This window comes from Roseateles sp. (genome assembly GCF_049240545.1).
Lineage (GTDB): Bacteria > Pseudomonadota > Gammaproteobacteria > Burkholderiales > Burkholderiaceae_C > Paucibacter_A.
The window spans coordinates 57672-107960 of the sequence record NZ_JBMLSK010000204.1; the positions used below are offsets into that span (position 1 = coordinate 57672).

At 62.8% G+C, this 50289-nt stretch carries 40 protein-coding genes, 1 tRNA gene and 2 pseudogenes (1 of these 43 cut by a window edge); 30 read left to right on the forward strand and 13 right to left on the reverse strand.

What is annotated here, in order from left to right; all coding sequences use genetic code 11:
- The 23 genes and pseudogenes from ACOVRJ_RS12905 to ACOVRJ_RS13015 all read left to right on the forward strand — a co-directional run.
- Positions 1-249, forward strand: partial view of a lectin gene (locus ACOVRJ_RS12905; protein ID WP_422044255.1) — the end only. It extends 588 nt beyond the left edge of the window; 249 of the gene's 837 nt are visible here — the last part of the coding sequence; its start codon lies off the left edge, out of view; it ends in the stop codon at positions 247-249.
- Positions 250-392: 143 nt separating this feature from the next.
- Entirely contained in the window at positions 393-815 is a 423-nt protein-coding gene (locus ACOVRJ_RS12910; protein WP_422044293.1) for a hypothetical protein, read from the forward strand.
- Positions 816-918: 103 nt separating this feature from the next.
- The gene (locus tag ACOVRJ_RS12915; protein WP_422044256.1) at positions 919-1383 is read left to right on the forward strand and encodes a GNAT family N-acetyltransferase; all 465 of its coding nucleotides are present in this window, start codon (positions 919-921) and stop codon (positions 1381-1383) included.
- Positions 1384-1508: 125 nt separating this feature from the next.
- Complete coding sequence (gene gcvPA, locus ACOVRJ_RS12920; RefSeq protein ID WP_422044257.1) at positions 1509-2906, forward strand: aminomethyl-transferring glycine dehydrogenase subunit GcvPA; 1398 nt, start codon at positions 1509-1511, stop codon at positions 2904-2906.
- Between the two features lie 35 nt (positions 2907-2941).
- A complete protein-coding gene (gcvPB, locus tag ACOVRJ_RS12925) occupies positions 2942-4534 on the forward strand; it encodes an aminomethyl-transferring glycine dehydrogenase subunit GcvPB (RefSeq protein WP_422044258.1) in 1593 nt (530 codons plus the stop codon).
- A gap of 1 nt (position 4535) precedes the next feature.
- Positions 4536-5651: an ATP-NAD kinase family protein gene (locus ACOVRJ_RS12930; RefSeq protein WP_422044259.1), complete on the forward strand. Its 1116-nt coding sequence runs from the start codon at positions 4536-4538 to the stop codon at positions 5649-5651.
- Positions 5652-5686: 35 nt separating this feature from the next.
- On the forward strand, positions 5687-6484 hold the full coding sequence (locus tag ACOVRJ_RS12935; protein ID WP_422044260.1) for an SDR family NAD(P)-dependent oxidoreductase: 798 nt from the start codon (positions 5687-5689) through the stop codon (positions 6482-6484).
- A 500-nt stretch (positions 6485-6984) separates the two neighbouring features.
- Positions 6985-9027, forward strand: coding sequence for an aldo/keto reductase (locus tag ACOVRJ_RS12940; protein WP_422044261.1), 2043 nt, complete (start codon positions 6985-6987; stop codon positions 9025-9027).
- Positions 9024-10193, forward strand: a complete 1170-nt coding sequence (locus ACOVRJ_RS12945) for a Gfo/Idh/MocA family protein (RefSeq protein WP_422044262.1) — start codon at positions 9024-9026, stop codon at positions 10191-10193. The genes ACOVRJ_RS12940 and ACOVRJ_RS12945 overlap by 4 nt, the downstream gene beginning before the upstream one ends.
- On the forward strand, positions 10190-10975 hold the full coding sequence (locus ACOVRJ_RS12950) for a sugar phosphate isomerase/epimerase family protein (protein WP_422044263.1): 786 nt from the start codon (positions 10190-10192) through the stop codon (positions 10973-10975). Before ACOVRJ_RS12945 ends, ACOVRJ_RS12950 begins: the two co-directional genes overlap by 4 nt.
- Positions 10976-11004: 29 nt before the next feature.
- Positions 11005-12141 (forward strand): annotated as a pseudogene (locus ACOVRJ_RS12955) (ABC transporter ATP-binding protein).
- Positions 12138-13430: an ABC transporter substrate-binding protein gene (locus ACOVRJ_RS12960; protein ID WP_422044264.1), complete on the forward strand. Its 1293-nt coding sequence runs from the start codon at positions 12138-12140 to the stop codon at positions 13428-13430. Before ACOVRJ_RS12955 ends, ACOVRJ_RS12960 begins: the two are co-directional and overlap by 4 nt.
- A gap of 32 nt (positions 13431-13462) precedes the next feature.
- Positions 13463-14476 (forward strand): carbohydrate ABC transporter permease, encoded by a 1014-nt coding sequence (locus tag ACOVRJ_RS12965; RefSeq protein WP_422044265.1) that lies wholly within the window; start codon positions 13463-13465, stop codon positions 14474-14476.
- Positions 14473-15309, forward strand: a complete 837-nt coding sequence (locus ACOVRJ_RS12970) for a carbohydrate ABC transporter permease (protein WP_422044266.1) — start codon at positions 14473-14475, stop codon at positions 15307-15309. The genes ACOVRJ_RS12965 and ACOVRJ_RS12970 overlap by 4 nt, the downstream gene beginning before the upstream one ends.
- Positions 15310-15314: 5 nt before the next feature.
- Complete coding sequence (locus tag ACOVRJ_RS12975) at positions 15315-17057, forward strand: amylo-alpha-1,6-glucosidase (protein ID WP_422044267.1); 1743 nt, start codon at positions 15315-15317, stop codon at positions 17055-17057.
- The gene (locus ACOVRJ_RS12980; RefSeq protein ID WP_422044268.1) at positions 17047-18114 is read left to right on the forward strand and encodes a LacI family transcriptional regulator; all 1068 of its coding nucleotides are present in this window, start codon (positions 17047-17049) and stop codon (positions 18112-18114) included. The genes ACOVRJ_RS12975 and ACOVRJ_RS12980 overlap by 11 nt, the downstream gene beginning before the upstream one ends.
- An 11-nt stretch (positions 18115-18125) precedes the next feature.
- A complete protein-coding gene (locus ACOVRJ_RS12985; protein ID WP_422044294.1) occupies positions 18126-19217 on the forward strand; it encodes a sugar phosphate isomerase/epimerase family protein in 1092 nt (363 codons plus the stop codon).
- Positions 19214-20377 carry a Gfo/Idh/MocA family protein gene (locus ACOVRJ_RS12990; RefSeq protein WP_422044269.1) on the forward strand — a complete coding sequence of 388 codons (1164 nt, stop codon included), beginning with the start codon at positions 19214-19216 and terminating at the stop codon, positions 20375-20377. Before ACOVRJ_RS12985 ends, ACOVRJ_RS12990 begins: the two co-directional genes overlap by 4 nt.
- Before the next feature lie 12 nt (positions 20378-20389).
- On the forward strand, positions 20390-21406 hold the full coding sequence (glk, locus tag ACOVRJ_RS12995; RefSeq protein WP_422044270.1) for a glucokinase: 1017 nt from the start codon (positions 20390-20392) through the stop codon (positions 21404-21406).
- Between the two features lie 174 nt (positions 21407-21580).
- The gene (locus ACOVRJ_RS13000; RefSeq protein WP_422044271.1) at positions 21581-24235 is read left to right on the forward strand and encodes a TonB-dependent siderophore receptor; all 2655 of its coding nucleotides are present in this window, start codon (positions 21581-21583) and stop codon (positions 24233-24235) included.
- A gap of 15 nt (positions 24236-24250) precedes the next feature.
- Positions 24251-24637 carry a cupin domain-containing protein gene (locus tag ACOVRJ_RS13005; RefSeq protein WP_422044272.1) on the forward strand — a complete coding sequence of 129 codons (387 nt, stop codon included), beginning with the start codon at positions 24251-24253 and terminating at the stop codon, positions 24635-24637.
- Positions 24638-24853: 216 nt separating this feature from the next.
- Entirely contained in the window at positions 24854-27679 is a 2826-nt protein-coding gene (locus ACOVRJ_RS13010; RefSeq protein WP_422044273.1) for a collagenase, read from the forward strand.
- A gap of 89 nt (positions 27680-27768) precedes the next feature.
- Positions 27769-28782 carry a TolB family protein gene (locus ACOVRJ_RS13015; RefSeq protein ID WP_422044274.1) on the forward strand — a complete coding sequence of 338 codons (1014 nt, stop codon included), beginning with the start codon at positions 27769-27771 and terminating at the stop codon, positions 28780-28782.
- On the opposite strand, the gene ACOVRJ_RS13020 is transcribed toward ACOVRJ_RS13015, so the two are convergent.
- Positions 28718-29632 (reverse strand): LysR substrate-binding domain-containing protein, encoded by a 915-nt coding sequence (locus tag ACOVRJ_RS13020; protein ID WP_422044275.1) that lies wholly within the window; start codon positions 29630-29632, stop codon positions 28718-28720. The two genes, ACOVRJ_RS13015 and ACOVRJ_RS13020, sit on opposite strands and share 65 nt — an antisense overlap.
- A gap of 176 nt (positions 29633-29808) precedes the next feature.
- On the opposite strand from ACOVRJ_RS13020, the gene ACOVRJ_RS13025 reads away from it, so the two are divergent.
- A complete protein-coding gene (locus ACOVRJ_RS13025) occupies positions 29809-31125 on the forward strand; it encodes a leucine-rich repeat-containing protein kinase family protein (RefSeq protein WP_422044276.1) in 1317 nt (438 codons plus the stop codon).
- Between the two features lie 25 nt (positions 31126-31150).
- Here ACOVRJ_RS13025 and ACOVRJ_RS13030 read toward each other — a convergent pair whose 3' ends face one another.
- The 9 genes from ACOVRJ_RS13030 to ACOVRJ_RS13070 all read right to left on the reverse strand — a co-directional run bounded on the left by ACOVRJ_RS13030 (position 31151) and on the right by ACOVRJ_RS13070 (position 40604).
- Positions 31151-31792, reverse strand: a complete 642-nt coding sequence (locus ACOVRJ_RS13030) for an MBL fold metallo-hydrolase (RefSeq protein WP_422044277.1) — start codon at positions 31790-31792, stop codon at positions 31151-31153.
- Between the two features lie 382 nt (positions 31793-32174).
- Positions 32175-32519, reverse strand: coding sequence for a hypothetical protein (locus ACOVRJ_RS13035; protein WP_422044278.1), 345 nt, complete (start codon positions 32517-32519; stop codon positions 32175-32177).
- A gap of 166 nt (positions 32520-32685) precedes the next feature.
- Positions 32686-32988: a hypothetical protein gene (locus ACOVRJ_RS13040; protein WP_422044279.1), complete on the reverse strand. Its 303-nt coding sequence runs from the start codon at positions 32986-32988 to the stop codon at positions 32686-32688.
- A gap of 885 nt (positions 32989-33873) precedes the next feature.
- Positions 33874-35517: a PepSY-associated TM helix domain-containing protein gene (locus ACOVRJ_RS13045; protein WP_422044280.1), complete on the reverse strand. Its 1644-nt coding sequence runs from the start codon at positions 35515-35517 to the stop codon at positions 33874-33876.
- A gap of 15 nt (positions 35518-35532) precedes the next feature.
- Complete coding sequence (locus ACOVRJ_RS13050) at positions 35533-35823, reverse strand: hypothetical protein (protein ID WP_422044281.1); 291 nt, start codon at positions 35821-35823, stop codon at positions 35533-35535.
- A gap of 1 nt (position 35824) precedes the next feature.
- The gene (locus ACOVRJ_RS13055; protein ID WP_422044282.1) at positions 35825-36124 is read right to left on the reverse strand and encodes a hypothetical protein; all 300 of its coding nucleotides are present in this window, start codon (positions 36122-36124) and stop codon (positions 35825-35827) included.
- A 17-nt stretch (positions 36125-36141) separates the two neighbouring features.
- Positions 36142-38586 carry a TonB-dependent siderophore receptor gene (locus ACOVRJ_RS13060; RefSeq protein WP_422044283.1) on the reverse strand — a complete coding sequence of 815 codons (2445 nt, stop codon included), beginning with the start codon at positions 38584-38586 and terminating at the stop codon, positions 36142-36144.
- A 146-nt stretch (positions 38587-38732) separates the two neighbouring features.
- On the reverse strand, positions 38733-39959 hold the full coding sequence (locus ACOVRJ_RS13065; protein ID WP_422044284.1) for a FecR family protein: 1227 nt from the start codon (positions 39957-39959) through the stop codon (positions 38733-38735).
- Positions 39960-40064: 105 nt separating this feature from the next.
- Positions 40065-40604, reverse strand: a complete 540-nt coding sequence (locus ACOVRJ_RS13070; protein ID WP_422044285.1) for a sigma-70 family RNA polymerase sigma factor — start codon at positions 40602-40604, stop codon at positions 40065-40067.
- A gap of 242 nt (positions 40605-40846) precedes the next feature.
- On the opposite strand from ACOVRJ_RS13070, the pseudogene ACOVRJ_RS13075 reads away from it, so the two are divergent.
- Positions 40847-42958 (forward strand): annotated as a pseudogene (locus tag ACOVRJ_RS13075) (UvrD-helicase domain-containing protein); the annotation flags it as partial.
- 330 nt (positions 42959-43288) lie between these two features.
- On the opposite strand, the gene ACOVRJ_RS13080 reads toward ACOVRJ_RS13075, so the two are convergent.
- Positions 43289-43378, reverse strand: a tRNA-Ser gene (locus ACOVRJ_RS13080).
- Positions 43379-43575: 197 nt separating this feature from the next.
- Positions 43576-44400, reverse strand: coding sequence for a symmetrical bis(5'-nucleosyl)-tetraphosphatase (locus ACOVRJ_RS13085; RefSeq protein ID WP_422044286.1), 825 nt, complete (start codon positions 44398-44400; stop codon positions 43576-43578).
- A gap of 109 nt (positions 44401-44509) precedes the next feature.
- Here ACOVRJ_RS13085 and ACOVRJ_RS13090 point away from each other — a divergent pair, with 109 nt between their 5' ends.
- From ACOVRJ_RS13090 to ACOVRJ_RS13105, 4 genes are all read left to right on the forward strand, one after another.
- Complete coding sequence (locus ACOVRJ_RS13090) at positions 44510-45811, forward strand: hemolysin family protein (RefSeq protein WP_422044287.1); 1302 nt, start codon at positions 44510-44512, stop codon at positions 45809-45811.
- Positions 45808-46557: a SapC family protein gene (locus ACOVRJ_RS13095; protein ID WP_422044288.1), complete on the forward strand. Its 750-nt coding sequence runs from the start codon at positions 45808-45810 to the stop codon at positions 46555-46557. Before ACOVRJ_RS13090 ends, ACOVRJ_RS13095 begins: the two co-directional genes overlap by 4 nt.
- Positions 46558-46756: 199 nt before the next feature.
- Entirely contained in the window at positions 46757-48130 is a 1374-nt protein-coding gene (locus ACOVRJ_RS13100; protein WP_422044289.1) for a lyase family protein, read from the forward strand.
- Positions 48131-48264: 134 nt separating this feature from the next.
- On the forward strand, positions 48265-48936 hold the full coding sequence (locus ACOVRJ_RS13105; RefSeq protein WP_422044290.1) for an N-acyl amino acid synthase FeeM domain-containing protein: 672 nt from the start codon (positions 48265-48267) through the stop codon (positions 48934-48936).
- 28 nt (positions 48937-48964) lie between these two features.
- On the opposite strand, the gene ACOVRJ_RS13110 is transcribed toward ACOVRJ_RS13105, so the two are convergent.
- On the reverse strand, positions 48965-49765 hold the full coding sequence (locus ACOVRJ_RS13110; protein ID WP_422044291.1) for an IclR family transcriptional regulator: 801 nt from the start codon (positions 49763-49765) through the stop codon (positions 48965-48967).
- 153 nt (positions 49766-49918) lie between these two features.
- Here ACOVRJ_RS13110 and ACOVRJ_RS13115 point away from each other — a divergent pair.
- On the forward strand, positions 49919-50289 hold a 371-nt coding region (locus ACOVRJ_RS13115), incomplete at its 3' end, for an MBL fold metallo-hydrolase (protein WP_422044292.1).

Here is a 50289-nt window from a genome sequence, read left to right on the forward strand (position 1 = left end):
CGCAATGGCGAGGTTCGGGTCGGCAATATGTGCCTGGATGTGGACGGCGGCAGTCAGAACGATGGCGCGCGCGTCTTGGCTTGGCAGTGCAATGGCGGCCAGAATCAACGCTGGATGCGCAGTGGCAACCAGATTCGCAGCCAGATGAATGGCAAGTGCCTGGATATCCGTGACGGCAATGCGCGTCCCGGCCAACAGGTCTTGATGTGGCGATGCAACGGGGGTCAGAACCAACGTTGGTGGTGGTAAGGCGAGGGTACTTAGAAATGAAAACAGCTTTCAAATCGTCCCGCGTCTTGCTCGCTGGGCTTGCTCTCGTAGCGTCTAGTTTTCTTGCGCCTCTGGCTTGGGCTGAAGGTAAAGCCAAGTCTGCGCAAAAAGATGTGGACAAGATGCTGGGCGCTTCATCCCCTAGTGCCGCGCGGCAGTCTTTTGGGGTCGCTGACCGTAACAACGACGGTGTGGTGAGCCTGGATGAGTTCCACAAAGACATCGTCAAGTCATGGCGTGCGCTTGACCTGGATGGCGATGGAGAGATCACTCGCGCCGAGTTGGAGTCCATTCCCGACCGGGGTGCATTGCGCGCCATGCTTCGCTTGCTCCAGCGCAGCGATCTGAACAACGATATGAAGTTGAGTTTCAAAGAGTTGGTCGAAGCGCGCATGGCTTTTTTTGATGAGGCCGATGTTGATCGCGATGACCGGTTGACGCTGGCCGAATCGCTTGAGTTTGAAGCCAAGCAGCGACCAAAAGCCGCCGCGATTGCAGCGGCCAAGGCCGCCAAGGCAGAGCCGGCACCGGCAGCAGGCAAATAGTCTTCGCTGAGCCGAGCGCTTGGTAGGTCTGGATTTGCAAACAGTTGGCGGCGCCCTTACGGCGCCGCTTTGCATTTGTGATGATCTCGAACTCGGAGATTTCATGCCCAAAGCTCTCAAGATTCGTGACGCCGTTGAGGCCGACCTTCCCGGCCTTTTGCATCTGTTCGAGACCAGTGGCTTGGATACGCCGGGCAAAGGGGATATGGACAGCCTTCGCAAGGCTTGGCAGCAACTCAGCCATTGGCCGGGGGCTCGGGTCCGCGTGGCTGAAAGTGGCGGGCGCATCATCGGCACGCTGACCCTCTTCATCCTGCCCATGCTTTCGCATCAGGCCACGCCCTGTGCCGTGGTGGAAAGCGTGGGCGTGGATGCCGCCTTGCAGGGCCAGGGCGCCGGCCGCGCCTTGATGGAAGATGCCATGCGTCTGGCCGCTCAAGCCGGCTGCTACAAGCTGGCGCTGTCGTCCAATCTGCGGCGCAGCGATGCCCATGCCTTTTACCAACACCTGGGCTTTGATCAGCACGGCCTGAGCTTCAAGGTGGCGCTGCCAGAAGCGGCCAGCTAAGTCGGGATATGGATTAGCTCAGCTAATCCATGCGCATCGATTTCTCGTTTGTCAGCCGCGCTCATGCGGCGTGAAATGCAGGCCTTGCCTAGCCCATCACAGACCCCGAGAAACGAAGCGCCGCGATGAAAGCCAAGCCACAGATCGTCTACCCCTACATCCCCAACTCGGTGCCGGCCGTCAAGGCCGCCATGTTGGCCGCTACCGGCGCCGCCTCGGTGGAAGAGTTCTATGCCGATGTGCCGGCCGACTTGCGCCTGGACCGGCCAATGAACTTGCCGGAGCCCATCCTGTCCGAGGCGCGTCTCAAGCGCCATGTGCAAGGCATCCTGGCGCAGAACCAGCATTGCGGCGAGGTGCTGAGCTTTTTGGGTGGTGGTTGCTATCAGCATCATGTGCCTTCCATCTGCGATGAGATCAATGGCCGCAGCGAGTTCCTGACGGCTTATGCCGGCGAGCCTTATGACGACCACGGGCGCTTTCAGGCCTTGTGGGAATACTGCTCGATGATGGGCGAGTTGCTCAATCTGGACGTGGTCAGCGTGCCCACTTATGACGGCATGCAGGCGGCGGCCACCGCCTGCTGCATGGCCGCGCGATACACCGGCCGCCGGCGGGTGCTGTTGGCGGGCAATACCAGTGCCGACAAGCGCTCACACATCCAGACCTATGGCCGCAGCGAGATCGAGTTCGTCGAGGTCGGCTTCGACCCAGTGAGCGGCCTGCTGGACCGCGCCGATCTGCGTGCCAAGTTGAGCGATCAAGTCGCAGCCCTGTATCTGGACGTGCCCAATTACTTCGGCGGCATTGAAGAGGGCGGGGCCATCGCGGCCCTGGTCAAATCGGTGGGCGCAATGTTGGTGGTGGGCGTGGACCCGCTGTCGCTGGGTGTGCTGACCCCGCCGGCCGACTATGGTGCCGACATCGTCTGCGGCGACATCCAGCCCCTGGGCATGCATATGAGCTATGGCGGCGGCCACGGCGGCTTTATTGCCAGCCGCGACGAAGAGGCCTTGGTGCTGCAATACCCCTCGCGCCTGTTTGGTCTGGCGCCCACCTCGGTGCCGGGGCAGTACGGCTTTGGCGATGTGGCCTACCACCGCACCTCTTTTGACAAGCGCGAGCTGGGCAATGAGTTTGTCGGCACGGCGGCCGCGCTGTGGGGCATCACGGCCGGGGTCTTCCTGGCATGCCAAGGGCCACAAGGCATGCAGGAGCTGGGCGAAGGCATCATGAAACGGGTGGCCTATGCGCGCCAGCAGTTGGCTGCTGTGCCGGGCCTGCGCTTGATGCATGCGAAGACGGTGCACTTCAAGGAGTTTGTGCTGGACTTTTCGCCCAGCGGCAAGTCGGTGGCCGAGATCAATGCGGCGCTGCGCGAGCGCGGCATCTTCGGTGGCCATGATTTGTCGGGCGCCTTCCCGGCTTTGGGCCAAGCGGCGCTCTACGCTTTCACCGAAGTGCACGCCCAAACGGACATCGACGCCTTGGTGGCTGCCCTGCGCGAGGTCTTGTCCCAATGAACGCTCACAGCCCTAACTCTTCAGAGCCCCGCACGATGGAAAACATCTCCGCCCACCGCTTCACCGAGGGTCAGCCCAATCTGCGCCGCTACCAGCAGGCGCGCTGGGACGAGCCGGTGATTTTTGAACTCAGCCAGCCCGGCGAGCGTGCCTTGCTGACGCCCGAAGTCGAACCGGCGATTGAGGCTGCCGCCCACGATGTCTTGTTCACCCTGCCGCCTGGCATGCGCCGCGCCAAGCCACCGGCCTTGCCCGAGCTGAGCCAGAACCGCGTGCTGCGCCACTATCTGCGCCTTTCGCAAGAGAACCTGGGCGCTGACTTCAATGTGGATGTGGGGCAAGGCACTTGCACCATGAAGTACAACCCCAAGGTCAATGAGCACCTGGCCCGCGATGCGCGCATGAGCGAGCTGCACCCGCTGCAAGACGAGAGCACGGTGCAAGGCATCTTGCGGGTGATGCACGAGATGGAGGGCGTGCTCAAGGAAGTCTCGGGCATGGATGCGGTGAGCCTGCAGCCGCGCTCGGGCTCGCAGGCGATCTACGCGAATATCGCGATGATCCGCGCCTGGTTTGAGTCGCGCGGCGAGGCCGGTGAGCGCGACGAGATCATCACCACCATCTTCAGCCACCCCTCGGATGCAGCCTGCGCCAAGGTCCTGGGCTACAAGGTCATCACCCTGTATCCCGATGCCCAGGGCTACCCCGACTTGGCGGCGATGAAAGCCGCGGTGGGCCCGCGCACGGCGGCCCTCATCATCACCAACCCGGAAGACACCGGCATCTTCAACGCCAAGATCCGCGAGTTTGTGGCGGCAGCCCATTCGGTGGGCGCCCTGGCCTGCTATGACCAAGCCAATGCCAATGGGCTTCTGGGCATCACTCGGGCGCGTGAGGCGGGTTTTGATTTGTGCCATTTCAATCTGCACAAGACCTTCTCGACCCCGCATGCCTGCGGCGGCCCGGCGGTGGGAGCTTGCGCGGTGACGAAAGATTTGGCGCCGTTCTTGCCTCGCCCGCGCGTGGTCAAGCAGGCCGATGGCCGCTACCGCATCGACCAAGGAGACGTGCAGTCCATTGGCAAGGTGGCGGCCTTTATGGGCACGGCCGGCATCGTGCTGCGCGCCTATGCCTGGGTGATGAATCTGGGCGCGGCGGGCTTGCGCGAAGTGGCGGAAGTTGCGGTGCTCAACAACAACTACATGATGAGCCAGCTCTTGAAAATTCGCGGCCTGTCGGCTCCCTATGCGCCGGGCAAGCGCCGCATCGAGCAGGTGCGCTACAGCTGGGCCGAGCTCTGCGCCGAGACGGGCGTGCATTCCGGTGATATCGGTCTGCGCGCTGCCGACTACGGCGTGCATTACTGGACCAGCCATCACCCTTATGTCGTGCCAGAGCCGGCCACCATCGAGCCGACCGAGTCCTACTCGCGCGCCGATCTGGATGAGTTCGCGCAGATCATGAGCCGGGTGGCCGATGAAGCGCGCAGCGACCCGGAGCTGGTTCGCAGCGCGCCGCATAACTGCCCGACCCGCCGGGTGGACGAGTCGTATTTGGAAGACCCCAAGCGCTGGGCCATCACCTGGCGCGCGTGGCAGCGCAAGTTGGCTGAGCACGGGGCGGACTGAGATGCCAGGGCTGCGCGTCGGCTTGATCATCAACCCCATGGCGGGCGCGGGCGGCGTGCTGGCCCAGCATGGCAGCGATGGCCTGGCCCTGGCCTCCTCTTGGTCGGCCGAGCGAGCCTTGGTGGCGCTTGGCTGCTTGCGGGAGGGCCAGGCGCTGCAATGGGTTTGCGGGCCGGGGGCCATGGGTGAGGAAGTCTTGCGTTCGAAAGGGCTGCAGCCTCAGGTGTTGGGGCTGGCGACTGCAGGCCCCAGCCGGGCTCAAGACACACAAGACTTGGCCGGGCAGATGGCCGCCTTGGGTCTGGATCTGCTGCTTTTTGCCGGCGGCGATGGCACGGCGCGGGATGTGCTGGCGGGTTTGGGTGATTCATCCAGTCTGCCGGTGCTGGGCATTCCGGCCGGGGTGAAGATGCAGTCCGCCTGTTTTGGCGTCAGCCCGGCGGCGGCAGGGCGCTTGGCCGCCTCCTTCTTGGCCTCGGCTGCGCGGCCCTTGGAGCTGCGCGAGGTGATGGATCTGGATGAAGAAGCGTTGCGCGGGGGGGAGGTCTTGCCCCGGCTTTTTGGCTATTTGGCCTCACCGGTGGACCCGCGCTGGCTGCAAGGGCGCAAGACCCGCAGCCAACCCGGTGATGCCCAAGCCGCCGCAGCTTTGGCGCAAAGCCTGCGCTCGGAGCTGGCTTTTGGCGTTCACCTGATCGGGCCGGGTTCAACCACCTGGGCCTTGAAACAGGCGCTGCAGCTGGACGGCAGCCTGATCGGTTTGGATGTGGTGGTGGATGGCCAGCTCTGGTTGCGTGATGCCAGCGAGGCGCAGTTGCTGGAGTTGCTGCAAGCCATGCCGGGGCGGCCTCGCTTGTGGCTGACGGCCATTGGCGGCCAGGGTCATGTGATCGGTCGCGGCAATGCGCCGCTGAGCGCACGTGTCTTGCGGGCCTTGGGGCCGCAGGCCTTGACGGTCTTGATGACGCCCGCCAAGCTGCAAAGCCTGACGGCCAGTTTCGGCGGCATCTTGCGGGTGGACAGCGCTTGTGCCGAGGTGGATGCCTTGTTCAGCGGCCCGGTGCAGGTCTTGACCGGCCCGCGCGACCGGGCGGTGATGCGATTGGTGGCAGAGTAGCCGCTGGCTGCGGCCATGGACAAAAGGAGATGAGGATGACGCAATCGAATGTGAGCAAGCCCGCAGGTGAGTTGCGCGGCAAGGTGGCGCTGATCACCGGCGCGGGTTCGGGCATCGGCCGGGCCACCGCCTTGCTGTTCGCGCAAGAGGGGGCGCAGGTGGTGGTCTGTGATTTGAATGCCGAGAGTGCAGCGGCCACCGTGCGCGAGATCGAGGCCGCCGGCGGCGTGGCTCTGGCGCTGCAAGCCAATGTGGCGGTGGCCGCCGATTGCCAGCGCAGTGTGGCCCAGACCCTGGCCCGCTTTGGTCGCCTGGACGTTCTGTTCAATAACGCCGGTATCACGCGGCGTGCCAATGTGGTGGACACCAGCGAGGCCGACTGGGACGCGGTGATGGCCGTCAACGTCAAGTCGATTTTCCTGATGAGCAAGTACGCCGTGCCGGTGATGGCCGAGCAGGGTGGCGGCAGCATCATCAATTCGGGTTCTGGCTGGGGCCTGGTGGGGGGCAAGGATGCCGTCTCTTACTGCGCTTCCAAGGGGGCGGTGGTGAACATGACGCGCGCCATGGCGGTGGACCATGGGCCGCAGCGCATCCGCGTCAACAGCGTTTGCCCGGGCGATACCGACACCGCCATGCTGCGCAATGAAGCGCATCAACTGGGTTTGGCTGAGTTGGCCTTGGTGGAAGCTGGCAATGCGCGCCCGCTGATGCGTGTGGGGCAGGCGCAAGAGATTGCCCACGTGGTGCTCTTCCTGGCCAGCGATCGCTCGTCTTTTGTCACCGGCTCGGCCTATGTGGTGGACGGTGGTGGGCTGGCGGGGTCGGCATGAGTTCGCTTGCTTCTTCGTGGCGCAAGCGCTCTGCCGCCATGAGGGGCTTGGGTGCTCTGCGCGGCGAAGTAAAGAAGGAGACCGGTGCGCAGCGCCGGTCGGGTGACATGAGCGGCGCAGAGCACCCAAGGCCCTCACGAGCCCGAGTTGCTCTTGGCGATTCCAGTAGTTCGGTCCGCCGGACCCTGGATCACGGGGGCACGGTCTCGCTCCTGCTTGGTCCAGCGGACCAAGCCTTCGCTAGGCTCAAGCCGTCCTCAGGACGCCTTGAGTCCGAGCTCAGTCCACCCGCCCTTCGCTTTGCTCAGGGCTCCTCCTTTACCTCGCTCAGCCGCACCCCCGTGGCCCCGGGCGATTGTTTATTCGCCACGTCTTTGCTGAGGGTGAATTCACCTACCGGCCATGCCTCCAGTCACAGCGGGTTTCTCCCCCTGTTCTGAATTGCATGCCAAAAATATATTTGCCTTGTTCGTAAATCATAACGTTTCAATTTACACATCATGCTCAACTGGGGAATCATCGGCGCCGGGAACATCTCGGGCGCTTTCGCGGCGGGTCTGAAGCAGACCGACAGTGGCGCTTTGGTGGCGGTGGCCAGCCGGGATGCGGCCAAGGCGCAGGCCTTTGCCGAGCAACACGGCACGCCCGCTTGCCCGCCCAAAGCCCATGCCTCCTACCAAGCCTTGCTGGCCGATCCGGCGGTGCAGGCGGTCTATATCGGCCTGCCGCATACCGAGCATCTGCATTGGACGGTGCAAGCCCTGCGTGCCGGCAAGCATGTGCTGTGCGAGAAGCCGCTGGGCCTCAATCATGCCGAAGCCATGATTGCCTATGACGAGGCCGAGCGCGCCGGCCGCGTGCTGATGGAAGCTTTCATGTACCGCTGCCTGCCGCAAACGGCCAAGCTGCTGGAGCTGTTGCGTGCTGGCACCATTGGCGAGGTTCGGCACATCCAGGCGTCCTTTTGCTACAGCTCCACGCCACGGGCCGGCTCGCGCACCTGGGAGGCTTCGCTGGCGGGCGGCGGCATTCTGGATGTGGGTTGCTACCCCGTGTCGATGGCGCGGCTGATCGCTGGTGTGGCGCGGAACTTGCCCTTTGCCGAGCCGACCGAGCTGCAAGCCATGGGTCAGCTGTACCAGAGCGCTAGCGGCCCGGTTGATGAATGGGCGACGGCGACCTTGCGCTTCCCCGGCAATATCGTGGCGCAACTCAGCACCGCCGTGCGCTTCGAGCAAGAAGAGTCGCTGCGCATTGGCGGTAGCAAGGGCGCGCTAGTCGTGCCCAAGCCCTGGTACGGCGCGGGCGCCGAGGCGGGCGAGAGCCGTATCGAGCTTTATGTTGACGAAGCTCTGGCCCAGACCTGGACGATCAGCACTGACCGTGGGCTCTATGCCTATGAAGCCGATGTCTTTGCCCAAACGGTGCAGGCCGGCGCGGTGCCTCACCCTGCGATGAGCCCGGCCGATTCGCTGGGCACGTTGGCGGTGATGGATCGCTGGCGTCAGGCGATTGGTCTGAGCTACCCCAAAGAGGGCGAGGCCGCTATGCAAGGTCGCCTGAGCTTGGCCGGCTTGCCGATTGCGCGCCGCGCCGATGCGCTGATGACGTATGGCCATGTGCCGGACCTGGAGGGCAAGCAGGTGTCGCGTCTGATCATGGGCGTGGACAACCAAGAGACGCTGCCACATGCCGCTGCCTTGTTTGACGACTACATCGAGCGCGGCGGCAACACTTTTGACACCGCCTGGGTCTATGACTTTGAAGGCGGCCACAGCGAGGCCATTCTGGGCCAGTGGTTGAAGGCCCGCGGCATCCGCGACGAAATCGTGCTGATCGCCAAGGGTGCACACACCCCCAACTGCACGCCCGAGGGCATGCGCCGCGAACTGGCCGAGAGCCTGGAGCGCCTGCAAACCGACCATGCCGACCTCTACATCCTGCACCGCGACAACCCGAAGGTGCCGGTGGCCGAGTTTGTCGAGGTGCTGAACGAGCAACGCAGCCTCGGCCGTTTCCAGGCCTTTGGTGGCTCTAACTGGTCGCTTGAGCGGGTGATGGAAGCGAACGCCTACGCGGCTTCCAAGGGCTTGCAAGGCTTCTCCTTGCTGAACAACCAGCTCAGCTTGGCGCGCATGCAAGCGCCCATCTGGCGCGGCTGTGTGTCGGCGGGTGACCCGGCTTCACGCCAGCTGCTGGCTGAGCAGGGTCTGGCTTTGTTTGCCTGGTCTTCGCAAGCGCGCGGCTTCTTCACCGACCGGGCTGGCCCGGATCTGCGCGAGGACGAAGAGCTGGTGCGCTGCTGGTACAGCGCCGCCAACTTTGAGCGCCGCGCACGCGCCCAGAAGCTGGCAGCCGAGAAGGGCGTGCAGGCCATCAATATCGCCTTGGCCTGGGTGCTGGGCCAGCGCTTCCCCGCCTTCAGCCTGATCGGGCCGCGCTCGATTGCCGAAACCGCCAGCTCCATGCGCGGCTTGACGGTGCAATTGACGGCCGAAGAGATGGCCTGGCTGGACCTGTCCGAGCAAGGATCGCCGGCATGAAGATGAACGATCTCCATCTCAAGCCCGAGGGCAAGGCCATGCCGGCAGCAGCAACACCGGTGGCCATCATCGGCGCCGGCGATATCTTCCCAGCCTATGTGGCGGGCCTGGCGCAGTTTGACAATCTGAGACTGGTCTGCGTGGCCGATGCGCGGCCCGAAGCGGCCGCCGCGCAGTCTCAAGCCCTGGCTGTGCCGACCTTCAGTGTGGATGAGTTGTTAGCCGGTGAGGCTCAAATCATCATCAACTTGACGCCACCGCAAGCGCATCGCGCGGTGGGCGAGGCGGTGCTGAAAGCCGGCAAACACCTCTACACCGAGAAGCCGCTGGCCGGCAGCTTTGCCGATGGCGCCGCCTTGATGGAGTTGGCCAACGCGCAAGGCTTGCGCATCGGCTGCGCGCCCGACACTTTTTTGGGCGGCGCCGGCCAGCTGGCGCGCACCCTGGTGGATGGTGGACAGCTCGGCCGCATCGTGGCCGGTCAGGCCACCATGATGGAGCGCGGCCCGGATGACTGGCATCCCAACCCCGCTTTCTTCTACCGTCCCGGCGCCGGCCCTTTGATGGACATGGGCGTGTATTACCTGACCCAGCTGGTGCAGCTGCTGGGCCCCATCACTCGCGTCAATGGCATGGCGCACACCAGCTGGCCGATCCGGCAGATTCCGCGCGGCCCGCGCCAGGGCGAGAGCATCCAGGTGGAGACGCCCACCCATCTGGTGGCCGGCCTGGAGTTTGAGCAGGGCGCCTTCATCACGCTGAGCACCAGCTTTGATGTCTGGAAGCATAAGAGCAGCCATATCGAGTTGTATGGCGAGCGCGGCAGCCTGGTGCTGCCCGATCCCAATCAGTTCGGCGGGGCGCTTGAGAGCTGTGACGCCGATGGCGACTGGCAATCGCAGACGCCGCAAGTCTTCACCGGCCGGCATCGCGGCCTGGGCGTGGCCGATATGGCCGAGGCCTTGCGCAGCGGTCGCCAACACCGCGCCAATGGCGAGATGGCCTTGCATGTTTTGGAGGCCATGGATGCGGTGCTGCGCGCCGCCGAGAAAAAGGCGCCGGTCTCGCTGCGCACCCGTTGCGCAAGACCTGACCCCGTTAACCCCGGCTTTGCTGAAAGCCTGCAGTTCCAGGTCAAGCCTGCGGTCCAGGAGCAAAGCGCATGACGAACCCTATGACTGTGAATGCGCCGCGCATTGCGCTGCAGCTCTACACGGTGCGCAGCGCCGGTGACCTGGCCGCTCGTTTGCAAGTAGCCCGTCAAGCCGGCTTTGCCTGGGTGGAGAGCGAAGCGATGCACGGCCTGAGCGCTGACGCTTTCCTTGCCACGCTGCGCGCCTCCGGCCTGAGCCTGGCTTCCATGCATGTGGAGATGAGCGATCTGGCCGAGCGCATGGATGAGGTGCTGGCCGCTTTGAAGGGCTGCGGCTGCACCCAGCTGGTGATGCCCTGGCTGGACGAACCTGAGCGGCCGACGACCCGCGAGGGCTGGCTGGCGCTGGCGGCGACGCTGCAAAGCCATGCCCTGCGCCTGCAGTCGCAAGGCATCAGCTTGGCTTATCACAACCATGCCTTCGAGTTTGAGCGGCTCCCCGAAGACGGCCGCACGGTGCTTGAAACGGTGTTGGAGGCTGCAACAGCCCTGCGTTGGCAGCCCGATGTGGCCTGGGTGGCGCGTGCTGGCGAGTCGCCGCTGCCTTGGCTGCAACGCTATGCCGAGCGGCTGCAGTCGGTGCATGTGAAAGACCTGGCCAAACCCGGCGCTGAACTGGCTGAGACTGAGCAGGGCTGGGCCACGCTGGGCGAAGGGCGCTTGGATTGGCCGGCCTGGCTGCCCTGGCTGCGCCAGAAGCTCAGCACCTTCATCGTCGAGCATGACCAGCCCAGCCAGCCGGCCCGCACGGCGGCGGCAGGGCAGGCCTATCTGCAAACCTTGTTGTTGAACTGAACCCAGCGAACAGGAGCCCCCACCTCACCATGGCTGATCTATCGCTGCGCGGCTTGCGCAAGAGTTACGGACCGGTCGATGTGCTCAAAGGCATCGATCTGGACATCGCCGACCGGGAGTTTGTCTGCTTTCTCGGCCCCTCGGGCTGCGGCAAGTCCACGCTTTTGCGTTGCATTGCCGGATTGGAAGCGGTGCAGGGGGGTGAGCTCTTGATCGGCGGCGAGCGCATGAACGAAGTGGCCCCGGCCGAGCGCGACCTGGCCATGGTGTTCCAGAACTACGCGCTCTATCCGCATATGACGGTACGCAAGAACCTGTCCTTTGGCCTCTCGCTGCGGCGCTTCTCCAAAGGCTAGATCGAGACCCGCATTGCCGAGGCGGCGCGCATGTTGCAGCTGGAAGCCTTGCTGGAGCGCAAGCCCAAGCAGCTCTCCGGCGGGCAGCGGCAGCGGGTCGCGATTGGCCGCGCCATTGTGCGCAACCCGAGGGTGTTTTTGTTCGACGAGCCGCTCTCGAATCTGGATGCAGCGCTGCGCGAGAACACCCGCGCTGAGCTGGCTCGGCTGCATCAGCAACTGCAGGCCACGATAATCTACGTCACCCACGATCAGGTGGAGGCCATGACCCTGGCCGACAAGGTGGTGGTCTTGAACCAAGGCCGTATCGCGCAGGTGGGCCGGCCGCTCGAGCTCTACCACCGGCCGGCCGATCTGTTTGTGGCCGGCTTCATCGGCACGCCGCGCATGAACTTTCTGGCGGCCGAATCTTCGGGCGTGCAAGACGGCCTGCTGCAACTTCGTTTGCCCGGGGCCATGGCCGCTGCGCTGCTCTCCAGCCTGGCGCTGGCAGAGCTGGTGCCCCAGGGCGCGGCGCTGACGCTGGGCATACGCCCCGAGCACATCCGCCTCTTGGCGCTGGACGATGCAGCGGCTCAGCTCAGCGCCGAGGTGCAGTCGGTAGAGCGACTCGGTGCCCAAAGCATGGTGCATCTGAAGCTGCCTTCGGGCGAAATGCTGACGGTCTGCGTCGACGGATCGCAGCTGGTGCAGCGTGGTGAGCGGCTGGGCCTGAGCCTGGAGCTTGAGCATCTGCATGTGTTCGCGGCCGAGGGCCGCGCCTTGCCACGGCGCTTGAGCGCGGCGGTGGAAAAGGCCTTGGCGCAATGAAGCCCATCCTTGGCTCCCAACGTACAAAGCTGGGCATTCTGGCTGTGCTCAGTCTGCTCTGTGCGGGCGCCTGGTGGGCGAGTGCGGGCGCCAACCCTGAGCAGACCGCGCCGGCGCCACGCGTCTTGCGCTTCGCCACCTGGGACGGCAGCGAAAGCCTCTTGATTCAGCAGCGCATTGCCGCCGCTTTTGAGGCCCGCCATCCGGGCGTCAAAGTGCAGGTGGAGGCCTATGGCGGTGGCTACAACCAAAAGCTCTCGGCCGCTTTTGGCGCGGGCAATCCGCCCGATGTCATGTATATGTGGAACTTCCCGCAGTACCAGCGGGTGCTGGAGCCACTGGACGCTTACCTGGCCCGCGATGCACGCATCGACAAGAACGACTTTGTGCCCGGCTTGTGGCGTTTCTCCACCGTCTGGGATGCTGAGCAAAAGCAGTCGCGCATCTACGGCGTGCCGGCCGGCTTCACCGCCCAGGTCATCTACTACAACAAAGACATGCTGGACCGCGCCGGTCTGGCCTATCCGCAAGAGGGTTGGCGCTGGGAGGATCTGCGTGCGATGGCGCAGCGCCTGCGCAATCCGGCCGCCAAGGCCTACGGCTTTGGTCTGGATGTGAATCCCGACCCCTATGACTTCCAAAGCTATCTCTGGAGCGCCGGCGGCCGCATGCTGGGGGCTGACGGCGTCAGCGTGCAAGGCCATCTGAACAGCCCCGAGAGCAAGGCCATGTTTGCCTATCTGCAGGAGCTTTTGCGCAGCGATACGGTGGCGACGCTGGGCGTCGGCGATGGGCGCAATCAGCGCCAGATGTTTGTCTCCGACAAGGTGGCCATGCTGCTGGACGGCAGCGCCTTCCGCTTGGAGTTGGCGCAAGACCGCAAGCGCTTTGGCGTGGTGGGCCTGCCCAGCTTTCAAGGCCGGCCGGCGCAAAGCGTGCTCAGCGTCTCGGCGCTGGCCATGGCCAAGCGCAGCCAGCAAAAAGACCTGGCCTGGGACTTCATTCAGTTCTTCAGCAGCGCCGAGGCGGTGCGCCTGCGCGGCAATGACCTGCCGGTCTTGCTCAGCGTGGCGGCCGAGCAGGGTTTGGCCCAAGACCCTTTGGTGCGGCCCTTTTACGCCATGGCCGAGAGCATGAAGGAAAGCCCGGCGCACTTGCTGAACCCGCGCTGGATGCGTGCTCAGGATGTCGTTCGCGACGCCATCCAAGAAGTCTTTCTCAGCAAGCAGGGTGACAGCGGGGCCATTCTGGACCGCGCTGCCCTCAAGGCCGAGCGGCGTCTGCGCTGAAGACTGTTGAAGACCGCTGAACACCGCTGACCATGCACAAGTCTCAACATATGGATGCCCAAAGCGAAATGCTGATGCCCATGAACACGGCAAGGCAGCAGGACCCGGCGCGAACCCAGCTGCGGCGCTCGCGCTCTTGGGGCCAGGTCTTGCCTTATCTGTTCATCGCCCCCTGGGTGCTTGGCTTTCTGGCCTTCACCGTCGGGCCGCTGCTGTACTCGCTCCACATCAGCTTCTTTGACTGGCCCTTGATGGGCGGCGAGCGCTTTGTGGGCCTGCAGAACTACCAGCGCATCCTGACGCAGGACGAAGACTTCTGGGAGGCCCTGGGCGTGACCGCGCGTTTCGCGCTGTTCTATGTGCCCACCCATTTGGCCGGCGCTCTGGGCCTGGCCCTGCTGCTGAATCGGCGCTGCCGGGGTGAGGGCTTTTTTCGCACCGTGTTCTATCTTCCCTCCATGCTCTCTGGCGTGGCCTTGGTCAGCATCTGGTCCTGGATCTACAGCCGTGAGTACGGGCTCTTGAACTATCTGCTCTCGCTCATGGGCCTGCCGGCCGTTGACTGGCTGGGCAGCCCTGACTGGGCCATGAGCGCGGTGGTGATCGCCAGTCTGTGGAGTTTGGGCGGCACGATGTTGGTGTTCCTGGCCGGGCTCAAGGGCATTTCGGTGGAGCTGTACGAGGCGGCCGAGATGTGTGGCGTGTCCAAACTGAAGCAGTTCACCCACATCACGCTGCCGCTGCTGTCGCCGGTGCTCTTGTTTAACTTGGTCACCACCTTGATCGCGGCCTTTCAGCAGCTGACCATGGCCTTGCTGCTGACCGGCGGCGGGCCGATGAAGTCCACCTACATGCTGGCCATGTACATCTACGACACCGCCTTCAAGTACTTCGACATGGGCTATGCCTCGGCCATGTCCTGGCTGATGTTTGCACTGATTCTCTTGCTCTCGGCCTCGGTGATGCGATTCTCCAGCCTCTGGGTGTTTTATGAGAACGAAGTGAAAGCTGAAGGCCAGCCCAGCAAGAAGGGAGCGCGTCTATGAACAGCAGCCTGCAAACCCGCAGCCGCCGCTTGGCCTTTTACAGCCTGATGCTGGTGCTGTGCTTTGCCTTTGCCGCGCCGCTGTACTGGACGCTGCTCACCGCGCTGAAGGCCAAGAGCGAGCTCTACGCCTGGCCGCCGGTCTGGTGGCCGGCCGAGCCGCGTTGGAGCAATTTTGTCGAAGCTTGGCAGGCCCAACCTTTCGCGCTGTTCTTGCGCAACTCGGTCTGGGTGGCGCTGCTGTCCACCTTGGGCCAGATCTTTTCCTCCAGCTTGGTGGCTTACGGCTTCGCGCGCTTTGACTTCAAGGGCCGCAATGCGCTCTTCATGGTGGTGCTGGGCTCGATGATGATTCCCTGGGATGTGACCATGATCCCTCTGTACATGGAGTTCAACGCCCTGGGCTGGATCAACACGCTCAAGCCGCTGATCGTGCCCAATTTCTTTGCTGCCCCGTTCTTCATCTTCTTGTTGCGCCAGTTCATCATGAGCATTCCGCGGGAGTTGGACGAGGCCGCCCGCATGGACGGCGCCAACGCCTGGCAGATCTACTGGCGCATCCACTTGCCGCTGATGGCGCCGGCCCTGGTGCTGGTGGGCACCTTCCAGTTCCTGGGCAGCTGGAACGACTACCTGGGCCCGTTGATCTTTTTGAACGACCAAAGCCAGTACACCTTGCCGCTGGGCCTGGCCCAGTTCAAAGGCCTGCATTCGAACAATGTGACCGCGATTGCCGCGATGACGGTGCTTTTGTGCCTGGCGCCGCTGATCCTGTTCTTCTTGGCCCAGCGCCACATCATGGACGGCGCCACCAGCGCCGCCGTCAAAGGTTGATCTGCATGAACGACGAGCTTGAACTGATGGACCCGCAACGCGTGCCTTTCTCGCGGCGCGAGAGCTGGCTGTGCGTGTCTTACTTGGCCGATGAGCAATCCTTCTGGCTGCGCAATCTGCGCGGTGGTGATGAACACACCGATCTGGGCCGTTTGTTCCGCTTGACGCCCATCGACGCTGCCGGTCAGCCACTGCAAGGCGTTTGGCGCCTGAGCCCCGAGGCGCTGAGCTTTCATTGCTCGTCCGGTCAGCTAGCCTTGGCCTTTGCGGATGCCGACACCTTGGCGCTGTCGGCCCAAGGCATCGGTCTTTCTTTGACCCTGCAATCGAAACGTTATGACTACGCACAGCGCCTGCCGGATGCCCTGCACATCAGCTGCGCCAGCCAAGACCTGTCGGTCCGCCTGACGCTGGCCGAAGGCAGCTCGCAGCTGGACGCGCCCTGGCAAGGCCAGCGCGCCGAACGCATCGTTTGCGCCTTGTTGCCCTGCGATCAGGGCCGGCTCAGCGCGGCGCTGCATCTGTACCGCGTTGCCCCACAGCGCCTGGATTGCCCGGTGTTTGAAGAAGCCAAGCAAAGCGCTGCCGCCGATTTCGCGGACTGGCTGCTCAAGTGCCCGCCGGTCTTGCCCGAACTGCAAGCCGCCCGCCGCCTGGCGGCCTACATCACTTGGTCTTGCCTGGTGCCGGCCGAAGGGCAGCTGGCCTACCCCGCCATGTATATGTCCAAGAACTGGATGACGAATATCTGGAGCTGGGACCATTGCTTCAATGCCCTGGCCCTCGGCGCGGCACAGCCTGAGCGGGCTTGGCAGCAGTTGGCTGTGCTGTTTGCGCATCAACATGCCAGCGGCCGCTTGCCCGATTTTGTGAACGACCGCTTTGCCTATTGGCGCTTCACCAAGCCGCCGGTGCATGGCTGGACCGTCGCTCAGCTGCGTCGCATGGCGCCGAGCTTCTGGACGCCCGAGCGCTGCGCCCAGGCCTATGACTGGCTGGCCGCCCAGGTCGAGAGCTGGATGGCCAGCGCGAGTCAGCATGGCTTGCCTGCATACGACCATGGCAATGACGCCGGTTGGGACAACGCCACCAGCTTTTTGCCCGGCACGCCGCTGCAAAGCCCGGACCTCAGCTGCTTCTTGATTCTGCAAATGGAGGAACTGGCAGCTCTGGCCATCTTGCTTCATAAGCCCGAGGCCGCCCAGCAATGGCTGCAGCGCGCCGATGCTTTGTGCGAACGCCTGATGAGCCAGCTCTGGGACGGCGAGCGCTATATCGCGGTGTGTGAAGGTGGCCTGACACCCGAGCCCGGCGCCGACAGCTTGATCGCCTTCCTGCCGCTGATCCTGGGCCGACGCCTGAGTGAGGCGCAGCGCCAAATCTTGCTGCAAGGCTTGGTGGCGCCCGGCCGCTTTTTGAGCCCGCATGGCTTGGCCACCGAATCGCAGCAAAGCCCCTTTTACCGCGCCGATGGTTACTGGCGCGGCCCCATCTGGGCATCGACCATGCTGCTTTTTGCTGATGCGCTGGACCGCTGCGGTCGCGCCGACCTCGGCGACGAGTTGGCGCGCCGCTTCACCGCCATGGCCGCCCGCAGCGGCATGGCCGAGAACTTTGATGCGCAGTCCGGTGCCGGCCTGCGCGACCCCGCATTTACTTGGACCTCCAGCGTCTTTCTTTTGCTGGGGCAGCGTTTGCTCAAACAGCAAGAGATGGCCGCAGCAAAGGAGCTTGCTGATGTCGAATGAACTGGACACCACGGCCAACCCCAACGTCACCCTGAAGACCTTGGTGCGCCACACCGGTCTGTCTCTGGGCACGGTGTCGCGGGCCTTGAAAGATGCGCCCGAGGTCAAGCCGGAGACCCGCGAGCGCGTCAAGCGCGCCGCCGCCGAGCTGGGCTATAGCGTCAACCTCGCCGGGGTGAAGCTGCGTACTGGCAAGACCTACACCTTGTGCATCGTTTTGCCGGTGGAAGACGCGCAGCAAGACTTCAGCGACAGCGGCTATATGGCCCTGGTGTCGGGTCTGTATGCCGCGCTGGCGGGCAGTTATTACAGCCTGGTGGTGCACCCGCAGCTGCCGGGCGAGGACCCGCTGGAGGGCTTGCGTACCCTGGTCGAATCGCGCCGAGTGGACGGTTTGATCCTGACCCAAACCCGGCCGCAGGACGAGCGCATCCAGTACCTGCTGTCGCAAGACTTTCCATTCGTCAGCTATGGCCGCAGCGAGCTGGCGCAAGCCCATCCCAGCTATGACACCGACCATGAGGACATGGCCTATCAGGCGACGCGCCGCCTGATTGAGCGCGGCCACAGCCGCATTGCCATGCTCAACCCCAGCCCCGAGCTGATGTATGCCCAGCACCGCGAGCAAGGCTATCGGCGCGCGCTCGCCGAGTCCGGCCTGGGCTTTGACGCCGCGCTTTTGCGCAGCTCCGGCCTGTCGGCCGGGGACGGGCGGCGCATCGTGCTGGACTTGGCGCAAGGCGCACAGCACCCCACGGCCTTTGTTTGCGCCAATGAATTCACCGCCCTGGGTGCTTTGTCGGCCTTTGCCGAGCTGGGTTGGCAGGCGGGCCGCGAGGCGGTGGTGGTGGCCACCGATGACAGCAATATCAGCGCCTTCTTCGTGCCGCCCATCAGCACCTACTTTGCCTCGCTGCACCGCGCCGGGCGTCAGCTCGGCAGTCTCTTGCTGCGCCGCCTGGACGGCGAAGCGATGGAGCGCTTGCAAGTGCTGGAGCGCGCCGAGTTGATTGAGCGCCAAAGCGACCAAGCCCCTTTGAGGGCCTCCAAACCATGACGACAACCACGATGAAAACCCTGCAAGGCCCCGGCCTCTTTCTGGCCCAGTTTGCCGGCGATAGCGCGGCTTTCAACAGCCTGGACAGCATCGCCCTCTGGGCGGCGGGCTTGGGTTTCAAGGCGCTGCAGATCCCCAGCTGGGATGCGCGTTTGTTTGACTTGGCCTTGGCCGCTAAGAGCCAGAGTTATTGCGACGACCTGCGCGGCCGCTTGGCCGAGCTGGGCTTGCAGATCAGCGAGTTGTCCACTCATTTGCAAGGCCAGTTGCTTGCGGTGCACCCGGCCTATGACCGGCCGTTTGACGGTTTTGCCGCCGCAGCGGTGCGGGGCTCGCCGCAGGCCCGCCAGGCTTGGGCGGCCGAGCAGCTGAAGCTGGCGGCCAAGGCCTCGGCGCGGCTGGGCCTGAAGGCGCATGCCACGTTCTCGGGCGCGCTGGCCTGGCCTTATCTCTACCCCTGGCCGCCACGCCCGGCCGGCTTGGTGGACGAGGCTTTTGCCGAACTGGCGCGGCGCTGGACGCCCATCCTCAATGCCTTCGATGAGGCCGGCGTTGATGTCTGCTACGAGTTGCACCCCGGTGAAGATTTGTTCGACGGGGTGACCTTTGAGCGCTTTTTGGACGCGGTGCAGCAGCATCCGCGCGCCTGCATCCTCTACGACCCCAGCCACTTCCACTTGCAGCAGTTAGACTATCTGGCTTTCATCGATCTCTACCACTCCCGCATTCGGGCCTTCCACGTCAAGGACGCGGAGTTCCGCCCCAATGGCCGGCAAGGCGTGTACGGCGGCTATGCCGACTGGGCCGACCGGGCGGGGCGCTTCCGCTCGCTGGGCGACGGGCAGATCGACTTCGGTGCCATCTTCTCCAAGCTGACCCGCTACGGCTACCCCGGTTGGGCGGTGCTGGAATGGGAGTGCTGCCTGAAGCACCCGGAAGACGGCGCGCGTGAGGGCGCGGCCTTCATCCAGCGCCATTTGATCCGCGTGGCAGACAAGGCCTTTGATGACTTTGCCGGCAACGGCAGCCCTCGCGAAGAGCTGCGTGCCTTGCTGGGCTTGGGCTCTGCGATGGTCGGCGCGGCCGGAGAGGCGCAGCCATGAGTGCCAGCTTTCAGCGCCCCTTGCGTCTGGGCATGGTGGGTGGCGGCCAAGAGGCTTTCATCGGTGCGGTGCACCGCATCGCGGCGCGTTTGGACGGTGAGTTCGAGCTGGTGGCTGGCGCCTTCTCCAGCACGGCCGAGCGCAGCGCAGCCAGCGGTGCCGCTCTGGGGTTGATGAGCGAACGCTGCTACGCCGACTGGCGCGAGATGGCCAGGCGTGAGGCGGACCGGCCCGATGGCATCGAGGCGGTGGCCATCGTCACACCCAACCATTTGCACGCGCCGGTGGCCCAGGCCTTTTTGCAGGCCGGCATCGATGTGATCTGCGACAAGCCGCTGGCCCTCTCGGTGCGCGAGGGGCGCGAGCTGGCCGCCTTGGCCCAGGCGCGCCAACGGCTCTTGGCCGTCACTTACAACTACAGCGCCTATCCGGCGGTGCGCCATGCGCGTGAGTTGGTTCGCGCCGGGGTTCTCGGGGAGTTGCGCCTGGTGCAGGTGGAATATGCGCAAGACTGGTTGGCTGAGCCGCTGGAACAGCAGGGCCAAAAGCAGGCCAGCTGGCGCTGCGACCCGGCCCTGGCCGGGCCGGCCGGAGCGCTCGGCGATATTGGGACACACGCTTATCAGCTGGCCTCATTTGTCAGCGGCTTGCGGGCCGCATCGGTGTGTGCCGAGCTGAGCAGCTTTGTGCCGGGCCGGCGCCTGGACGACAACGCCCAGCTGCTGCTGCGCTTTGCCGGCGGGGCACGCGGTGCGCTCTGGGCCAGCCAGGTGGCCAGCGGCTGCGAGAACGCCTTGCGCCTGCGCCTCTATGGCAGCAAAGGCGGTTTGGAGTTTGACCAAGAACAGCCCAATCAGCTGCGCCTCACCCGCCAGGGCGGCGCCACCGAGATCCTGACGCGCGGCCGGCTGGACAGCGCCGCCGCGCGCGCCGCCACCCGTTTGCCGCCCGGCCATCCGGAAGGCTATCTGGAGGCCTTTGCCCAGCTTTACCGCGAGGCCGCCGAGCACATTCGGGCGCGCCAGCAGGGGCGTGCGCCAGCGGCGGAAAGCTTGGGTCTGCCGCAGGTGGCCGATGGCCTGGAGGGATTGCTCTTGGTGGACGCGGCGCTGCGCAGTCATCGCGCGGGTGGCATCTGGACGCGCGTTGAAACGACTTGAGGAGATCAAGGAATGATTGAGATTGGTTTCAAACCTCAACGCGGGGTGGCGCAGGCCGGACCCAGCTTGCTCGGCGATGTAGGCGGCAGCAATGTGCGTCTGGCCTGGCAGGGCGGGGCAGGGGCGCGCATCGAGCGGGTGCGGGTCATGCCTTGCGCGGAGTTTCCAAGTCTCACCGCTTGCATACAGGATTACCTGAACGGCTTGGAGCGCGACGGTTTGGCGCCACCCAGCCAAGCGGCCTTGGGTGTGGCCACCCCGGTTTTGCAGGACCAGATCTGCCTGACCAATCGCGACTGGAGCTTCTCGGCCAAGGCGCTGCGCAGCGAGCTGGAGCTACAAAGACTGGTGGTGATGAACGACTTTACCGCCTTGGCGCTGGCGATTCCGGCCTTGCCGCAAGCTGACTTCTGGCATTGCGGCGGGCCCACGGCTGAGGCGGCGGTGGCGCAGGCCGGCACCCTGGCCTTGCTAGGCCCAGGCACCGGCCTGGGCGTTTCGGGCCTGGTGTCCACCGGCGACCGGCAATGGACGGCGCTGCAAACCGAGGGCGGCCATGTCAGCCTGGCGGCGCATAGCGAGCGCGAGCACCGACTGGTGCAACAACTGGCGCGGCGCTTTGGCCATGTCTCGGCCGAGCGGGTGTTGTCGGGGCCGGGGCTAGTGCATCTGGCCGAGGCCTTGTGTGAGCTGGATGGCTGCACCTTGCCCCCGGGCACCACGCCCGCTGCGGTGATCGAACAGGCACAAGCGCAAAGCCAGGCGCAGTGTGTCGAGGCCTTGGATCTGTTTGGCGCCTTCTTGGGCGATGTGGCCGGCGACTTGGTGCTGTCTCTCGGCGCGCGTGCCGGGGTCTATATCGGCGGCGGCATCGTGCCGCGACTGGGGCCTGAGTGGATTCGGGCTTCGCGCTTTCGCGAGCGCTTTGAAGGCAAGGGCCGCATGGCGGGCTATCTGGCCGCCGTGCCCAGCTATGTGATTGCCAGCCAGGAGCCGCCGGCCCTGCTGGGTGCGAGTCGAGCGCTATGACGCCGCCACATTAGTTTCGGCGCGCCTGGACGAGGCGCGACCGTTTTTCAGCAAGCAAAACCGCAACGCGCAGCGCATTTCCGGCCGCGTGCTGGGTGGCTTTTTTCGTCCGCTTTTTCTCTCGTTCCTACCTTCCTTCCTAAAAGCAAAACCTCTGGAGACATGGAGATCATGATGAGCAAGACAAGCAAGATCGGGCAGACCTTTTCCTCTAGCCCAGCAGCGCGACTGCCGCGCCGCCTGCAGCCCAGCGCGGTGTGTATGGCTGCGCTGCTGAGCTTGGGCCTGATGCCGGCGCTGGCGCAGCAAACTGCGACGGCAGACAGCAAGGCAGACAGCAAGGCAGACAGCAAGGCCGACAAGAAAGACGAAGCCAGCCAGCTCGACCGGGTGGTCGTGACGGGCAGCACCGGCCTGAACCGCACGCTGCGCGACAGCTCGGTGGCCGTGACCGTGGCGGACCGCGACGAGTTGGACCGCAAGGCCCCGCGCTCCACCGCCGAGGCGATGGAGCTGATCCCCGGCATGTATGTGGAAGCCTCGGGCGGCGAGATGTCGAACAACTACTCGGTGCGCGGCATGTCGGGCGGCAACCAGCGCTGGGTGCAGCTGCAAGAAGACGGCCTGCCGGTGTTTTACTACCCCAGCTGGACGGCCGACGGCCTGGTCAAGCAAGAAATCGGCATTGACCGCCTGGAGGCCGTGCGCGGCGGCACCTCGGCCATCCTGACCACCAATGGCGCGGGCGCCACCATCAACTTCCTCACCTACCGCAACAAGGGTGCGCCAGAAGGCGCCGTCCGCCTAACGACCTCAGACTACGGCACCCGCCGCATTGACCTGCGTTACGCCGGTGGCCTGGGAGACGGGTGGTTTGCCGGGGCCTCGGGCTTCTACCGCCGCGACGACGGCGTCCGCAACCCCGAGTTCACCGCCAACTTCGGCGGCACTTTGCGCGCCCATGTGGGCAAGAAGATCGAGGGCGGGGAGTGGAGCATCAACGCCAAGCTGGTCGATGACCACAACACCTTCTACCTGCCGATCCCCGTGCAGGGCAAAGACAATCCGCGCAGTTTGCCGGGTATCAATGCCAATTACGGCACCATGATCGGATTGGACTCGGGCGTGCAAAACGTGCGTACCTCGCTGTTTCCCGGCAGCTTCAGCCAGCTGAACGATTCCCGCGAGGGCTATCACGTCAAGGCCACGGCCATTGGCTACAGCTTCGAGAAAGCCTTGAGCAAGGAGCTGACGCTGCGCTCCAAAGGCCGCTACACCGACAGCGATGTGACCGCCAGCGTGGTCTTCTCTTCCAGCAATAACAGCTTGCGCCCGGCCGTTAACCGGCTCGACCCGAGCAAGTTCAGCTATGTGCAGGAGATGCTGGACCGCTTTGCGGGCGCCTGCGGCGGCCAGTGCACGCCGGCGATCCGCGTGGTGTCCACCGGTGAGATCTTGTCGACGCCAGCCCAGCTGAATGCGCTGAACGGCAATGGCTTGCTCTCCGACAATGTGCTGCAGGCCGACAAACAAGCGCAGCGCGAGGCGGTGAATGATTTGTCGCTGAGCTGGAACACGCCGAACAACAGCCTGACGGTGGGCCTCTTGGCCTTTGACACCCGCATCGGACCGAACGGCAGCCCGGCCACCGCGCGCTTCGTCACCGATGTGCGCACGCACGCCCGCCGCATGGACATTGTGGCCTTGGACCCCGCTGGCAAGGTGGTCGGCGCCTACACCGAGAACGGCGTGCGTGAGTACTCCACCTGGGGCGACGGTAACTCCACCTTCCACAACAACTCGACGTCCATCTATCTGAACAACGAGTACAAGGTGAACGAGCGCCTGCGTCTGGATGCCGGCTTGCGCATGGAGCATTACAAATACCGCGAGCAGCGCAGCGGCTACAACGAATACACCGCCATCCCCGGCGCCTTCAAGCCCGGTTGCGATGTTGAGACCCTCGGTGACGCCGCCTGCGATGTGGACAACATCATCGCCAACAACCGCTGGGCCTATCCGACCAATGGCCAGACCACCAGCATCCGCAATGACTGGCGTGAGCCGTCTTGGACCGTTGGCGGCAACTACCTGTTGAATGACAAGATGGCCGTCTATGGCCGCTATGCCAAGAGCTACCAGGCCACCGGCGAATTGCCGGTCACCCGCATCCAGTTCGCCGAGGCCGGCCTGCGCTACCAAACGCGGGGCTTCACCGGCACCTTCACCTATTACAAGGCTGACTTCCAAGGCGACCCGAACGGCGCTGAAGTGGGCAATTCTCAGGTGGAAATGCTGCAAGGCGTGAAGTCGAATGGCCTGGAGTTCGAGATGAACTGGCGGCCCTTGAACTGGTTGCAGCTGAACGCGGTGGGCGTGGTGCAGCGCTCGCGCTTCAGCGTCAATGACTTGCGCGTGCTGCGCGGCTCGGGCCAGGAGCTGGAAGACCTGCGCAAAGAAGCCACCAGCTGGAACGGCAACCGCCCGGAGCGTACGCCTGAGCAGAACTACACCATCGCGCCGACGGTCTATTTCAATGACAACAAGGGCGAGCTGACCGTGGGCTACCACTATATGGGCATGCGCTATGCCGATGTGTCCAACTCGGTCAAGCTGCCGGCCTACCAGACCTGGAGCATGAGTCTGCGCTACGAGCTCACGCCCAAGCTCTCGCTGAACGCCAGCGTGCAAAACATCACCAACACCATCGGTCTGACCGAAGGCAACCCGCGCTCCGGCTTTGTGCAAGCGCCGGGCGGCAGTGACTACTACTATGCACGACCGATCTTGGGCCGCAACGCCCAGTTGTCACTGACCATGGCTTTTTGATACGAGGAGACAAGCATGACAACACAGCAACACGAGAGTTCGATCTGGTCCCACCATGTCGAGGCGCCGGGTGCGCCTGCGGGCTTCACCGTGCGCACCTGCGTACCCGCCAATCCCGACGGTGTCGAGGTGATGCTGGAGCGCTGGCAAGCCGGCAGCAGCGAGCCGCCGCACAGCCACCCGGGGAATGACATGACGGTGGTGGTGCAAGGGCAGATGCGCATCCAGTTTTTCACCCGTGATGCGGCCGGCGCCTTGCATGCCGATGGCCCGCCGCAGACCTTGAGCGAAGGGCAGACCGGCTATGTGGCCGCCGGCCGCATCCACGATGCCCAGTACCTGCAAGACTGCAAGCTGGTCTATGTGCATGAGCGGGCCTTTGGCTTCAAGGCAGAGGGCTGAGACGGGGGCAGGGGAGCGGCATTGCCTTAGGACGCCGCTTCCCGGTGCCGGCCCTTGCAACGATTGAAGCCTCTTGGTTGTGGGTCTCCGGGCCATCAAGGATTTACCCTAGTTGGTAAATATATTGATGGCATTTGATTTGGATATTTGAGTTAATGCGGCGGGGCTTTACGGGCTCCGATGCAGGGACTCTTGTTCAATTCTGAGGAGAATTTGATGCACACAGAGCTTCTTCAGCCAAGCCGTTTGCGCCTTGGCGCACGCTTGGCACTTGGGGCGATCGCCCTGGTCGCTACCTCTTGGGGCTGGGCAGGCCCGTCTTCACCGGACTCAGCGGCCGAGGCCTCGCAAAGCCGACCAGTTGGCGGCGCAGCCGATCTGGCGGCCTTGCCGGCGGCCGATACGGCCAGTCGAATGCAGGGCGAGCATGTGGCCAGACAGGGCACGCACCCGAGCCTGCTGCGCGCGAGCCGACCCCGAGACCCGGCCTTGTACCGCTTGCGCATTGGTGAGTTGCCCGACAGCCCGACCCCGCCCAGCAAGGCCAGTCGCTCAACGCTGCAGCCCTCGGCCAATCAGAGTGCCATGGCCGGCAGCACCAACTGCAGCGGCGCCGACTTTGTCGGCCGCTCCGGTACCGCGCTGATCAGCTTCATCGACGCAGCGGCCTTGCGTGGCTGCATGTACAGCCTCTACGCCGGCTCGGTGAGTCAGTACCGCAGCGTCTTCAGCGATGCCAACATCATCACCGTCGCCAATGAGTTGCAACGCCGCGCGGTGAGCTACCCGGGCAATGACAGCACCGGTGTGGGCAATCTGCTGCAGTTTCTGCGCGGCGCCGGCTACTGGTACTTCTTGACGGTCGATGGTGACCCCAGCAACAACATTCCGCCCGGCAGTGCCGCGATGCTGAATGCGGCTCGCAGTGCCTTGTTGCAGTTGGTCGCTTCGCCGCGCTTCTTGGACCCGACCGAGGCCAACACCATCATCGCCACCGAGGTTTACAAGCTGGCACCCTCGGGCTTTTCTGCGGCCTTGGCCCCCAGTGCCAAACAGTGGCTGGATCAGGCGACGGTGGCAACGGCCAATGTGGGTTACTCCACGGCCGACATCATCACGCAAGCGATGAATGTGTTTTTCTACGGCAGCTTCCAAGCCAGTTTCAAGACGGCCGTGGCCAACGATCCGCAGTACGCTCGCGCGCTTGATGCGTTCATGACGCGCAACAGCGCCATGATTGGCACGGCCAATGCCTATCACCTGGAGAACGCCATCGGCGAAATGATTCGCTTTGCCGCGCTGCCGGCGCTGACGATGCAGGTCCGGAATTTGGCCGTCAATCAGCTGCCCAAGTACCCCTACACCAACGACAACACCATCGGGGTCTGGATGCGGGCCGCCACCGTGGTGGACGCGGTGGACAAGGCCAATTGCAATGCCTACGGCACCTGCGATGGCCAAAGCAAGATCGCGCAACAAAAACTGCCGATCAACTTCGCTTGTGGCACGCACTACAAGATTCGCGCACAGGCCATGACCACCCAGCAACTGCAAGACACCTGCACCAGCATCAGCAATCAGACCAGCTACTTCCACACCTTGATGGGCAGCAACCCGGCCAGCCCGGTGGCAAACGACAACAACAGCAGCCTGGAGTTGGTGGTGTTCAACAGTTCCAACGACTACAAGCGCTTCTCGGGCTTTCTGTTCGGCAACAACAGCGACAACGGCGGCATCTACTTGGAGGGCGACCCCGCGCAGCCGGGCAACCAAGCACGCTTTATTGCTTATCGCGCCGAATGGCTCGGGTCGTTTGAGATCTGGAACCTGAATCACGAGTTCACCCATTACCTGGATGGGCGCTTCAATATGGCGGGCAGCTTCGGCAACTACCCCTTGTCTGTCGGCGGCAGCGGCAGCGTGCGCAACTCTGCGGTTTGGTGGATAGAAGGGGTGGCCGAGTATGTGTCTCACTCGTTCCGCCGCGCTTACTACGCCGATGCCACCTCGCGTGCCCAGACCGCGCCCTTGGGTTTGGGTGAGTTGTTCAAGAACACCTACAACAGCGGCCAGACCCGGGTTTACAACTGGGGCTATCTGGCCACGCGCTACATGCTGGAGCGCCAGCCGAGCCAGGTGAACAGCCTGCTGAGCCGGATGCGCAGCGGCGACTATGCCGGCTACAGCCAGCAGATGGACACGCTCGGTAGCAGCCTGGACAGCGGCTTCTCGGCTTGGTTGACCCAATGCGTCAGCGGCGGCGATGTCAGTTCCAGTAATTGCCTGAGCCAAAGAGCCGGGACCTTGCCTTTGTTGACTCCGTCCGTGCTGGGCGTTTGCAATTTCTCAGGCGCAAACACGCTGGGCAATGGCTGCAGCAAGAGCATCAGCGGCAGTGCCAGCCAGTCCTTCTCGTTGAGTGCCAGCACCTGGAGCACGGTCTACTTCCAACTCAGCGGGGTGAACGGCCCGGTCGACATTTACGCCAAAACGACCGGCACCCCGACGGAGACCGACTTCCAGTACAAGGCCTCCAGCACCGGCGGCAAAGATGTCCTGCTGGAAGTACCCACAGGTGGCCAATCTTGGATTTACGTTTTGGTCGTGCCGCGCAGTGGCTTTACATCGGCCACCTTGCGCGGCATGTACAGCAAGCTGCCCTTCGGCAGCGCCGGTGGTGGCGGCAGCGACTGGACCACCGGCCCGGCGTGTAGCTCCAGCAATGCCGCTGAGTTGAACGCCAATGGCTGCGTTCGCTCCGGCCTGGCGGGCAGCAGCGGCTCGGATGGCTGGATGTATGTGTTTGTGCCGGCCGGTAAGACCAGCGTCACCGTGCGCAGCGCCAAAGGCAGCGGCAACGCCGACCTGTATGTGAAGGCCGATGGCTGGCCCAGCACCAGCAGCTATGGTTGCCGCTCCATCAGCGCGGACAACACCGACAGCTGCACCTTGACGGGCTTGGCCGGCAACGCCTGGGTCTATATCAATCGACGCGGCAGCAGCGCCTACAGCGGCTTGTCCATCAGCGCGGTGGTCAACTGAGGCCCGGGTGATCGGGGCGTGTCGACCTCGCCCAACAGGCGCCGCGCGGGCGGCGCCTGTGTAGGGTTGGAGACAGCAAAAAAATGATCATGAAAGCTTGGTTCCAGCCCGCCCGGCGCCAGCCGAGAGGCGGCGTCTTGTCGCGGGGAATTGGGGCTGTCTTGCTGGCGGGCTTGTTGGGCGCGTGTAGCAGCGCGCCGCAAGCACCACCGACGGCTGAGCCCGATGTGGCGATCTTCGTGGCGCGCCTGGACTTGGCCTCGGGCCAGTTGGGCGCACCGCTCAACATCACACCGGGCAAGGGCAGCAACTTCCAACCCGCCTTTCTGCGCGATGGCAGCGGGCTGCTCTACGTCTCGCAACGCAGCGGCACGCCCAATATTTATCGCCATGACTTTGCCAGCGGGCAGACCCGCGCGCTCACGCAAACGACCGAGAGTCTGTATTCCCCGACGCCCTTGGCCGACGGGCGTGGCTTCTCGGCCATACGGGTGCAAAGCCCGGATCCCTTTTATGGGGCCGAATCGAAGGCGCCGCCGGTGTGGCGCTTTGGCTGGGACGGCCAGCCGCTCAAAGCCCTCACGCCGACGCTTCGCGTGGGCTATCACGCTTGGATCAATGCGCAGCAGATGGCGCTCTTCCTGGTGGACGAGCAAGCCGAGCGCAATGCCCATCGGCTGGTGCTGGAAGATCGCTTGAGCGGCCGACAAGTGCTGCTCAGCGAGAAGCCCGGCAGCGGTTTTTCGCGCATGCCGCAGGGCGATCAAGTCAGCTTCATCGACAAGCAAGATCCGCAGCGCTGGGTCTTGATGGCCAGGGGCCTGCAGGACGCACAACCTCAGCCACTGATCGACTTGCCGCTGCCGCCGGCCGGCGAAGGCGAGGCCAGCCGCAGCCACTATTTTGTTTGGCTGCCCGATGGCTCGCTGTTGTTGCCGCAAGGTGGGCGCCTTCTGCGTTGGGATGGCCGGCCCGGCACCGATTTCAAGCCCTTTGCCGACCTGCGCCATTTAGGCGGGGTGATCAAGAACTTGGCGCTCAGCCCGGATGGTGCTCGGCTGGCGTTTTCGCTTCGGCTTGAAGAAAAGCCACCAGCGCCTTGAAGCGAGGTTGCTCGGCCGTGGCCGGCGAGGCGATCAGCCAATACGCGCCATCGGCTTCGATGCTGCATTCAAACGGACGGATCAGACGGCCGCTGCGCAGGTCATCGGCCACCAGAGCCAGACGGCCCAAGGCCACGCCGCGGCCGCTCATGGCGGCCATCAGCAAGGCATTGCTGTCGTCAATGACGGGGCCATGCTGCACCTGCGCGTCGGCCACGCCTGCGGCCAGCATCCAGCGCTGCCAGTCTTCAATACTGTCCTCATGCAGCAAGGGGTAATGGCGCAGGGCGTCTGGTGTGCTCAAGGGCGCATCGGGCCGCGCCAAGCCAGGGGCACACACCGGGCTCAAGGTGGTGCCGAAGAGGCGCTGAGCCCAAAGACGGCCCGGCTTTTCTGGCTTGCTGTTGGTCCAGATGATGGCGGCGTCTGCCGCGCCTCGGGCCAGAGCATCGCCTTGCGCGGTGTGGTGCAGATGCAGCTCGATGTCGGGGTGCGCATCCCAGAACATGGGCAGGCGCGGCATCAGCCAGCGGCTGGAGAAAGAAGGCGTCACCGCCAGCTGCAAACTGCTGCTGCCTTGACGTTTCAGTTCATTGAGCACCGATTCGATCTGATCAAAACTGCTGGACAAGACCGCCAGCAAGCGCGCGCCCGCCGGGCTCAAATTGACTTGCCGAGGACGCCGCTCAAAGAGCTGAAGAGCCAGCGCTTCTTCCAAGGCTCGCACCTGATGGCTGACCGCCGCCTGCGTCACGCATAACTCCTCAGCCGCGCGGGTGAAGGACAAATGCCGGGCGGCCGATTCAAAAAATCGCAGGCCATTGTGATGATGGGCAAGATTGCGGCGCATGGGCGGGCATGCTAATCGATCAACTCGGGTCGAGCTCGCAGCAGCCCGAGTCCGCACCCTTGGCGTCTTGATGACCCCACTGTTTGTCTGCGCCCGCCCTTGAGCGGCGATGCGGCCGAACAATTGGGCGCGACAATCCAACCATCTATTGCTGACGACCTCGATTGACCACTCGCATGCACACCCTTGCCCAATTGCGCGCCGGCGAACTGGCAGGCATTCGCCGCCTGGACTTGAATTGCGCCCTGACCGAACTGCCGTCCGAGGTGTTTGATCTGGCGGACAGCCTGGAGGTGCTGAACCTGTCGGGCAATCGCTTGACCGATCTGCCGGAGGACCTGCCGCGACTGCACAAGCTCAAGGTGCTGTTCTGCTCAGACAACCATTTCAGCCGGGTGCCCGAGGTGGTGGGGACCTGCCCCTCGCTCAGCATGGTGGGCTTCAAGGCGAATCAGCTGACCGAGCTGCCGGCCGCGGCCTTGCCCGCGCAACTGCGCTGGCTGATCTTGACAGGCAACCAGTTGGAGCAGCTGCCCGCCGCCTTGGGCGAGCGGCCGCAGTTGCAAAAGCTGGCCCTGGCCGGCAATCGGCTGAGCAGCTTGCCGGATTCGATGCAGCAGTGCCAGCAGCTGGGCCTGCTGCGCATCTCGGCCAATCGTTTTGAGCGCATGCCGCCTTGGCTGCTGCAGATGCCGCAACTGGCCTGGCTGGCCATGGGCGGCAACCCCTGGGGGGCGGCGCGTGAGTCGGCCGTGCTGGATGTGGCTGATCTGCCCGAGTTTCCTTGGGAGCGGCTCTTGGTGAGCGATGTGTTGGGGCAGGGGGCTTCGGGCGTGATTTATGCGGCCCAAGACCCCAAGGCTGCGCCTGAGTTGCGAGAGCTGGCACTCAAGGTCTTCAAGGGTGAAGTCACCAGCGACGGCTGGCCGCACAGCGAGTGGGCGGCCAGTTTGGCGGCGGGCTTGCATCCGCATCTGATCTCGGCCTGCGGTCGCTTGACGCAGCACCCGATGGGCGCCGAAGGGCTGGTGATGCCGCGCATCGGGCCGGACTTCAGCACCTTGGCGGGCCCGCCCAGCTTGAGCAGCTGCACCCGCGATGTCTATGCGCCCGAGATCCGCTTCACGGCCGAGCAACTGTGGCGCATGGCCCAAGGTGTGGTGGATGCGGCCTGGTATTTGCACGGCCGGGGCATCTCGCACGGCGACCTCTATGCCCACAACCTGATGTGGAATGGCCGTGGCGAAGTCTGGCTGGGTGACTTTGGAGCCGCCACGCTCTTGCCCGAAAACCTGAGTCGCGCCGAGCGCGAGGCGATCGAGCGCCTCGAGATCTTGGCCTTTGGGCATTTGCTGGAAGAGTGGCTGGCTCGTTGCGATGAAACTTCTGCGCAGCCAATGGTGCTGCTGCAGGGCCTGCAGCAAGCCTGTACTCAAGCCGATGTGAGCGCCCGGCCCTTGTTTGCCGATCTGGCGCGGGCTTTGCGCGTTTGAGCCTCAGCCGCCGCGCATCAATCGTTCAAACCTCGCGAACGTAGGGGTTGCTGCGCCGCTCGCGGCCGAAGCTGCTTTCTGGGCCATGGCCGGGGATGAACACGGTGTCATCCCCCATGGGCCAGAGGCGCTGCTGGATCGAGGCGATCAAATCGTCATGGTTGCCGCCCGGAAAGTCGGTGCGGCCGATGCTGCCCGCGAACAGCACATCGCCGACAAAGGCGCGCTGAATACTGGGCGAGTGAAACACCACATGGCCGGGCGTGTGGCCGGGGCAATGGCGCACATTCAGGGTTTCATGGCCGATGCTGACGGTATCGCCATCGGCCAGCCAGCGCGTGGGCGTGAAGGGCAGCGCCGGCGGAAAGCCAAACATCTGGCTTTGCTGAGCCAGGCCATCGATCCAGAACTGGTCGCCCGGATGCGGGCCGATGATGGGCAACTGCAGCTCTTTAGCCAACTGCCCGGTGCCGCCGGCGTGGTCGATATGGGCATGGGTCAGCCAAATCGCTTTCAGCGTGAGCCCCAGGTCTTGCACGACTTGTTTCAAGCGCGGCAGATCGCCGCCCGGGTCAATCACGGCGGCGTCCATCGTGGCATCGCACCAGACGATCGAACAGTTTTGCGCAAAGGCGGTGACGGGAACGGTTTGGTAGCGCAGGGTCATGATGGGCCGTTGCTTGCTGGGCGTGAGGTCAAAAAAAGGTGTGCCGTTATTTATTTTATGTCCATGAAATAAAGCAATTCCTGTCCTCTCCGCGATAAGTGGCGGGGGTTGTCAAAAATGCATTTAAATCAAAATATGGCCTAAAGCAAAAAATAAACAATATCTTGTCAAAGTTAATTTTGCAAAAAAATTCCGTAGCGCCGACATCGCTCGGGTTCCTCCCAAAGTTTCTTGTGGGAAGGATAGGTAGACTTCCTGATGTGATTCAGCTTGCCAGGATGAAAATGCGGAGAAATCCCCTTGGGGGGAGTTCTAAGGTTAAGTGTAAATCAAAGCTCCGCAAAATCTACGGGACTCAGGCTAAGCCAGACATTCGGTATTTTTAGTCAGGCTTGCTTTCCGTTGACGGACTTCGCATCCGCTTGTCGAGCTGAGACATGATCCAGTCAAGCTCTCCGCCGGTCACGTCCCATGCCTTGCCTTCCGCACTTGTACGAACGCGAGCGAGTAGCTCTTCCAGGCGTAGAGCGGGCTGCTCAGCAATTTTCCGGTTGCAGTACCTGATGAGTTGTTCGACCAAGTCGTTGCAGTTGTCGAACCTTTCGATCAATTCCGCATCGGACCAACCCGTGAGGTATTTGCCGTCGACAAGTCTGACGAGCAACTTTGCTTGGTAGCCGCTGACGGAGCCTGCATCTGGGGCGCGGGGGAAGTCGGTCGGAATCATGTGTCTGATATCTTATGAGTTAAGTATCAGTATCTTTACATCGATTACTATTGTTGTCAGCAGTATTTTTTGGCCAATATATGCTTAATTGATCAGCCCATAGATTACTGGAGGCCGTTTGGCTTAAGTGGGTGAGGAAACAGCCCGTTAAAGCTAGTCAAAGTTTTCAGTCAACTCTGCGACCACGAAATGGGCCGAAGTCCTCTGTTCCAGGGACAGCGTTTTCAAGCGTTGCCAACATTTCATCCTTAGACGGGTCGGTCATGCGCTCGAAGTTAGAGGCTGCGCAATCTTTCGTTGCAGCCATTGCAGCACGGTCAAGGTTGAATGCCGAAACTAACGGCGTAGGCGCTAGCATCCGCTCAATCAGCTGCAACTCAATAATGCGCTTTCCGGGATCACTCGACAGCAGGTCGTCCCAAGCGGTGCCCCTGTCGGTGTCAAGGTGGTGTTGGCTTGATGCATTCATTTCTCTGCCCAAGTGAAATTTTGCACAGTCTGCCACTCAGCGCAAGGTCTTGCTTTGCGGTGAGGGCTGCTGCAGATGCCGTATGGCAATCTAAAAATTGGCCAACAATTTCAGCACTCCCTCAGCCGGAAGCTCTTGCGGATGATAGTTTGTAAGCGCTCACTAATCCGTTTTCTACAATTCTCTACAATCGACTACAAAGAGGTCCGATTGGCTCTCAGGCCGCTTCGCTGATTTCCGCGAGCGGTTGCTTGGCCACATGGGCTTCTAAGTGTGATGACCACCTGACTGGTTGTGGCACTGACCTGCACATAGAGATTGAAGCCAACGGGCCTGCGGCAGCTGTGTGCCCAAAGCAGCCATTAGCCCTTGCATCAGAGGGTCAGGTCGAGCACACAAGTCGCCGCATTCAGCCGCGACGAGCCTTCCAGCTCATGGGGCAGGCACAACTTCAGGAAGATGCTTCCTGTGCCACCAACAGGCAGTTAATCCGGGCTTGTCCAACCGGCGGTTCAGATCGCGGCAAGCGCGATCTGACCTTATTCGTTAGGCCGTAGCGCAGACGCCGGCGAATCGTTACAGATTTAGCTCTGTTGGCGCCGAGGCGAAATTGAGTGCCTTTGCGCGTCGGTGCCGACAATCTGGTGGGCCATGCAGATGGATCGAAAACCTGCATGGTTGTGGATGCTTTTGTCGCAATAACTGTCAATTGACGTGGCAAAGCGGCATTGAACTTTTGCGGAATTCAAGCCTGGATTGAATGTCAGTCAGGCAATCTGCGACAGAAGTCGTCCGGCAGCGATGAGCCCAAGCCGTCGTCCCTGGTGTGTGAGTTCATGCGCACCCGCGCTAGCTGGGCAGCTCAGACATAGACCTGTCCTGTCATCAAACCCGGGCGGCACAGACCCTCGGTTTGACCGACCAGATGCTGTCGGACGGGCCGAAATAGATGCGTTGTCGGGTCACAAGGGCCAGCCAGGCGAAGCCCAGACCCCCGACCAAGCCCACGGCATCGACACTCAAGCTCGCCGCACTGCCATGCGCCCAGATGCCCAGCCCAGGAAGCAGGCAAGCGAGCAAGCTGGTGGCCGGAATGGCCAGCGTGAAGGCGGCCGCCAAGCACAGCAAATGCATGGCCGCGCGCGCGGCCCCGCGCCAGAAGGTCCAGCCCAGCGCAGCAAAGAACATGCCGTAATAGACCCACTGATGCGCCGCGCCCATGTTTTGCACCTGACCAGGCAGCCATTTGGCGGCAACGATGCTCAGGGAAAGGCCGCAAACGCAGCCCAGGGATACACCCACACTGGCATTGGCCATGATCTGTACATGGCGTTTCTGCAAGACTGGCGCATCGATGCCCGGTGCGCCACGCACAGGCTTGACGCGGCGCGACTCCAGCCACAGCAGATTGCCGCTGTAGAACAGCCAGGCGCCGGCCAGACCCAGCAGGAAATACATCCACTGCACGGCCACACCGCCGAATGCTCCCATGTGCAGCGCGAACAGGCTGTGAATGATCAAGGCCGGCCCATCCTGCTTGCCCGGCATGCGGTCGCTGCCGGTGATCTTGCCGGTGTAGGGGTCCAGGCTGACAAAGCCGCCCCGAGGTCGCGGCATGATGGCTGCTGCGTCTTTGCCCCAGACCCGGACTTCGGCGCCGGCGTCCACGACCCTTCGGTATTGCAGGAAGCTCGGCTCGAAGGAGGGGGAAAACGCCTTGACCTTGTCCACCAGGGCCTGCGGCGACATCATCTGCGCGGGGTCCCGACTGATCGCGGCGTTGGTCGCCACGCGCTCTCTTGGCCCGTTCGTCGGTTTGGCACCGGCGTGTATGGACCAGTCCTGTATCTTGTAGATCGGGTCGTTGTACGCAAACACGACAGCCGTCACGGCAATGACGATGTGAAACGGCAGACTGACCACACCCACCACGTTGTGCGCGTCGATCAACATTCGCTTCAGGTTTTTGCCAATCCGCAGCGCGAACAGATCTTTAGCCAGCGACGGCAGCAGGATCACCACGCCCGAGATCAAAGCCATGGCGTAAAGCGTGGCGAACACGCCCATGACCCAACGGCTCATATCGTTGTCGAAGGGCAGGCCGACAACCCGGTGCAGGTGGTCGATGAAAGATCCCAGGCGATTGCCCTGGAAGCTCTCCACCTGTGCATTGCCTTGCGGGTCAAGGTCGGTGACGTGAGTGATGGGGGCGGAGGCGTTGTCTTCCCGATCACCGGGGCCACGAACCCGCCAGGCCATCCGCGCCGGGATGTGCTCGGCATCGTCTAGATAGACCACAAATCCTTTTGCGGCCGACGGGTTGCTGGCCAAGGTCTGGGTGATCAGGCCTTGGGTATCGGCAAGAGGGGTGAGATGTCGTGCCTGCGTTGGCGGGGCGGCCCAGCGGTTCAGCGGTTCCTTGAAGATGCTCAAAGCTCCCGCATAAAACGCGATGAACAAGACCATCCCGCTGAAGATGCCAACCCAGGTGTGCACCGACTTGTAGATGCGAACGTACTCGGTTTTCATGCTGGTTTCAAATGATCATGCGCATCGCAGCAGATATGAAGCCGAGGTCAGCAAGACAGCCAAGCCCCCCAGCCAAAGCCAAGCCCTCAGTCCGCTTGAAAAGAAGTAGACCGTGCCCAGCACACCCAGCAGGATCGGCGGCACCATCCAGTTCGCCAGTTGACGGCGCGCACTGAAGGGCAAGTCGTTGCTGAGTTGAGAAAACAGGCTGCTGAAGGCCCAGGCCAGAACGCCACCCAGCAACAGGCCGGCGAGGGTTTTGGACAACCAGTCACGTTGAATGGGCGTGGGCTTGTTTTCGGTCATCTCATGCTTTCTTTTTTAGCAGACCCAGCAGCGCGCCCGTGCAAGGCAGCACCACGAAGCACAGCATTAGCGTCGTGTAAAGCATCAGCGTGGCCGTCAGAGCTTGCCGGCCCTGAGCAAGGCTGAGCCAGGCGATCACGCACAGGGCCAGGCCGCCGGCCCGCGCCGGCAGAGGGGGCACAGGCTCGGCCCGCCACCGCTGGTTGGGCGATGCCAGATAAATGGCCAGGCAAGCACCAAAGGCCAGTGCCAGCCCGATCAAGGTGCTCGTCCATGGCGTGTTGACGGCTGTAGCGCCCATCTTGTTGGCTCTAGGAATCAAAAGTACATGCTGACTGATGCCGAAACCACCCGGCCTTGACCCAGGTTCGCGACCGGTCGGGTATCTCGGAAAGAGCTTGAGTAGTAGTGGCGGTCCAAGGCATTGCTGACGTTCAGCCTGGCAATCAGGTCTTGCCCCGCAATCCGCATGAGGTAACGCGCTCCGAAGTCGAGTACGGTCCCGCCGGGCAAGGTCAGGGTATTGGCGGAGTCCAGGAACTGGCTGCTGGTGGTGTTGACCTGGCCCGTGAGAGTCAGGCCAGGCAGCCACGAGGCATCCCATTCAGCACCGAGATTGGCCTGCCATTGAGGGACACCGACCGCGTCATTGCCGTCATACGCCCCGTCTTTGGTGAGGGTCTGCACGCCCTGGGTGTAGGCAATACCGCCCAGCAGGCGGGTATTGGCGGTCACCAATCCGAAGGCGTTCCATTCCAGGCCGCGCACGCGCTTTTCTCCATTGATCGTGGCGATCAGATTGGGCGCCGTGCCTGCGGAGATCAGCATGGGCTGAGCAATCTGGAACAGGCTAACAGTGTGGGCGAAGCTGCCCAAATTCCACTTGACGCCGAGCTCGTGCTGTTGGGTCTTGTAGGGCGCGAAAGTAAAGTCTTGTGCGTAGCCGGCAATCTTTGTCACCGATTCGCCTTGGCTCAAACCTTTCACATGGTTGGCAAACAGCGACAGGTCATCCCCCCAAGGCTTCACCACCATGCCCACAGACGGCGCCCATGTGCTCTTGTCGTAAGCCGCACTGACGGCACCGGTCGCGCTGAAGTTGGTGGTCTTGATGCGCTGCTGGCGAATTGCCAGCGTCAGCCGCAACTTGTCGTCCCAAGCGTACAGTGTGTCGGCCAGCGTCATGCCCGACCATGTGCTCTCCGCAGTCTTGGGCGCGGATGTAGGAACGGCCGGCATGGCGGCGTAGGCCGGGTTGTAGATGTTCGTGCTGGCAATGGCCTTGGTTGCGGAGGCCGACTTGGTCTCGTTTTGCAGCCCCGACGCTTGCAGCACCACTTCATGCAGCACCGACCCCGTGGCAAAGCGCCCGCGCAGGCCCGCTTCTGCGGTCCGGTTGGTCTGATACCCCAAATTTGCCCCTGTGGTCGTGGTCGTGCTCGTGCCCTTGGCGTTGATGCTGTTCACGATTGAACCACCCGTGAAGCCCGAGTTCTCGGACTTCGAGATGCCGACGGCGGCAAACGCCGAGAGGTTAGGACGGAGCTCGTACTCGACCCTGCCTATCGCGGCCTTGGATTCCAATTCACCGTTGGCGCTTGGAAACTGATTGATGGACGGGTCGGGGGCGGCCGGAATCATCCCCTTGGTCGCGAACCAGAACATCGCGCCCACGCCACCGCTTACCTTTTCCTTGGTGCTGTACGCGTCGAGCGAAGCCTTCAGGGCCCTGCCGCGGTAGTCCAGCGCAACGGACAAGAATTCGCGCCGGTTGTCCTGGCCTTGCAGCGTTGTTTCGCCATCGGCAAATCGGCCGTTGATGCGCAAACCAAGCGCCTTGTCCTCACCGAAACGGCGGCCGATGTCCAGGCTGGTGCCCAACTGACTGGCGCTGCGAGCGTCAACGGTCAGACGGGTGAGCGCTTCGTTGCCAGCACGTTTTGGCACCATATTGATGACGCCGCCGACCGCACCACTGGGGGCCATGCCGGTGAACAGCACGCCGGGGCCTTTCAGCAGTTCCACGCGCTCGAACATTTCGACGGTGCTGTTGCTGTTCCCGCTCACGCCGAACAGGCCATCGATGGCAAAGTCGCCACGGTTGACCGTGAATCCACGGACCCGGAAGTTCTCGTACTGGTGCCCGGCGGTGACCGCGTTGCGCACCGATGGATCACTGGTCAATACATCGGCAACCGTGCGTGCCTGCCGATTTTCCATCAGCTCGGCGGTGTAGCTCGTTATGTTGAAGGGGATGTCCATCACATTCTGGTTGCCCAGCACACCCAGCCGAGCGCCTGCGGCGACCTGGCCGCCGGCAAAGACCGCAGGCAGATCGCCAGGGCGTTCGGCCTTGGCGACCGCGCGCACGATTGGCAAGGCCGTCTCAGCGCTTTCGGCCGTGGGCAGCTCTCTCACGATCACGAAAGCGCCATCCACTGCGCCTGCAAGCCCATTGCCTGCAAGCAGCCGATCCAGTGCCTGGCGCACCGTCAATTGACCCACCACCGCCGGTGCCTGCTTTCCCGCCACTGATACCGCCGGAAAAGTCATCTGCAGGTTGGCCTGACGCGCCAGCTCGTTCAGTGCCGGGCCCAGTGCTTGCGCCGGAATGTTGATGGATATCGGTGCGGCTGCCGCAGTTGCTGCGCTGCTCTGGGCAAGCGCCGGCGGTGCATGGCCGGCGGTTAGCGCAATGGCCACGGCGGTCGCCACGGCCAGGGGAGTTGGGGTGAAGCGCTGGTGCAGCGGCATCGGTCGCATGAGTCGAGAATCCTAGTTCAGTGGGTGAATTGCTGGGCCGGCGCACCATGCGCCAGACCCTCCTACTGATACAGACGCAGCAGCCCTGCGTGATCCTCACGTTGCGAATGAGAATTCTTCAAGAAATTCTTTGCAGTCGACCCGCCTCATTGCGCCACCACTTCCGTGACCTCGCCATGGCGCACCAGACGTACCGGCAGCACCTGAGGCAGGGCTTCGGCAAACCGATGCCACTGTTCAAGGCTGAAGCTGCCGCCCACAGGCAAGGCAGCCAAGGCGGGGTCGCGCAGCATGAGGCCGGTGCGGCCGTAGCGCTCGAACTCGGCAATCGCCTGGGCCAGCGGGACCTGGTCGAAGCTCAACCGCCCCTCACGCCAGGGGGCTATGGCCTTGCCGGCCAGCGTAGTCACCGGGCCGATGCGGCCCTGGGCGTCGGCCACCACGGTCTGGCCGGCGCTCAGTTCCACGGCTTGGTCCGGCGGAGCGTCGATGAAGGCGGCCCGGACTTGTGCGGCAGCGCTGTCTTTGGCGCCAGGCTGCAGCCTGTCCAGGCGCACCCTGCCTTCTTCCACGGCCACCACGGTGTGGCCCGCGTCCAACCCGGTGGCGGTGTGCCTTACCGAGAAGCGGGTCCCGATGACCGTGACGCGCAGTTCACCGACGTAAACGTAGAAGGGACGCAGCGAGTCGCGGTGCACCGCGAACATGGCCTGGCCGCTATGTAGGTGCACCTCCCGCCGGTCTCGGTAGAGTCTCACATGGGTCTGGGTTGCGGTGTCCAGTTGCAGTGTGCTTGCCGGGGCCACAGCATGGATGGCGCTGTCGGGGAGGGTTGCGCTGAGTTGCTGGCCGCGCGCGGTGGCGAAGGCCTGCTCGAACACCGCTTGACTCTGCCAATGGCTCCAGCCCAGCCAAATACAACCCACCAAGGAGAAAGCGAAGGCGGCTGCTGCGGTCTGGGCCGCCAGTGGGCGCAGCAAACTTGGTAAGCCGTGCTGGCCGGACAGGGCGGCGCCCTGGGCTGTGGCGTCTGGCTCTTCAAGCCCGGCGCGGAACTGGGCCGTTTCGTCGTCGGACAGCTGCTGCACCGCGCCAAAGGTGGCGTCCATGGCTTCAAAAGCCTGGGCGTGGCGCGGGTCGGCGTCCAGCCAAGCTTTCAGCTCGGCTTCGCCAGCAGGGCTCAGCTCGCTGCGCTTGCGCGTCACCCAGGTCGCCGCCGCGATATCCAGCGGATCCTGTTCTTGCGCAAAGACCTCGAATTCGCGTTCATCGGCATCTAGCTCAGCCGGCTGGCCCGAATTGGTGCGCGCCGCTTGATCCTGGGCAGTAGTCCGGCCGCATTCAAGGCGCGTATCGTTCGGGATTTGAGGCATGGCGGTGCGGGAAAGGGCTTGCTCTTGTTAATGTTGACGCATGGGTGTGCGCGAAACCTCACCCCCGGTTGGCGCCCATGGGTAGAACGCCGGTGTCGCGTTGGGCTAGCTCGGCTCGGGCCGTTCTTCGGGCCTGCCCGGGGCCAGCCCGCCTTCGCCGCGAAGGCGGCGCTGGCACAGCTTGCAGGCCAGCATGGCGCGCACGATGTGCTTTTCCACCATGCTGACCGAGATACTCATGTGCTGGGCGATGCGGGCGTGGCTGTATTCGTCGAACACATGCAGGACAAAGGCTTCACGACAGCGGGCGGGCAGGGCCTCGATGGTGGCCACGTAGGCGCGGATCACTTGCTGCGAGGCCAGCATCTCTTCGGGTTGCAGTTGCAGTGGTGCGGGCGGGTGCTGGTCTTCGGGCAAGGCAGCCAGGTCCTCGTGGCGGCGCACTTCCTTGCGCCGATGCTGGTCGATGACGAGGTTGCGGGCGATGCGGTAGAGCAGGGCCCGCATGTCCAGCACCGCCAGGCCGCTGGATTGTGCAGCGAGCACGCGCACATAGCTTTCCTGCGCAAGGTCGGCCGCGGTGTCCCGGTCATTGACTTGGCGCGAGAGGAAGTTCAGCAATTCGCGGTGATAGCGCTCCAGCATGTGCAGACCCGGGAGAGAACAAAGAGACGTCAAGGCCGCGCATGGAGACCGGCAGTTGGTCCGTCAGTATGTAGAAATACGAATGCTTCGCATTATCCTCGAAACTCCGCTTACCGCGACAGGCCAATATCGATCCTGTTGCGTGACTGACCTCAATCAGTCGAGCCAGAGCTCGTCGGAATACAAGTAGCCTGGAAGCGAATGCAACCAGAGGGCTGCTGTCAAAACATCGCTAATCGGGTACCTTCACTGACAGCCTCGCCAAGCTCACTGGCGATGAGCAAAAGGCGGCCAAGACCACTGCGTTCGACCTGCAGCTGAATCCGGCTCACCCGAGCATGAGCCTGCACAGGATCGAGCAGTCGAAGGACAAAAACTTCTGGTCCGCCAGGGTAAGCAGCGACATCCGTCTCATCGTGCATAGGACAGCCACCAGCTTCCTGCTCTGCTATGTCGACCATCACGACAAGGCCTACCAATGGGCTAAGCGTCGAAAACTCGAAGTCCACCCCAAGACTGGTGCAGCGCAGTGGGTCGAAATTCGCGAGCGAGTAGAGGAGTACGTCGTTCCGCATGCCGGCCCAGTCGGGGCGGCGTCTGATCCTGCGGAGGCGATGGTTGCTGCTTCAGCATCAGTGCAGCCCCCAAAGCAGAAGCCACTTCTGTTTGCTGGGAAGGCCGATGAGGACTTGCTGAGCTACGGTGTGCCGCCTGAATGGTTGGCTGACGTTCGCTCGGCAGACGAAGATACCTTGCTGGAGCTTGCGGACCACCTTCCGGCTGAGGCTGCGGAGGCGCTGCTCGAACTGGCAATGGGCGGCATACCGAAGCCGGTATTGGCGACTCAGCCCGGTGCCGACCCATTCAGCCACCCGGACGCACAGCGCCGATTCAGGGTGATGAAGGACGTGGACGAGCTGGAACGCGCACTGAACTCGCCCTGGGAGAAATGGACCGTGTTTCTACACCCCGCGCAGCGGCAGTGGGTCGAGCGTGATTACTCAGGTCCAGCCCGTGTTTCAGGTTCTGCTGGAACTGGCAAGACCATTGTTGCTCTGCATCGGGCCGTCTACTTGGCTCGCCAGAACCAGGACAGCCGAGTACTGCTAGCGACATTTTCCGAGACCCTGGCGAGCGCGCTTGGTACCAAGCTGCAGAACCTGATCAGCAATCAGCCCAGGCTTGCCGAGCGTCTTGAGATTCATTCGATGGCGGCCATCGGCAAGCGGCTGTACATGGCTTATTGGGGCAAGCCGAAGCTGGCAACGCAGTCGGAGACCAGCCGGCTTTTGCTCGAAGCAGCGAAACCGGACCCTAGCCTGAAGTTCAGTCCCCGGTTCATGCTGGGCGAATGGAATGATCTCGTCGACGCTTGGCAGCTGAAGACCTGGGATGCATATAGGGACGTCAAGCGGCTTGGGCGCAAGACTAGGCTTTCTGAGGCGCAACGTCTCGCGCTGTGGGCTGTTTTCGACCGCTTGCAAGCTGCTTTGGCGCGCGGCGGTCTGATCACGCACGCTGAGATGTTCACGCGATTGGCTGAAAAGACCGCGACGCTGCGACAACCGGCCTTTGACTTTGTTGTCGTGGATGAAGCCCAGGACGTGAGCGTCGCGCAGCTCAAGTTCCTGGCTGCCATCGGTGCCAGCCAAGGGCAGGTCCGTCCAAACAGTTTGTTCTTTGCCGGAGACTTGGGGCAGCGAATATTCCAGCAGCCTTTCTCGTGGAAGTCGCTTGGCGTTGATATTCGCGGACGGTCTCGGACGCTGCACATCAACTATCGAACCTCCCATCAAATCAGAGCCCAGGCCGATCAACTTTTGGGGCCTGATGTCTCCGATGTTGATGGCAATACCGAAGATCGGCGCGGCACGGTGTCGGTCTTCAATGGCCCGGCGCCAGAAGTTCGATCATTCAAATCCGATGCGGACGAATGTAAGGCCGTCACCGCCTGGCTTCTTGAGCGCGTTAAAGACGGCCTCGCACCCCATGAACTGGGCGTCTTTGTCAGATCCGACGCACAGGTGGCGCGTGCTGTTGCCGCCGTCTCAGCGGCCGGCATCCCGTTCAGCTTGCTCGATGAAAACGTGGATACGGTCAATGGTCAGGCCTGCGTGTGCACGATGCACTTGGCAAAGGGGCTGGAATTTCGAGCCGTTGTGGTGATGGCATGCGATGACGAAGTCATACCCCTGCAGGAGCGCATTGAAGCGGTCACGGATGATGCCGACCTTGAGGACGTCTACAACACGGAGCGGCACCTGCTTTACGTGGCCTGCACGCGAGCCAGGGACCGTCTACTCGTCACCAGTGCCGAGCCCTCGTCAGAGTTTGTTGACGACTTGCGGGGATAAGTACTCTTCGACACGCCCAAATTTCCGGGCATCGACGGCGCTCCTTGCGCACCCTCTTCAGGCGCATGTTGGGAGCCCGTAAGCGGCCTCACTGCGGAGATCAAGCAATGCTGAGTCTGGCTGACGCCAATCCACTCTGACTGAGCGAAGTAGGGTGGTTGCGACCGAAAACGCACACCTTGTGCCATGCACTTCTAATTGCAAATGCCCGTACCACGCTTTGATGAAAAAGCAAAATGTGGCCATTCAGAAAATCAACCATAACGCGGCCAAACGGCCACGTTATGGTTAACGGCACAAAAGGGCTCGCCTGAGCGAGCCCTTTGATTGTGGCGGAAGCTGTGAGATTCGAACTCACGGAGGGGATAAACCCTCGCCGGTTTTCAAGACCGGTGCCTTAAACCGCTCGGCCAAGCTTCCATTAACACTTCATTCACTGTGCCAGCGAAGGATCGCCGGTTTTGCCTGCACTCACATCGCTGCGCGATATGAGTTTCGGCGCAATCGCCGCCGAGGCGTCGATTGAGCAAGACCGGTGCCTTAAACCGCTAGGCCTTGCTTCCAAAAACTTTTTGTGCATTCACGCACGATGCCAGCGCGGCAGCAGGAGCGGGATTCTAACCGGGCTTTTGAGCCTGCTCGCATTTCACCGAAATCAACTCCAGCGCGCGGCCGTTTTCAACCCGGGCAGCGCTGAGTCGGCCACCCCAGACGCAGCCGGTGTCCAGGGCCAGCAAGTCTGGGCGTTGCACCAGGCCCAGGGTGGACCAGTGCCCAAAGGCGATGGGGGTGTCGGCGCTTTGGCGGCCGGCCACTTCGAACCAGGGCATATGGCCGGGGGGGGCGCCGTCGGCGCTGTCCTTGGTCTTCAAGTCCATCTGGCCGCTGGCGTCGACGAAGCGCAAGCGGGTCAGGGCGTTGACGATGCAGCGCAGGCGTGGCAGGCCCCGCAACTCATCCAGCCAGAGCGCCGGTTCATTGCCGTACATCTGCTGCAGGAAATCGCCTAGATCGGGGCCGCGCAACAGGCTTTCGACCTCGGCGGCGAGTTCCAAGGTCTTGGCCCTTGTCCACTGCGGCAAGACCCCCGCATGCACCATCAGCCAACCCTGCTCATAACAAGCCATGCGTTGCTGGCGCAGCCAGTGGAGCAGGGCGCTGCGGTCGGAGGCGTCGAGGATGTCGCTGAGGGTGTCGTTGCGGTGAGCCTTCTTGGCGCCATGGGCCACGGCCAGCAGGTGCAGGTCGTGGTTGCCCAGCAAGCAGGTAGCCGAGCCTTCCAGCGCCATCAGACGCCGCAATGTGGCCAAGGATGTTGGCCCCCGGTTGACCAGGTCGCCGAGCAGATACAGCCGGTCACGCGAGGGTGAGAAATCGATTTTGCTGAGCAAGCGTTCAAACGCGTCGCAGCAGCCTTGCAGGTCACCGATCAGATAGTTCATGCCGGGATTGTGCTGCTTTCATCGTCACGGCCTTCTGCTACTCTTGCGCCTTTCGTCAAACTGCGGCGCAACCCCTGGGGGAAACCCTGGGCTTTGGGATGCGCACCTCATGGATACCGCCTTACTTCTCTTTTTGTTGTTGTTGAACGCCTTCTTCGCCATGTCGGAGATGGCCTTGTCGGCCAGTCGCAAGGCTCGCTTGCAAGTCTTGGTGGAATCCGGTGAGTCGGGGGCGCAAGCCGCCATGGACTTGCATGACAGCCCGACGAAGTTCTTGTCGACGGTTCAGGTCGGCATCACATCGATCGGCCTGCTCAACGGCATCGTTGGCGATGCCGCTTTCTCGGGACCCTTGGCCGAATGGATGGGCCAAGAGTTCGGCTGGGAGGGGCGCTGGGTCAGCATTGCTTCGACAGGCATTGTGGTCATCGTCATCACCATCTTGTCCATCATCTTCGGTGAGTTGGTGCCCAAGCGGATCGGCCAGATCTTCCCCGAGATGGTGGCCCGTCGCGTCGCGCCGGTCATGAACATCTTGTCGGCTGCAACCGGTCCCCTGGTGAAGTTTTTGAGCTTCAGCACCGAAGCCGTCTTGGGTCTGTTCGGCCTGGGTGGACGCCGTGCGCGCGGCGTGACGGAAGAAGAAATTGCCGCCAGCCTGGAAGAAGGCTTGGACGCCGGTGTGATCGAAGAACACGAGCACCAGATGGTGCGCAATGTGTTCCGGCTGGATGAGCGCGAGATCGGCTCGATGATGATCCCGCGCGCCGAGATCGCCTGGTTGGATGTGAACGACAGCGCCGAGCAGGTGCTGGAGGTGGTGAAAGCCCATGGCTACAGCCGCTATCCGGTGTGCCGCGGCAGCTTGGGCGAGGTGATGGGCGTGGTGGCGGCGCAGGCCTTGTTGCAGCGGGCGCTCAGCGGTCAGCCGCTGGCTTTGGCTGAGGACTTGGAGGCCGCGGTGTTTGTGCCCGAGACCCTGTCCGGCATGGAGTTGCTGGAACAGTTCCGGGTGTCTGATGCGCCGTTGGTTTTTGTGGTGGATGAGTACGGCGAGGTGCAGGGAGTGATCTCTGTGCGCGACGTGCTGGAAGCAATCGCGGGCGAGTTCAATGCGCCCGGTGATGGAGATGCCTGGGCGGTGCAACGCGAGGACGGAAGCTGGCTGCTTGACGGCTTGATTCCGGTGCCCGAGCTGAAGGACCGCTTGGAGCTGAAGGAACTGCCCGAAGAGGATCGTGGGCGCTACAACACTCTGGCCGGCATGGTGATGCTGCTGCTGGGGCGCTTGCCGCGCACGTCCGATGTGGTGGAGTGGAATGCTTGGAGATTCGAGGTCGTGGACCTCGATGGCAAGCGTGTGGACAAAGTGCTGGTCAGTCGACTGGCTGTTGACGGAGATAGAGAATGAGTACGACCCCCCCGCTGTATGGCAATCTGGTGCCCTTGGACCGTGAGGCCCACAAGCATCTGCGCCTGAAGACCGAGTTGTCGACGATGGACCGTGTGCAGGGCATGAACTCGCTGTTCCTGGCCGTGGTCGAGTTCGCCGAGGCTTGCAAGGAATATCCGATCGTGTTCGTGCGTGTCGGAGAGCCTCCTGCCGAGGGCGTCAAGCCGACCGTGGCCCCGCTGGCCGTGTTGGGCTTGAAGGCCGGTAGCAATTTGTTCATCAAGGATGGCGCGTGGACCGGCAATTACGTGCCCGCCTACCTGCGCCGTTATCCCTTCGCCATGGCCCGCATTGAAGAGAATTCCGACACCGTGGCCGTTTGCTACGACAGCGAGTGGCCCGGCTTCTCGGTGACCGAAGGCACGTCCTTGTTTGCCGCCGACGGTCAGCCGACCGAGTTCTTGCTGAATGCCAAGACCTTCCTGGAAAGCTTCGAGCAAGAGTCCGAGCGCACCCGCGCTGCGTGCGCCCAGTTGGTCGAGTTGGATCTGCTGCGCGATATGCGCTTCGAAGCTACTCTGAGCAATGGCGAGAAGATTGACGTCGAGGGCTTCTTGGCCGTGGATGAGCAAAAGCTTGCCGAACTGGCCGATGACAAGGTGCTGCAGCTGCACCGCAGCGGCCTGTTGTCTCTGCTGGAGATGCACCGCGTGTCGATGGGCAATATGAATCGTCTGGCCACGCAGCACGCCGCTGCGGCTTGATGAGTACGGCTCCTGTGAAGGAGCCTGCCACATCCTTTTGTGGCGCTTGATTCTAGAGTTATGAATGAATCAAGCCGTGGCGATCCGGCTTTAGGCTGGATCGCTGCTCACCCAGGCAAACCCGCTGCGGGTTTGCGGGAGCAGACAAACTTGTTCGCACCGCTACCATGCCCAGTAAAGAGTCCTGCTGGGTGGTTGAATGTTGGTGATTGAAGGGTTTTTGTCTACACCCGAGATGCATCGGCTGTTCGAGGCGCACTCGGTCGTGCAGGTCATGATGGATTTTGAGGCGGCGCTTGCGCGTGCGCAGGGGCAGGTGGGCGTCATCCCGAGGCCTGCGGCGCAGGCCATTGCTAGTTTGTGCAAGGCCGAGCTGTACGATGTGCCCGCGCTTCTGGCGGCAGGCGCTGCCTCCGGCAATCCCGCCGGAGCCTTGGTTCGAAAACTGGCCGAAACGGTGGCCTTGTTTGATCCCGCCGCTTCTGCCTATGTGCACCTGGGGGCCAGCACCCAAGACCTGATGGACACCGCCATGGTCTTGCTGAGCCGGCGTGCCTTGGCATTGATCGAAGAGGATCTGCTCAGTTTGGTCGGTAGTCTTCTTGAACTGGCTCAAGCTCATCCTCAGACGCCTTTGCTTGCCCGCACCTTGATGCAGGCCACCCATATCAGCAGCTTGCGTTTCCGCCTGCTCGCTTGGAGCCAGCCGCTGCTGCGCAGCGCGCAAGCCTTGCGGCACGCGGCAGACCAGGCCCTGGTCTTGCAACTGGGCGGCCCGGTCGGAACCTTGTCGACGCTGGAGGAGTGTGCTGCAGCGGTGACCGAAGCCCTGGCGCATGAGCTCAGGCTGCCTGCACCTTCGATGTGCTGGCATACCCAGCGCGATTGCATCGTCCGCTTGGCTTCTGAGTTAGGGGTTTTGTCGGGATCGCTGGGCAAGTTGGCGGGGGATTTGGCGCGCTTGAGTCAGTCAGAAATGGGAGAGTTACGTTTGGGCAGCGCCGGTACGGTGGGTGCCCGGCAGGACAAGACCAGCGTCCTGGCCTGCATGCAGACGATGGCGGCTTCCTTGCGTGCGCCCCAGCGGGTGGCGGCGATGCTGGCCTGCATGAGTCAGGAGCATGAACGCGGTCTCGGCGGCTGGCAGGCGGAGCTCGCTGAGTTGGAGGGGCTCTTGTTGCATGCGCATGGGGCGGTTCGTGGCTTGCGTACTGCCGTTGCGGGCCTGCAATTCTGTCCGGCGCGCATGCGGGGCAATATCGAGGCTCAGCAGGGGCAGGTGTTCGCCGAGGCGCTAGGGTTCTGGTTGGCGCGTTTTGTCGGGCGGGCTGCGGCTCGCCAGCAAGTTGAGGCGCTGTGCGAGCGGGTACGCCGTGACGAAGGAGATCTGCGTCACTTGATGCTTCAGTGCTGCCAACAAGACACTCGCCTGGCTGCCTTTGTTGATGACCCCACCCTGGCGCGGATCTTCGATGTCAATCTGCTGGCCAAGCAAGCGGACGACTGTGTGGCCGAGGCTCTGGTCGCGAGTCATCGGGGTCTGAATCAGCTGTTGGCACAGCCGCATTGGTGAATACCAGGCTTTGTGAATGCAGGCATCAGAAGTAACGGTGTGTTTCAGCGTGAAAAAATCACGACTTGAGCGATAGACTGCCGGCATCCATAAAGCATCCCGTGTTTGGGTGCTTGACAAGCGGCGGGAGTTTCATGAAATCGATTGAGGTGACAAGTTATTCGCCGGCACCACTCAGTTGGGTGTCTGCAAAGACTGCAACGTCTCAATGGGCTAGCTCTAGGGACTTGGTGTCCCGGCGCTATGCCGATCGAGGTTATCTGTGCAGCGACCTCAGTGCCCATGTTGAAGAGGGCTCGGTGATCGTGTGCTCCGCTTTCGAAGGCGCAACCGCGGTGGGCACGATCTCGGTGCGCTTTGATTCGGCGCAGGGTTTCAAGGCGGAACAGGTGTTTGGTCCCGAGGTTCATGCCTTGCGCGCCAGCGGCATGAGTCTTTGTGAGTTTGGCCGCTTGGCCGTCGACCAGCAGGTGGTCAGAAACAAGAGCTTGCTGGCGCATCTGTTTCATCTGGCGTATCTGCATGCCCATCGACTGGCTGGTTGCGAGATGGCGGTGGTCGAGGTGAACCCTCGGCATGTTGCTTTCTATCAGCGAATGCTGGGGTACAAGGTCTTGGCCGAAGAGCGCATGAACCCCAGAGTCAAAGCGCCGGCCGTCCTGATGAGTATCGATCTTGAGTTTGCGCGGCAGCAGATTGCGTGTTTCGGTGGCAATGCCGACTTGGCGCTCTCGACGCGCTCGCTTTATCCCTACTTTTACGACGCGACTCAAGAGGCTGCGATGCTGGCCAAGTTGCGCCAGTGATTCGGCCCTTGCTGCTGCTCTGTACTTACTACTGGCTGTCTGGCCGCCAGCCCAGTTGACGCGACAAGTCGGTGCCGGCTTGCTTTAAAGCGGGTGCGATGGCGCCGTCGGGATCCAGGTCAAAGCTGCCGCTGGGGCCGATGGCGGTCAAACTGAGCACCAAGCGTCCGCGATCATCAAACACCGGCGCGGCCAAGGCGCTCACGCCTTGCATCACACCGTCGAGCGAATTGGCCAGGCCCGTCTCGCGTACCTTCGCCAACAGGGCCTCCAGGGTCGGCGTGATCGTCGCCTTGGGTTGTGCGCCATCATTGTGCAAGGCCTGCTCCACGGTGCTGCGTGGCAAATGCGCTGCGAACAGGCGCCCGGAGGCGGTGCCGGTCAAACTCATGACCGTGCCGTGCCTCATGCTGATGTGAATCGGGCTGGGTGCTTCCGCGACGCGGACGATGGTAGGCCCACGGTCGCCCCAGACGGTGATGGCCACCGTGTGACCCAGTTGCAGCGCTAACTCTTCAATGCGTGGCGTTGCCAAGCGTACCGGCTCATACTGCTGCAAGCTGATCAAGCCCAGTTGCAGGGCCAGGGGGCCGAGGCCATAGCGGCCACTGCTGCCGTCTTGTTCCACCAAGCCAATCTTGATGAAGCTGACCAGGTAGGGGTGGGCTTTGGCTGGCGCCATCTTCGCCTCGCGCGCCAAATCTTTCAGGGCCAGAGGGCGACCTTGGTGAGCCAGGGCAATCAGCAACTGCCCGCCGACTTCGATGCTTTGTATGCCTCGGGGGCCGCGTTCCGCGGCTTCGTGGGGGAGTGGGGCCGGTGTTTGCATGAGGCGAGATTAGAACCGAATCCGTGCCGTATTTCCCTGGGGCAACCCAGGTGAAAAATTCAATATGGACAAATGTATTTGGTTTTGGTTAAATTCGTCCCCGGCTTTGATGGGCCAAGAATCGCTCAACCATTGCATCCCAAGGACGCCTTCATGAGTCAACACAGCAAGAGCTTCGCCTCCCAGGCGGACTTGGAGGTCAAGCGGATCAGCTTTGATCGCCTGTCCGAACATGCCTATGCCTACACCGCCGAAGGCGACCCCAATACCGGCATCGTGATCGGCGATGACGCGGTCATGGTGATCGACACCCAGGCCACGCCCGCCATGGCGCAAGACGTGATCCGGCGCATTCGTGAGGTGACGGACAAGCCGATCAAGTATGTGCTGCTGAGCCACTATCACGCGGTGCGGGTGCTGGGCGCTTCGGCCTACCAGCCCGAGCACATCATCGCCAGCCAAGACACCTATGACTTGATCGTGGAGCGCGGTGAGCAGGACAAGGCCAGTGAGATTGGCCGCTT

Coding starts and splice junctions, on each gene's coding strand:
- ACOVRJ_RS12910 (WP_422044293.1), top strand. CDS start 393: ATGCTGGGCGCTTCATCCCCTAGTGCCGCGCGGCAGTCTTTTGGGGTC.
- ACOVRJ_RS12915 (WP_422044256.1), top strand. CDS start 919: ATGCCCAAAGCTCTCAAGATTCGTGACGCCGTTGAGGCCGACCTTCCC.
- gcvPA (WP_422044257.1), top strand. CDS start 1,509: ATGAAAGCCAAGCCACAGATCGTCTACCCCTACATCCCCAACTCGGTG.
- gcvPB (WP_422044258.1), top strand. CDS start 2,942: ATGGAAAACATCTCCGCCCACCGCTTCACCGAGGGTCAGCCCAATCTG.
- ACOVRJ_RS12930 (WP_422044259.1), top strand. CDS start 4,536: ATGCCAGGGCTGCGCGTCGGCTTGATCATCAACCCCATGGCGGGCGCG.
- ACOVRJ_RS12935 (WP_422044260.1), top strand. CDS start 5,687: ATGACGCAATCGAATGTGAGCAAGCCCGCAGGTGAGTTGCGCGGCAAG.
- ACOVRJ_RS12940 (WP_422044261.1), top strand. CDS start 6,985: ATGCTCAACTGGGGAATCATCGGCGCCGGGAACATCTCGGGCGCTTTC.
- ACOVRJ_RS12945 (WP_422044262.1), top strand. CDS start 9,024: ATGAAGATGAACGATCTCCATCTCAAGCCCGAGGGCAAGGCCATGCCG.
- ACOVRJ_RS12950 (WP_422044263.1), top strand. CDS start 10,190: ATGACGAACCCTATGACTGTGAATGCGCCGCGCATTGCGCTGCAGCTC.
- ACOVRJ_RS12960 (WP_422044264.1), top strand. CDS start 12,138: ATGAAGCCCATCCTTGGCTCCCAACGTACAAAGCTGGGCATTCTGGCT.
- ACOVRJ_RS12965 (WP_422044265.1), top strand. CDS start 13,463: ATGCACAAGTCTCAACATATGGATGCCCAAAGCGAAATGCTGATGCCC.
- ACOVRJ_RS12970 (WP_422044266.1), top strand. CDS start 14,473: ATGAACAGCAGCCTGCAAACCCGCAGCCGCCGCTTGGCCTTTTACAGC.
- ACOVRJ_RS12975 (WP_422044267.1), top strand. CDS start 15,315: ATGAACGACGAGCTTGAACTGATGGACCCGCAACGCGTGCCTTTCTCG.
- ACOVRJ_RS12980 (WP_422044268.1), top strand. CDS start 17,047: ATGTCGAATGAACTGGACACCACGGCCAACCCCAACGTCACCCTGAAG.
- ACOVRJ_RS12985 (WP_422044294.1), top strand. CDS start 18,126: ATGAAAACCCTGCAAGGCCCCGGCCTCTTTCTGGCCCAGTTTGCCGGC.
- ACOVRJ_RS12990 (WP_422044269.1), top strand. CDS start 19,214: ATGAGTGCCAGCTTTCAGCGCCCCTTGCGTCTGGGCATGGTGGGTGGC.
- glk (WP_422044270.1), top strand. CDS start 20,390: ATGATTGAGATTGGTTTCAAACCTCAACGCGGGGTGGCGCAGGCCGGA.
- ACOVRJ_RS13000 (WP_422044271.1), top strand. CDS start 21,581: ATGAGCAAGACAAGCAAGATCGGGCAGACCTTTTCCTCTAGCCCAGCA.
- ACOVRJ_RS13005 (WP_422044272.1), top strand. CDS start 24,251: ATGACAACACAGCAACACGAGAGTTCGATCTGGTCCCACCATGTCGAG.
- ACOVRJ_RS13010 (WP_422044273.1), top strand. CDS start 24,854: ATGCACACAGAGCTTCTTCAGCCAAGCCGTTTGCGCCTTGGCGCACGC.
- ACOVRJ_RS13015 (WP_422044274.1), top strand. CDS start 27,769: ATGAAAGCTTGGTTCCAGCCCGCCCGGCGCCAGCCGAGAGGCGGCGTC.
- ACOVRJ_RS13020 (WP_422044275.1), bottom strand. CDS start 29,632: ATGCGCCGCAATCTTGCCCATCATCACAATGGCCTGCGATTTTTTGAA.
- ACOVRJ_RS13025 (WP_422044276.1), top strand. CDS start 29,809: ATGCACACCCTTGCCCAATTGCGCGCCGGCGAACTGGCAGGCATTCGC.
- ACOVRJ_RS13030 (WP_422044277.1), bottom strand. CDS start 31,792: ATGACCCTGCGCTACCAAACCGTTCCCGTCACCGCCTTTGCGCAAAAC.
- ACOVRJ_RS13035 (WP_422044278.1), bottom strand. CDS start 32,519: ATGATTCCGACCGACTTCCCCCGCGCCCCAGATGCAGGCTCCGTCAGC.
- ACOVRJ_RS13040 (WP_422044279.1), bottom strand. CDS start 32,988: ATGAATGCATCAAGCCAACACCACCTTGACACCGACAGGGGCACCGCT.
- ACOVRJ_RS13045 (WP_422044280.1), bottom strand. CDS start 35,517: ATGAAAACCGAGTACGTTCGCATCTACAAGTCGGTGCACACCTGGGTT.
- ACOVRJ_RS13050 (WP_422044281.1), bottom strand. CDS start 35,823: ATGACCGAAAACAAGCCCACGCCCATTCAACGTGACTGGTTGTCCAAA.
- ACOVRJ_RS13055 (WP_422044282.1), bottom strand. CDS start 36,124: ATGGGCGCTACAGCCGTCAACACGCCATGGACGAGCACCTTGATCGGG.
- ACOVRJ_RS13060 (WP_422044283.1), bottom strand. CDS start 38,586: ATGCGACCGATGCCGCTGCACCAGCGCTTCACCCCAACTCCCCTGGCC.
- ACOVRJ_RS13065 (WP_422044284.1), bottom strand. CDS start 39,959: ATGCCTCAAATCCCGAACGATACGCGCCTTGAATGCGGCCGGACTACT.
- ACOVRJ_RS13070 (WP_422044285.1), bottom strand. CDS start 40,604: ATGCTGGAGCGCTATCACCGCGAATTGCTGAACTTCCTCTCGCGCCAA.
- ACOVRJ_RS13085 (WP_422044286.1), bottom strand. CDS start 44,400: ATGAACTATCTGATCGGTGACCTGCAAGGCTGCTGCGACGCGTTTGAA.
- ACOVRJ_RS13090 (WP_422044287.1), top strand. CDS start 44,510: ATGGATACCGCCTTACTTCTCTTTTTGTTGTTGTTGAACGCCTTCTTC.
- ACOVRJ_RS13095 (WP_422044288.1), top strand. CDS start 45,808: ATGAGTACGACCCCCCCGCTGTATGGCAATCTGGTGCCCTTGGACCGT.
- ACOVRJ_RS13100 (WP_422044289.1), top strand. CDS start 46,757: ATGTTGGTGATTGAAGGGTTTTTGTCTACACCCGAGATGCATCGGCTG.
- ACOVRJ_RS13105 (WP_422044290.1), top strand. CDS start 48,265: ATGAAATCGATTGAGGTGACAAGTTATTCGCCGGCACCACTCAGTTGG.
- ACOVRJ_RS13110 (WP_422044291.1), bottom strand. CDS start 49,765: ATGCAAACACCGGCCCCACTCCCCCACGAAGCCGCGGAACGCGGCCCC.